The following is a 55,727-nucleotide window of genomic DNA, read 5'->3' as shown; positions in this document are numbered from 1 at the left end:
CGACACCATCGGTGCCAACCTCGCCCGGGCCGTCGAGGCGTACGGCGACCGCGAGGCACTGGTCGACGTCCCCTCCGGCCGCCGCTGGACGTACGCCGAATTCGGCCGGGCGGTCGAGGCGGTCGCGCTCGGGCTGATGGCCAAGGGCGTCGGCAAGGGCGACCGGGTGGGCATCTGGGCGGTCAACTGCCCCGAATGGGTGCTGACGCAGTACGCCACCGCCCGCATCGGCGCCGTCATGGTCAACGTCAACCCCGCCTACCGCGTCCACGAGCTGCGGTACGTCCTGCGGCAGGCAGGGGTGTCGGTCCTGGTCTCGTCCACCGTGCACAAGGACAGCGACTACCGCCGCATGGTCGAGCAGGTGCGCGCCGAATGCCCCGCCCTGCGCGACGTCGTCTACATCGGCGACCGCACCTGGGACGGGCTGGTGCGCGCGGGGGAGGGGGTGCCGAAGGAGAAGCTGGCCGAGCGCGAGGCCCGGCTGTCCTGCGACGACCCGGTCAACATCCAGTACACCTCGGGCACCACCGGCTTCCCCAAGGGCGCCACCCTCTCCCACCACAACATCCTCAACAACGGCTACTTCGTGGGGGAGACGGTCGGCTACACCGAGCACGACCGGATCTGTCTGCCGGTCCCGCTCTACCACTGCTTCGGCATGGTCATGGGCGCGCTGGGCGCCACCACCCACGGCGCCTGCGTCGTCCTCCCGGCCCCCACCTTCGAACCGGCCGCCACGCTGTCCGCCGTCGAACGGGAGCGCTGCACCTCGCTGTACGGCGTCCCCACCATGTTCATCGCCGAGCTGGCCCTGCCCGACTTCGCCACCTTCGACCTCTCCTCGCTGCGCACCGGGATCATGGCCGGATCGCCCTGCCCGGTGGAGGTGATGCGGCGGGTGGTCGCCGAGATGCACATGGCGGAGGTGTCCATCTGCTACGGCATGACCGAGACCTCCCCGGTCTCCACCCAGACCCGGCGCGACGACGACCTCGCGCGCCGCACCGGCACGGTCGGCCGGGCGCTGCCGTACGTCGAGGTCAAGGTCATGGACCCGGCCACCGGCCTGACCGTCCCCCGCGGCACCCGCGGCGAGCTGTGCACCCGCGGCTACTCGGTGATGCTCGGCTACTGGGAGGAGCCGGAGCTGACGGCCGAGGCCATCGACCGGGCGGGCTGGATGCACACCGGGGACCTGGCGGTGATGGACGACGACGGCTACGTCCAGATCGTCGGCCGGATCAAGGACATGATCATCCGCGGCGGGGAGAACGTGTACCCGCGGGAGATCGAGGAGTTCCTGCACACCCACCCCAAGATCGCCGATGTGCAGGTGGTGGGCGTCCCCGACGAGAAGTACGGCGAGGAGATCCTGGCCTGCGTGATCCTGCGCGAGGGCGCGGGCTCCCTCACCCGCGACGAACTGGCCCGCTTCTGCCGCGGCCGGCTGGCCGCCTTCAAGGTGCCGCGCCATCTGCGCGTCATGGACGCCTTCCCGATGACGGTCAGCGGCAAGGTCCGCAAGGTCGAGTTGCGGGAGGCGGGCGCCCGCGAAGTGGCCGGGGTGCCGGAGACCCGTACCGACCCGGACCGCACCAGCCGGCCCCAGCCCGCCCGGTGACCGCTACCGCACCGCGTCCGGGAGGCAGCCCCTCACCCCGGACCCGGCGCCCCGGCTGAACGCCGACACGCGCTGCGAGGCGTTGCCGTGGTCGGAGGTGTCCGTCCACGGCGTCGCGTCGGCGAGCGCCGACAGCGCGTCGGCCAGCTCGTCCGTATCGCCGTCCTCGAAGGTCAGGGTGCGGTCCCGGGCCGCGCCGAAGAGGACGGCACCGGCCAGGCAGTCGGCCTGGAGCTCGCGGGCCAGGTCGACCAGGCCCGCGTCCAGCCGGTTCTGGACGGCGTGCCCCCACTCATGGGCGATGACCAGATAGACCCAGGCATCCCCCCGCCGGTGGCCCGCCCGCATCAGGTCCATGTCCCATGCCACGTAGTCACCGCCCGGGCAGTAGACGGCGTTGTCGTCGGGCAGCGGGGTGCCCCCGCAGGTGGGCCCGTCGGCGGCGGCGCCGTCGTACGGGCCCAGGACCCGGGGCGGGCGGTAGGCGCCGGTGAAGAACTCGCTCCAGTGGGTGGACCAGTAGGTGGTGGTGACGGACACCGCCGCGTCGATGTCCCCCTCCACGCTGTCCCCCGCCCCCGGACCGGGGACGCTCGCCCTCGGGCTCGTCCCTGCGGGCCGCGGCAGCCCACTCCCGCCGCAGCCGGAGACGGTCAGCAGGGCCAGGCCGGTCAGAACGGTCAGGACCGCCGCCGCGATCCTCGGGCACCACGGAACAACCATCGAATGCGGCCTCCGGCCGGTCGTGAACGGTGCGGGTGGTGCCTCAACCGAAGCGCCCCCCGGTCATGAGCACAAGTCCAGGCCGGTGGTGAAGGAGCGCACCAGCTCCGCCAGCGCACGCGGGCGCTCCAGCAGCATCGCGTGCGACGCGTCCACCGTGCGCACCGAGATCCGCGGGTGTTCCGCGGCGAGCTTCCCGAGGCCGGCCTCCAGCCCCTTCATGTACGCGGCCATCAGCTCGTCGAACCAGGCCAGCTCCGGGCCCTGGTCCACCAGCCGCGTGCCGCGGACGATCAGCATCGGGCGGGTCAGCCGACGGTAGACCGGGAACATGTCCAGTTCGTCCATCGCCTCCAGCATCTCCACCGCCCGCTCCCGCTCCGGCCGCAGGAAAAACTGCCCGTCTCCGGTCTCGCCGAGCGACCGCCGCATGCCCTCCTCCAGCAGCTCCGGCGCGAAGCCCAGCCCGGCGGCCATGGCGGCCGCTTGAGCCCGTACGCTCTCCAGCCCCTCGGGCGGGAAGACCCGGCCCGCCGCCGCCCGGGCGAACTGCCGGGCCCGGTCCAGCCCCTCGGCCACGGTCCGCGGGTCGAGCCCGGCGTACTGCTCGGGCCGCCCCAGCCCGAAGCCATCGAGGTTGACCGCGCCGGGCGTACGCGGATGGGCGTCCGCGTACAGAGCGGCCAGCATGCCGCCGAGCGAGTGGCCGACGAGTACGGCCTCCGGAACTCCGCACGCGTCCAGGACGGCCTCGATGTCGCCGAGCGCGGCCGCGATCGTCCAGGGCTCCGCCCCGCGTCCCGAGCGGCCGTGCGCCCGCAGGTCCATCGAGAAGACCCGGTGATCGGCGACCAGTTCGCCCGCGATCTCCGACCAGTCGGCGAGCGTGCGGGTGGCCCCGTGGACCAGCAGCAGCGGGACGCCGCTGCCGCCGTGGTCGCGGACGGCCAGCGTGACATCGGCGCGATCGACGGTGAGGCCGGTGGGAAGACCGGTGGGGGAAGACGGCATGGGGCAGCGCTCCTCGAGGTCATGGGCGGGATCGGGAACCACCGTAGAGCGCCGGAGGAGGGCGAAGATCATCCGCGAAGTGGAGGCGCAACGGGCCTCGTTCAGGTGACAATGGATGAGGCTCATCCGCGGGGCGGGCCGCAGCGGATCAGCGTGTCCGCGGGGTCGTTGACGGGCTGGGGGGTGCCCGTCAGGTCCATGATGAAGAGCGGGATGTGCAGCGCGTCCGCGCGCGCCCGCGCCTCCCTGGCGTAGCCCGCCAGCGAGAAGAAGACGCTCAGCGCCGATTCGTTGAGACCGTTCAGCCACAGGCACTCGACCTCGCGCAGCCCGGTGGGGCGGGTCGTCGGGTCGACCTGGGCGACGACGCCTTTCCCGTACAGGTCCACCCCGGCCGCCCCCGGGTCGTCCGGGCGCCGCAGACAGCCGAAGCCGAGCCACCGCAGATACTGGGCGGCGGCGGTGACCGCGTCCCGCGCGGTACGGATCGTCACCGGCCGGAATGCCGGGCGAGCCGCGGGCTCATCCTCCTGAGCGTGGCCCTGGGCCCGCGGCGCGGGCGCGACCGGGACCCGCACGACCGCACCGCAGCCGCAGCCGAACTCCGGCTGCGGCCAGTGGCCCTGACGCCCGCAGGCCGGGCAGTCCACCGCCACCCATATGTCCTGCCAGGTGCGGTGCTCGATCTCCTCCGGCGTGCCGTCGCGCAGCACCGGGAGGGTGAGCGGCGCGCCGCACGGGCACGGGAAGGTGGGCGGAGTGAACGACTGCTCGCGGCGGCACGCGGGGCAGCGCACCGGCACGCTCTCTGTCATCTGGTCTCCTCCATGGATGCTCCGCCCTTCGGGGTGGAGAGAAGATGGAGTCCTGCTGGGCAGGGTGGGGATAACCGGCTCGATGTCAGCGCAAATCGAGGTTCGACACCGACAGCAGTCAGATGGTCACAAAGTGTCATGGGAGTTTGTGAGTCGTGGCCACTCGCGTGAAGCGGGCTTTCAAGTACCGCTTCTATCCGACCGATGCGCAGACAGCGGAGCTGTCGCGGACGTTCGGGTGCGTGCGGAAGGTCTACAACATGACGCTCGCCGCACGTACGGAGGCGTGGGCCCGGCAGGAGCGGGTGAACTACAACGCGACCTCGGCAATGTTGACGGCGTGGAAGAAGACCGGGGAATTGGCCTACCTCAACGAGGTGTCCTCGGTCCCGCTTCAGCAGGCGCATCGGCACTTGCAGGTCGTGTTCACCAACTTCTTCGCCAAGCGGGCCAGGTCCAAGCCCTCCTCGGTGACCGTCTCGCAGGACACGGCGGGCCGCTGGTTCGTGTCGCTGCTGTGTGAGGATCCGGCGGTGCAACCGCTCCCGGCTCACGGGCAGGCGGTCGGGATCGACGTCGGTCTCGGCCACCTGCTGACCCTCTCCACCGGGGAGAAGATCGCCAACCCGCGGCACGAGCGCCGTGACCGGGAGCGGCTGGCCAGGGCGCAGCGGAAGCTGTCCCGCAAGGCCCGGGGGGATGGTGCGAACCGGGTCAAGGCCCGGCGGAAGGTCGCGCGCATCTATGTCCGGATCACCGACCGCCGCAGGGATCACCTGCACAAGCTGACCACTCGACTCGTGCGTGAGAACCAAACGCTCGTGATCGAGGACCTGAGCGTGCGCAACATGGTCAAGAATCGGAAACTGGCCCGCGCGATCAGTGACGCGGCGTGGTCGGAGTTCCGGAGCATGCTGGAGTACAAGGCCGCCTGGTACGGACGCGAGGTGATCGCGGTGGACCGCTGGTTTCCCTCCTCCAGGCTGTGCTCGAACTGCGGTACCCTCGCCGAAACCATGCCGTTGCGCGTCCGTACCTGGAAGTGCAACGGCTGCGGTGCGACCCATGACCGGGACGTGAACGCGGCGAAGAATCTTCTGGCCGCCGGGCTGGCGGTGTCTGTCTGTGGAGCTGGTGTAAGACCTCAACGGAGAACTCCGGGCGGGCAGTCGGCGGCGAAGCAGAAACCCTCACAGCGCGAGCCGTGAGGTCCCCTCGTTCGCGAAGGAGAGAAGTCAACTGACGCTCCGTAGCGGCCGGCCCCTCCGGTCCGGCGCAGGGGCCATGAGTCAGTGCGTCTGCGGTAACGGGGCCATGCTCCAGCACGCGGGGGAGTGACGGGAGGGATTCGGGTGTTCTGCCCACCTCCAGTGGGACGCCCGCGTGACGCCGCGCTGGACGCCTGGCGGATGGCGGCCGGAGCCCGCGGCGCGCGTGGGTCAAGGGCTGCCGGAGGCGCGGGTGGGCGCAGTAGGTTGGCCGCGTGAGATTGAGGGTTGAGTTCACCACCGAGCCGTTCGACCTCGACGATGTGCCGCCGCATGCCGTGGCCGCCCGCGAGGCGGTCCAGGCCGCGCCGCTGGACACCGTGGACGTCGGCCCGTTCGGCAACACCGCGGAGGGCCGGGCGGACGCCGTGCTGGCCGCCGTGGACGATCTGCTGCGCAAGTCCCTGGACGCGGGCGCCACCCGGGTGTCGCTCCAGGTCAACGTCGTCGCGGAGCCCGACGCGTGACCGGCCCGGCGGACCATCCCTTCGTCTCGGCCGTCCGGCCGCTGGTCGACGCGATGGGCGGCGAGCTGATCGCCCCGGACCGGGCCCGGGACGACGACGTGGTGCTGTCCTGGGAGGGCCGCGCGGTCGTGGCCGTCCGTCTGCCCGGCATCTCGGCGTCCCTGGACCACATCCTCGCCGACCTCGGGCGTCGCCACGGCGTGCCGCTGTCGGCCCTGGACCGCAAGACCAAGCAGGGGATCGTCCGCGCCCTGGAACAGCGCGGCGCCTTCACGGTGCGCCACGGCGTCGAGACGGTCGCGAGCGCGCTCGGGGTGAGCCGCTTCACCGTCTACAACTACCTCAACCGGGAGAAGGACGCCGAGCGCCCGGAGCCGCGACGACCCGCTTGACGCCGATCAGGGTGCGGTAGCGGGGGCGGTCGGCGAAGGCGGCCAGGGGCCAGACGGCGGGGCGTCCGGCCTCGGCGCACAGGTGGAGGACCCGGTCCGGTCCGGCCCAGACGCCCACGTGGGCGCCGTAGGCGTCGTCGGTGGCGTTGAACAGCAGCAGGTCCAGGGGGCGGGCCTCCGCCACGCGGGTCGTCGCCGCCGTATCGGCCCACAGGTCGCTGGAGCGCAGGTCGGGCGGGCGCAGGCCGAAATGGCGCAGCACCGCGTACGCGAACAGCTGGCAGTTGGCGCCCTCGGCGAGGTCCGGGCGCTCGGCGACCGCCGGGGAGCCGGGAAACCGCGCGGCGGCGTACGGGACGGACCAGAAGCGGTCCGGCAGCCGGGCGGCGAGGTCAGTGGTCATGGGCCCCATCCTGACCTGCCGGGGACGTGTGCGGAACCGGCGTTTCCAGCCCTGTTTTCAACAAAGTGTTGACGCATGCGGGGGAAGCTCCTAGCTTTCGGGTGTGACTACCAGCGCTCCACCGGGCCTGGCCCGGTTCAACGCGGCGGACCGGCAGGACGCGGCCGCGCTGCTGTACGAGGTGTGCGCCAGCCGGGCCTGGGGCGCGGCGGTGGCCGCCGGACGGCCGTACCGCCACGTGGACGCCCTGCTCGGCGCGTCCGACGCGGCCATGGCCGGGCTGACCGAGGGTGACCTCGCCGAGGCCATGGCCGGGCACCCGCCCATCGGGCGGCCGAAACCGGGCGACGCCACCTCGGCGCGCGAGCAGAGCGGGGTGGGCGAGGATTCGCGCGCGGAGCTGCTGGAGCTGAATCTCGCGTACCAGGAGCGCCATGGCCAGGTGTTCCTGATCTGCGCCACCGGCCGCACCGGCGAGGAGATGCTCACCGCCCTGCGCGAGCGGATCGGCAACGACACGGACACCGAACGCGAGATCGTCCGGGCCGAACTGGGGAAGATCAACCGTATCCGGCTGACCCGCCTGGTCACCGCGGAAGCGGCGGAAGGAGAACGGTGATGGCGAACGGCACCTCCGTGTCCACGCACATCCTGGACACCAGCCTCGGCCGCCCGGCCCCCGGCGTCCCCGTCGAGCTGTCGGTGCGCCCCGGGGGCGGCGCCGACTGGGCGGCGCACGCCGCCTCCCGCACCGACGCCGACGGCCGCTGCACGGATCTGCCCGCCCTGCCCGAGGGCACCACCCACGTACGGCTGCGTTTCGAGACCGAGTCGCGCGGGCCCTTCTTCCCGGAGGTGACGGTCGTCTTCGCCGTCGAGCCCGGCGAGCACTACCACGTGCCGCTGCTGCTCACCCCGTTCGGCTACTCCGTATACCGAGGGAGTTGAGCCCGATGCCCATGCTCGGCCAGAACCAGTACGGCAAGGCGGAGACCCGCGTGGTCCGGATGGTGCGCGACGGCGCCGTGCACCACATCAAGGACCTGAACGTCTCCGTCGCGCTCTCCGGCGACATGGCGGACGTCCACCGCCACGGCGACAACACCGGCGTCCTGCCGACCGACACCATGAAGAACACGGTGTACGCCTTCGCCAAGCAGCACGGCATCGCCACCGCCGAACACTTCGGCATGGAGCTGGCCCGCCACTTCGTCGGCAGCCAGGACACGATCCGCACCGCCCGCGTCCGGATCGAGGAGTACGCCTGGGAGCGGATCGAGACCGGCGGCGAGGCCCGGCACTCCTTCGTCCGCGCCGGCCAGGAGACCCGTACCGCCCAGATCCGCTACGACGGGCGGGACTGGGAGGTGCTGTCCGGACTTCAGGGCCTCACGGTCATGAACTCCACCGACTCCGAGTTCCACGGTTACGTCAAGGACGCGTACACCACCCTGCCGGAGGCGCGCGACCGCATTCTCGCCACCGATGTGCACGCCCGCTGGCGGCACGGCTGGAGCGACGGCGCGCACCCGGAGCCGGACTGGGACGCCGCGTACGACGGGGCGCGCGCCGATCTGCTGGCCGCCTTCGCCGAGACGTACTCCCTCTCGCTCCAGCAGACGCTGTACGCGATGGGCGCGCGCGTCATCGAGCGGCACCCCGGGATCGACGAGATACGGCTCTCCCTCCCCAACAAGCATCACTTCCTGGTCGACCTGGCGCCCTTCGGCCTCACCAACGACAACGAGGTCTACTTCGCCGCCGACCGGCCGTACGGGCTCATCGAGGCCACCGTCCTGCGGGACGGCGCCGAGCCCAGGATTCCCACCGACTGACCCCCCATCTGAAGGGCCTCACCCCGTGCACCGCATCGTCATCGAGAACTGCGCCATCGCGACCGTGGACGCACAGGACACCGAACACGCCTCGGGCCATGTCGTCGTCGCGGGCAACCGCATCGAGTCGGTGGGCCCGGGCCCCGCGCCCGAGGGGCTGGAGGGGGTGGCCCGCCGGGTCGACGGCACCGGCCATCTCCTCACCCCGGGCCTGGTCAACACCCACCACCACTTCTACCAGTGGCTCACCCGCGGTCTCGCCCAGGACCACAACCTCTTCGACTGGCTGGTCGCGCTCTACCCCACCTGGGCCCGGATCGACGAGCCGATGGTGTATGCCGCCGCCCGCGGCTCGCTCGCGATGATGGTGCGCGGCGGCGTCACCACCGCCATGGACCACCACTACGTCTTCCCGCGCGGCTCCGGCGATCTGCTGGGCGCCGAGATCCGCGCGGCGCGCGAGCTGGGTGTGCGGTTCACCGCCGCGCGCGGCTCCATGGATCTCGGCAGTTCGGACGGCGGGCTGCCGCCGGACTTCGCCGTCGAGACCACCGAGGACGCCCTCGCGGCCACCGAGGAGGCCATCGACACCCACCACGATGCCTCGCCCGACGCGATGCTGCGGATCGTGGTCGCGCCCTGCTCGCCGTTCTCCGTCACCACCGACCTCATGCGGCAGAGCGCCGAGCTGGCCCGCCGCAAGGGCGTACGGCTGCACACCCACGGCTCGGAGACGGTCGAGGAGGAGAAGTTCTGCCACGAGAAGTTCGGGATGGGCCCGACCGACTACTTCGACCGGACCGGCTGGCTGGGTGAGGACGTGTGGATGGCGCACTGCGTCCACATGAACGACGACGACATCGCCACCTTCGCCCGCACCGGCACCGGCGTCGCCCACTGCCCGTCCTCCAACGCCCGGCTCGCCGCCGGGCGGGCCCGGGTGCCGGACCTGCTCGCCGCGGGCGTGCCGGTCGGGCTGGGCGTGGACGGCACCGCCTCGAACGAGTCCGGCGAGCTGCACACCGAGCTGCGCAACGCCCTGCTGATCAACCGGCTCGGCGACCACCGCGAGAAGGCGCTGACGGTCCGCCAGGCGCTGCGGCTGGGCACCCACGGCGGGGCCAGGGTGCTGGGCCGTCAGGACGAGATCGGGTCGCTGGAGCCGGGCAAGCTGGCCGATCTGGTGCTGTGGAAGCTGGACGGCCTCGGCCACTCGACGATCGCCGACCCGGTCGCGGCGCTGGTGCTGGGCGCGGCGGCGCCGGTGACCCTGTCGCTGGTGAACGGCGAGCCGGTGGTGGAGGCGGGGCGGCTGCTCACCGCCGACGAGGACGCCGTCGCGCGCGACGCGCGGGACGAGGCGCGGCGGCTGGCCCGTATCGCGGCGGAGGGGTGATACGCCGGGAGGTCATACGCCGGAGGTGATACGCCGCAGATGATACGTCGGAGGGGTCGGGGTGTCCGGGGTGGTCAGATGGCGCTGTTGAGGCGCCCGTGGCGCTTTACGCCCCGTTGACATCCCACCTTTGCGGTTCTAGGTTCCGGTACGCGGCTGGCCAGCCCTCCTGTCCGACCACTCACGAGCACAGGAGCCGCCATGCGTGTGCCCCCAGGGGCGTTATCCCTGTCCCGAGGTCTGAGCCTGCTGCTCGGCCTGCTGATGGCGCTGACCCTCGGCGGACCGTCCGCCACCGCGGCACCGGCGGCCGGGCGCGCGGCCGAGCCCGGTCCCGGAACCGACTACGCGGCCGACGACCCGTTCACCTCCGCCCGCACCGAGTGGTGGCGGCAGGACCGGTTCGGGATGTTCATCCACTTCGGCGCGTACTCCCAACTGGAGGGCGAGTACACCCGGCCGGACGGCACGGTGTGCCGGGACGCGGAGTGGATCAAGCGGAACTGCCAGATCCCGATGAGCGAGTACGAGGACCTGGCGCAGGGGTTCAACCCCGCGTCCTTCGACGCGAAGGCCGTCGTCAAGGCGGCCAAGGACGCCGGGCAGCGCTACATCGTCATCACCTCCAAGCACCACGACGGGTACGCGATGTGGCCGACGAAGCAGAACAAGTGGAACCTGCGCGACCACTCCTCGTTCGACAAGAGGCGCGACATCCTCGCCGAGCTGAAGAAGGCCGCCGACCAGGCGGGCATCAAGCTCGGCTTCTACTACTCGATCTGGGACTGGCACGATCCCGACTTCGCCGACCCGGCCACCTTCCCGCAGTACCGGAAGCGGATGTACGCGCAGCTCAAGGAGCTGATCGACAACTACGACCCGGCGCTGCTGTGGTTCGACGGCGAATGGGACGCGGACAACCCCACCAACCCCTGGTCCCCGAAGGACGGCGAACAGCTCGAGGCGTATCTGCGCGGCCTGAACCCGGACCTGGTCATCAACAACCGGGTCGGCAAGCGGCGCGTCGTGGACGGCGACTACGGCACCCCCGAGCAGGAGATCCCGGACGCGCCGGTGGACGGCCAGCTCTGGGAGTCCTGCATGACCCTCAACGGCCACTGGGGGTTCGCGAAGTACGACCAGAACTGGAAGTCGCCCCAGATCCTCGCCCGCAACCTCCTGGACATCGCGAGCCGCGGCGGCAACTACCTGCTCAACGTCGGCCCCGACAAGCTCGGCCGGATCCCCCAGCCGTCCGTCGACCGGCTGCGCGAGATCGGCTCCTGGCTGCGGACGGCCGGTCAGGGCCGGGCCGTGTACGGCGCGGGGAACGCCGGGCTGGTGGCCGAGCCCGGGTGGGGAGCGGTCAGCCGGTCCGGGAACACGCTCTACGCGTCCGTGGCCTCCTGGCCGGCCGCCGGGCAGCCCCTCCACCTGACCGCGAAGGCGCCGTTCGAGGTGACCGGGGCGCGGGTGCTGGGCAGCGGGCAGAAGGTCGCGGTCACGGCGGCCGGGGACGGCTTCGACCTCACCCCCTCCGGCGGGCCGGTGAACGACATCGCGTCGGTGATCGAGCTGACCGTCCGGCCGTCCGGGCCGTCGGTGCCACCGGGCCGGGGGACGGGGCTGCGGCAGGAGGTGTTCGCGAACGACACCTTCACCGGGCCGCCCGCCGTCACCCGCACCGACCCGACCGTCAACCACGCCTGGAAGTCCGCCGGTTCACCGGACGCGGCGGTCCCGGCCGACCACTTCAGCGTCCGCTGGACCGGCTCCCTGGAGCCGCGCTACAGCCAGACGTACACGCTGACCACCGTCTCCGACGACACGGCCCGGGTGTGGATCGACGGCCGGCTGGTCATCGACAGCGCCACTCCGCACGGGGCGCGGGTCGACAAGGCGACCGTGGATCTGCGGGCCGGACAGCGCCACTCGATCAAGATCGAGTACACCGAGCAGACCGGTGAGGCGCACATGAAGCTGCTGTGGTCCAGCCCCGGGCAGCCGCAGCAGATCGTGCCGCGCGGTCAGCTCTTCCCGTCGTAAGGGCCGCGAAAAAGGGGCCCCGGGAACGCGTGCGTCCCGGGGCCCCTTGTCACCTGCGTGCGAACGCTCAGTCCAGCAGCTCGTACGCGGGCAGCGTGAGGAACGCCGCGTAGTCCTCGTCCAGCGCGACCTTCAGCAGCAGATCGTGGGCCTGGCTCCACCGCCCGGCCGCGAACGCCTCCGGGCCGACCTCCTCGCGGATCGCGGCCAGCTCCTCGGCGGCGACCCCGCGCACCAGGTCGGCGGTGGCCTTCTCGCCGTTCTCGAAGACCACTCCGGCGTTGATCCACTGCCAGATCTGGGACCGGGAGATCTCCGCGGTGGCGGCGTCCTCCATCAGGTTGAAGATGCCGACGGCGCCCAGGCCCCGCAGCCACGCCTCGATGTAGCGGGTGCCGACCTGCACGGCGTTGCGCAGGCCGTCGAAGGTGGGCTTGGCGTCCAGCGAGGCGATGTCGATCAGCTCGGCCGCCGTGACCCGCACGTCCTCGCGCAGCCGGTCCTTCTGGTGCGGACGGTCGCCGAGGACGGCGTCGAACGATGCACGGGCGACCGGCACCAGATCGGGGTGGGCGACCCAGGAGCCGTCGAAGCCGTCGTTCGCCTCACGGTCCTTGTCGGCCCGCACCTTGTCGAACGCGACCGCGTTGACCTCGGCGTCCCGGCGCGAGGGGATGAACGCCGCCATACCGCCGATCGCGTGGGCGCCCCGCTTGTGGCAGGTGCGGACCAGCAGCTCGGTGTAGGCGCGCATGAACGGGGCGGTCATCGTCACCGCGTTGCGGTCGGGGAGGACGAAGCCGGGGCCCGCGTCGCGGAAGTTCTTGACGATGGAGAACAGGTAGTCCCAGCGGCCCGCGTTGAGCCCGGAGGCGTGGTCGCGCAGCTCGTACAGGATCTCGTCCATCTCGTACGCCGCCGTGATCGTCTCGATGAGCACGGTGGCGCGGATGCTCCCTTGCGGAACGCCCACGTAGTCCTGCGCGAAGACGAAGACGTCGTTCCAGAGGCGGGCCTCCAGGTGCGACTCGGTCTTCGGCAGGTAGAAGTACGGGCCCTTGCCCTGGTCGAGCAGGTGGCGCGCGTTGTGGAAGAAGTACAGGCCGAAGTCGACCAGCCCGCCGGGCACCGCGCGGCCCTCGGCGTCCCGCAGGTGGCGCTCGTCGAGGTGCCAGCCGCGCGGGCGGGCGACGACGGTGGCCAGCTCCTCGGCGGGGCGCAGCGCGTAGCTCTTGCCCTCGGGGGAGGTGAAGTCGATCCGGCCCCGATAGGCGTCGGCCAGGTTCAGCTGGCCGCCGATCACATTCGCCCAGGTGGGCGCGGAGGCGTCCTCGAAGTCGGCGAGCCAGACCTTGGCGCCCGAGTTGAGCGCGTTGATCGTCATCTTGCGGTCGGTGGGACCGGTGATCTCCACCCGGCGGTCCTGGAGGGCGGGCGGGGCCTCCGCCACGCGCCAGTCCGGGTCCTCGCGGATGTGCGCGGTCTCCGGCAGGAAGTCCAGTGTGCTCGTACGGGCGATCTCGGCCCGTCGCTCGGCGCGGCGGGCGAGCAGCTCGTCGCGGCGAGGGGTGAAGCGGTGGTGCAGCTCGGCCAGGAAGGCCAGGGCCGCGTCGGTCAGCACCTCTCCCTGACGCTCCAGCGGCTCGGCGTCGACGATGGCCAGCGGGGATGGCGCTGTGGCGGACATGGGCGTTCACTCCTCAGTCGATAACGATTCTGGATATTAATTTCCTCATCGTGGAAGTTCAATCGGCCGGCGGTGTGAGACTCACTGCACGCCACCGCGTGCGGGGCGTGAGGCTCACCGCAGCAGCGCCAGGTCCTCCGGGGTGTCGATGTCATCCACCCGGGCGATGTCCGCGCAGTCGACCCGGATGATCTCGGCCTGATGTTCCCTCAGATACGCGCGTGCCCCACGATCCCCCTCCGCACTCGCCGCCACATCCGCCCACCGGTCGGCGCCGAACAGCACCGGATGCCCGCGCCCGGTGCCGTACTCCGCCGTCACCAGGCTCCCCGCGTCGCGGCAGGCTTCCCGTACGCGCTCCACCGCCGGCGCCCCGATCCCGGGCTGGTCCACCAGCGTGACCAGCACCGCGCGCGCCCCCGTATCGCGCAGCGAGGCCAGCCCGGCCCGCAGTGAGGTGCCCATGCCGCCCTCCCAGTCCGGGTTGTCGACCAGGACGCACCCCGGCAGCCCGGCCCGCTCCCGCACCGCCCCGGCGGCGGCGCCCAGCACGATGTGCACCGGTGCGCAGCCGCCCTCCCGCAGCGCGCGCGCCGCGTGCTCCACCAGCGGCCTGCCCCGGTACTCCAGCAGGGCCTTCGGCCGCCCGCCCAGCCGCCGCCCCCCGCCCGCCGCCAGCAGCAACCCGGCGACCTGCGCGTTGTCATCAGAAGTGCGATCCATGGCCCCTGCTTACCGCACCGGGGCGCCGCGTGGACGGTTCATCCCAGCCGGTCTGATTTTCGCTCTCCATATGGCGCACCGCGCACGCGGTGGCGTTAACTGATCCGCAGCCCCTTGTGTCCGATTCGACGCCTGGGGAGGGGCAGGGGAGAGGGGGCGGGCTCGTGCAGCCGCGCGCGAGGGGGAGTAGGGCCGTGTTGTCCGACGTGGAGGGCGCCGCAGTGGCGTGCACCGAGGAAGACCCGAGGGTGGCGGAACTGCGCCTGGCCGTGGCCCGGCTCAGGCGCGACCTTGCCGCCCATCCGGCGGAATTACCGGACCGGGCGATAGCGGACGACGAACTGGCCGCACTCGACGCCATGGCCCGCACCGGCACCCCCGAGCTGCACCGCCTCCGCCGCTCCCTGCTCCTGGTGGCCGGCGCCCTGGGCTCGGTCAGCGCCCTGAACCCGGCCCTCCGAGCGGTCCGCGCGGCCATCGACCTCTTCGGCACGGTGCCTCGCTGATTTTGGGGCTCGGTTCGCCTCCGGGGCGCAAAAGCCCGCCCCCAGCTACCGCTGGGAGGTGCCCCCCGTCGACGGTCGACCGTGCTCGGTCGTTCGCGCGGCGGAACCGCACATCGATACGAGCCCTCACTCCCTGCGCGCGCTCTCCCTTTCGACAGCGGCGCGCCCCTTCGGCTCTCTCGCCGGCTGGGCGGGGTTGCCCGAGCGCCGGGGGGCCGGGTGCTCGGAGGGCGGCAGGTCCTTCAGGTGGCGTCCGTGCTGGCCAGGGCCGCCGAGAGGTCGGCGGCGACCTCCTTCAGGACCGGCACGATCTCCTTCGTGGCCTCGTCCGTCACCCGTCCCGCCGGGCCCGAGATCGAGATGGCGGCGGCCGTCGGGGAGTCCGGCACCGGCACCGCGAGGCAGCGCACGCCCATCTCCTGCTCGTTGTCGTCCACCGCGTACCCCAGCTCGCGCACATGCCGCAGCGCGTCCAGGAACGCGTCCGGGGTGGTGATCGTCTTCGCCGTCGCGGCGGGCATGCCGGTCCGGCCCAGCAGGGCGCGTACCTCGTCCGGGGGCGTGCTGGCCAGCAGCGCCTTGCCGACGCCGGTGCTGTGCGGCAGGACCCGCCGCCCGACCTCGGTGAACATGCGCATGGAGTGACGGGAGGGCACCTGCGCGACGTACACCACCTCGTCCCCGTCCAGCAGCGCCATGTTCGCGGTCTCGCCGGTCTCCTCCACCAGGCGTGCCAGATACGGCCGCGCCCAGGTGCCCAGCAGCCGGGCCGAGCTTTCGCCGAGCCGGATCAGCCGGGGGCCGAGGGCGTAGCGGCGGTTGGGCTGCTGGCGTACGTAACCGCAGGCCACCAGGGTGCGCATCAGGCGGTGGATGGTGGGCAGCGGAAGGCCGCTGCTGCCGGACAGCTCGCTCAGCCCGACCTCGCCCCCGGCGTCGGCCATCCGCTCCAGGAGGTCGAAGGCGCGCTCCAGGGACTGGACGCCACCGTTGGTGGCGGCGGTCTTGGACTCGGCGGACGGCACGTCGGCGTTTCCTTTCGCAGCGGGCGGCACCGGTCTCGTGCCCGCGTCGGATACCGCGGCCGACCGGCCATCGGCAGCCTACCGGTCCCTCCCGGCGTCACGTTCTACGTATTGAAAATCATCTTTCATGCTACGGAATCGAACGGGAGTGCCTGGGGGGTCTTGACCAGATCGGACGCGAAGGGAAGACTTCGAACGGAAAACTTATTCCGAGTTGTGGAAACATCGAGGGGAGCAGGGGTGCCCGAGCTGGACCCGGAGCTGGAGCCGGACCTGGTGCTGCGGTCGACGCGTGTGATCACCCCCGACGGGCAGCGCGCCGCGTCCGTCGCCGTCTCCGCCGCCGAAGGCCGCATCCTCGCGGTGCTCCCGTACGACACCGGCAGCCACCCCCGTGGGGTGCGGACCGAGGACTTCGGCGACGACGTCCTCCTCCCCGGCCTCGTCGACACCCACGTCCACGTCAACGACCCCGGACGCACCGACTGGGAGGGCTTCGCCACCGCCACCCGCGCCGCCGCGGCGGGCGGCGTCACCACCCTGGTCGACATGCCCCTCAACAGCGTCCCGCCCACCACCAGCGTCGAGGCGCTGGAGATCAAGCGGGACGTCGCCCGCCCGGTGGCCCACATCGACATCGGCTTCTGGGGCGGCGCGATCCCCGGCAACACGGCCGACCTGCGGCCGCTGCACGACGCCGGGGTGCTCGGCTTCAAGTGCTTCCTGCTGCACTCCGGCGTGGACGAGTTCCCGCATCTGGACCCGGCCGGGCTCAAGGCCGCCCTGCGCGAGATCGCGGGCTTCGGCGGGCTGCTCATCGTCCACGCCGAGGACCCGCGGCTGATCGACGGCGCCCCGCCGCCCAGCGGCCCGCGCTACGCCGACTTCCTCGCCTCCCGCCCGCGCGCCGCCGAGAACCGGGCCATCGAGGGCCTCATCGACCTCGCCCGCGAGCTGGACGCCCGGGTCCACATCCTGCACCTGTCCTCCGCGGAATCCCTGCCCCGCATCGCCGCCGCGCGCCGCGAAGGCGTCCGGATCACCGTCGAGACCTGCCCGCACTTCCTCACCCTCACCGCCGAGGAAGTCCCGGACGGCGCCACCGAGTTCAAGTGCTGCCCGCCGATACGCGAGGCGGCCAACCAGGACGCGCTGTGGCGGGGCATGGCCGACGGCACCATCGACTGCGTCGTCTCCGACCACTCGCCCTGCACCGCGGACCTCAAGACCGACGACTTCGGACAGGCCTGGGGCGGCATCTCCTCGCTCCAGCTCGGCCTGCCCGCCGTCTGGACCGAGGCCCGCCGCCGCGGCCACACCGTCGAGGACGTCGTGCGGTGGATGTCCACGGCCCCGGCGGCCCTGGTCGGCCTGCGCCAGAAGGGCGCCATCGAGGCGGGCCGGGACGCCGACTTCGCGGTCCTGGCGCCCGAGGAGACCTTCACCGTCGATCCCGCCGCCCTCCACCACCGCAACCAGGTCACCGCGTACGCCGGGAAGACGCTGCACGGCGTCGTACGGTCCACCTGGCTGCGCGGCCACAAGATCGCCGATCACGGCGCACCGACCGGCCCCGCCGGCCGGCTCCTGACCGGCCGACTCCTCGAAAGGCAGCCCCGCGCATGACCGCGCCGACCCCCCGCTTCACCGGCGACGCCCAGCCCTACGGCGGCGGCGACCCGTACGCCGACTACCGCACCGCCGACTTCCCCTTCGCCCACCTCCCCGACCTCGCCGACCGGCGGCTCGGCGGCAGCGTGACCGCGGCCAACGACGAGTTCTTCGCCGAACGCGAGAACCTGCTGCGCCCCGAGACGCCGCACTTCGACCCCGCGGACTTCGGCCACAAGGGCAAGGTCATGGACGGCTGGGAGACCAGGCGCCGCCGCGGGGCCTCCGCCGCCACCCCGCACCCCGCGGACGAGGACCACGACTGGGCCCTGATCAAGCTGGGCGCACCCGGCGTCATCCACGGCATCGTGGTCGACACCGCCCACTTCCGCGGCAACTACCCGCAGGCCGTGAGCGTGGAGGGCACCTCGGCTCCGGGCACCCCGTCCCCGGCGGACCTGCTCGCCGACGACACCGAGTGGACGACCCTCGTCCCCCGCACCCCCGTCGGCGGCCACGCGGCCAACGGCTTCGAGGTCACGTCCGGACGCCGCTTCACCCACCTGCGCCTCAAGCAGCACCCCGACGGCGGCATCGCCCGCCTCCGCGTGCACGGCGAGGTCGTCCCCGACCCCGCCTGGCTCACCGTCCTGGGCACCTTCGACCTGGCCGCCCTGGAGAACGGCGGCGCCGCCGAGGACGCCTCCGACCGCTTCTACTCCCCGCCGGCCAACTCGATCAAGCCGGGCCGCTCCCAGAAGATGGACGAGGGCTGGGAGACCCGCCGCCGCCGCGACCAGGGCCACGACTGGGTCCGCTACCGCCTCACCGCCCAGGCCCTGATCCGCGCCGTCGAGATCGACACCGGCTGCTACAAGGGCAACGCACCCGGCTGGGCAGCCCTGTACGGCCGGGACGCCACCGTGGACGCGGACGCCCCGTGGACCGAGCTGCTGCCCCGCAGCCCCCTCCAGCCGGACACCGTCCACCGCTTCCTCCTCGGCCAGGTCCCGCCGGTCACCCACGTCCGCATCGACATCTACCCGGACGGCGGCATAGCCCGCCTGCGCCTCCACGGCTCCCTGACGGCCGACGGCGCCCAGCGGCTGGCCGCGCGGTACGCCGAGCTGGGCGGCGCGTAGGACCGGGCTACGGCGGGCTACGGCGGGCTACGGCGGGCTGCGCGGGGCCCGTCAGGCCCACGCGCCGCCGTCGACCCGGAGGACCGTGCCGGTCACGTACGAGGCCCGGTCGCTGAGCAGCCACGCGGCGGCCTCGGCGACCTCCTCGGGGTCGGCCGTGCGGCCCAGCGGGGTCCCCGCCGTGAGCCGGTCCAGGAGACCGGGGGAATCCGCTTCCCAGGTGCGGATCATCTCGGTCAGCGTGGAGCCGGGGGCGATGGCGTTGACCCGGATGCCCTCCGGGCCGTAGGTGATGGCGGCCGACTCGGTGAGGCTGTTGACCGCCCGCTTCATCGCCCCGTAGGCGGGCAGCTCGGGGTTGCCCCGCAGGCTGCCGACGCTGGAGTTGTTGACGATGGCCCCCGTTCCGGCGGTGGCCCGGATGGCGGCGACCTCGGCGGCCATGGCCAGCCACGGGCCCTTGAGGTTCACGGCGTAGAGGTGGTCGAAGTCGGCCTCCGGTACCTGGCCCAGCGGGCCGGGCGGAGTGATCGTCGCGCCGTTGTTGAAGGCGACGTCGAGCCGGCCGTACAGCTCCACGGCCCGGTCCACGGCGGCGCGCACGCTCGCCGCGTCGGCCAGGTCGCACACCACGTGGTCCGCGACGCCGCCCGCCGCCCGGACCTCCTCGGTCACCGCCTCGAGCTGGGCCTTTGTCCGGGCCGCGAGCAGCACCCGGGCGCCCTCCCGGGCGAACAGCCGCGCCGCGGCGGCGCCGATACCGCGCCCGGCACCGGTGACGAAGGCGACCTTCCCGGCCAGCAGGCCCGGTGCGGCGGTTGTGTCCATGGTCGATGTGTTGTTCATGGCAGCGAGCCTGCGTCCGGTCGCGGAACCCATCCAGGCACCGGCGGTACCTGGATACGCCTCGCGGTCCCGCGCACACTGGGGGCCGTGGACAGACGAGAACTGGCGGCCTTCCTGCGCAGCAGGCGCGAGCGGATCACCCCCGCCGAGGTGGGGCTGCCCGCCGGGCCGCGCCGCCGCACCCCGGGGCTGCGCCGCGAGGAAGCGGCGCAGCTGGCGTTCATCTCGACCGAGTACTACACGCGGCTGGAGCAGGCCCGCGGCCCGCGCCCCTCACGGGAGGTGCTGGCCGGGCTGGCCCGTGCCCTGCGCCTGTCGGACGCCGAGCGCGCCCACCTCCACCACCTCGCCGGGGCCCCGCCGGCCCCTCCGTCCGGGCCCTCGCGCGAGGTGCGGCAGAGCATCCTCGACCTGCTGCACCGGCTGCCGCAGGCCGCCGCGATCGTGACGTCCGCGACGCTCGAGGTGCTCGCCTGGAACGATCTCGCGGCCGCCCTCATGGAGGACTTCTCCGCCCTGTCGCGACGCGACCGCAACCTCGTGCGCCGTGCCTTCCTCGGGCCGCATCCGCACGGGCGGCGGCTGTACGGGGTGTCGGACGCGGACGCGTTCGCCCGTACCTCGGCCCAGCGGCTGCGCGCCACCGCCGCCCGCTACCCCGACGACCCCGAGGTGGCCGAGCTGATCGCCGAACTCCTCTCCGGCAGCGAGGAGTTCGCCCGGCTGTGGGCCTCCCACGACGTGTGCGCCGAGCCGACCCTGTGCAAGACCTTCCAGCACCCGACGGTCGGCCCCATCAGCGTCAACTGCGATTCCCTCGACATCACCGACCGCGACCAGCGGGTCGTGATCTACACCGCGACGCCCGGCTCGTCCTCCGAGGAGGCGCTGCGGCTGCTCTCGGTCATCGGCACGCAGCGCATGGACGTGGGCAACTGACCCTCCCCTATCGTGTGCGGACCGACGTCCGGCCGTGCCGAGGAGCCATGCGATGCAAACGCCGACGGGATCCGCCGCTTCCGGGGAACTGCGGCGCCACCTCGGACTGTTCGACGCGGTGGTGATCGGGCTCGGGGCGATGATCGGCGCGGGCGTCTTCGCCGCGCTCGGACCGGCCGCCGCGGCGGCCGGGACCGGACTGCTGCCGGGCCTGGCGCTGGCCGCCGTGGTGGCGTACTGCAACGCGACCTCCTCCGCCCGGCTGGCCGCCCGCTACCCGCGCTCCGGCGGCACCTATGTCTACGGCCGCGAACGGCTGGGGGACTTCTGGGGCTATCTGGCCGGGTGGGGTTTCGTCGTCGGCAAGACCGCCTCCTGCGCGGCGATGGCCCTCACGGTGGGCTCCTACGCATGGCCCGGGCAGGCGCACGCGGTCGCCGTCGCGGCCGTGGTGGCGCTGACCGCGGTGAACTACGCGGGCGTGCGGAAGGCCGCCTGGCTCACCCGGCTGATCGTCGCCCTCGTGCTGGCCGTGCTCGCCGCCGTGGTCATCGCCTGCCTGACCGGCGGCACCGCCGACGCCGCCCGCCTCGACATCGGCGCCGACGCCACCGTCGGCGGTACCCTCCAGGCCGCCGGGCTGCTGTTCTTCGCCTTCGCCGGGTACGCGCGCGTCGCGACCCTCGGCGAGGAGGTGCGCGACCCGGAGCGCACCATCCCCCGCGCGATCCCCCTCGCCCTCGGCATCACGCTGGTCACGTACGCGGCCGTCGCCGTCGCGGCCCTCGCCGTCCTCGGGCCGGACCGGCTGGCCCACGCCACCGCCCCGCTCGCCGAGGCGGTCCGCGCCGCGGGTACCCCCGGGCTCGCCCCCGTCGTCCGGACCGGCGCGGCGGTCGCCGCGCTCGGCTCCCTGCTCGCCCTCATCCTCGGCGTCTCCCGCACCACCCTCGCGATGGCCCGCGACCGCCATCTGCCGCCCGCCCTCGCCGCCGTCCACCCCCGCTTCCACGTCCCGCACCGCGCCGAACTGGCCGTCGGCACGGTCGTCGCCGTGCTCGCCGCCACCACGGACGTCCGTGGCGCGATCGGCTTCTCCTCGTTCGGCGTGCTCGCCTACTACGCCGTCGCCAACGCCTCCGCCTGGACCCTCACCCCCGCCGAGGGCCGCCCCGTACGCGCCGTCCCGGCCGTGGGCCTGCTCGGCTGCGTGGTCCTGGCCTTCGCGCTGCCGCTCACCTCCGTCGTGGCGGGAGCGGCGGTGATGGCGGCGGGCGCGGTGGCGTACGGCGTGCGCCGGGCAGGCTCTGGCGGGCCGTGAGCGCGGCGGCCTGTTCGGGAGTGAGGGGGCGGGTGGCGTGCCCGCGCAGCAGGAGGTGGAGCCTGGCGGTTTCCTCCAGCTCCTCGATCGCGTCGGCGGCCTGCTCCAGGGTGGCTCCGGCGACGACGGGGCCGTGGTTGGCGAGCAGGATCGCGTGGTGGGCGCGGGCGGTCCGCTCGGCGAGCGATTCCAGGCCGCTGTCCCCGGGGGCGTGGTAGGGCAGCAGCGGCAGGGTGCCCACGCGCATGGCGTAGTACGCGGTCAGCGGGGGCAGGGCGTCGGCGGGATCGACGCCGTCGAGGCAGGACACGGCGGCGGCGTGGGTGGAGTGCAGGTGGACCACCGCATGGGCGGAGGGCCGGGCCCGGTAGAAGGCGGCGTGCAGGAACGCCTCCTTGGTGGGGCGCGGCCCGTCGAGGTGCGTGCCGGACGGATCGGTACGGGACAGGTCGGCCTCCTCGACGGTGCCGAGGCTCGACCCGGTGGGGGTGAGCAGCAGGGCGCCGTCGGCCAGCCGGACGGACAGGTTGCCAATGGAACCGTGCGTCAGGCCGCGCGGCGGCGCGGCACCGGTCGATCTGTTCCAGGGTGCGGGCCGAGCAGCTGCCCGCCGGCACCGCGGCGCGGCCCCCGTGCGGCAGGGGGACGTCGGCGGCGGGGCCGCCGGCGGGGTGGGCGCGGCTCAGTCCCTCGGCCAGCCCGGCGGCGCCCGCGACGACGGGGAGGTCACGGGCGGCGGCGCCGAGGACGGCGAGGTCGTCGTCGGTGAGGGCGTCGGCGATGACGTGCCGTACGCCGTCGTTCCGGTGGGCGAGCAGGGCCGCGCGGACGGCGTCGACGCCCGCGCGGACGGTGGGCAGGGCGATCAGGCCGACCCGGCGCGGACCCTGCGCGGCCAGCAGCCGGGGCAGCGAGGAGTCGGTCATCGGGTTGAGCGGGTGGTGGCGCAGGGGTGAGTCGGCCAGCAGCTGGTCGTGGACGAAGAGGTGGCCCTGGTAGACGGTCCGCCCGTTGGGCGGCGAGGCCGGGCAGTGCAGGGTGGCGGTGGCCCCGGCGGCGTCCATGAGGGCGTCGGCGACCGGGCCGATGTTGCCCCGGGCGGTGGAGTCGAAGGTGGAGCAGTACTTGAAGTAGATCTGCGCCGCGCCCAGGGCCCGCAGCCGGCGCTGGGCGGCCAGGGAGTCGGCGACGGCCTCGTCCGCGGGGGTGGAGCGGGACTTGAGGGCGATCACGGCGGCGTCGCAGTCGGCGGGCAGCGCGGTGGTGGCGTCCGGCGTGCCGAAGACCAGGGCGGTGCGCAGGCCCGCGCGCCGGAAGGCGGCGGCGACATCGGTGCCGCCGGTGAGGTCTCCCCGGCGTGGGCGGCCTCCTTGGTGTGCATGTCGGTGCAGAAGCCGCAGCCGTTGATCTGGCTGGCGCGGAGCTTGACCAGCTCCTGTGTCGCGGCCGGCAGGGTCGAGTCCGAGAACACCTGGCCGGCGGTGTTGAGCGCCGTGAGGAACCTGGCCGAGGCGGGGGTGCCGAAGAGGTTCAAGCGGGCTTCCACGGGGTGCTCCTCATCTCGCTGCTGGGTGGTCACACCTCCTTGACGGAACGGCTCGGCGACATGTGACAGGAATGCGCGCCCGGCTTCGGCAGGCCGATCGGGTTCGGGAAGCGGAGTGCCGCGGCGCAGGCCCGGGAGACGGGGGTGAGGAGGGTGGTCAGGTCCCGGACCGCGTCCGGGGTGAGGGCGCGCCAGGGGCGTTCGGCCGCGCGGTCGGTGGCGGACTCGACGGCGCGCAGCAGGTCGCGCCCGTCCCGGCTCGCGGTGCCGTCGGGGAGGAGCAGGCCGCGTTCGGTGAGGTGGAGGCGGGCCGTCTCCCACGCCTGGTCGGTCCAGCCGCGGGAGGGCTGGAGTTCGGCGCGCGGGATGTCGGTGCCCGCGCGGAGGGCGAGGGCTTCGCAGCCGTCGAGCCCGGCGGCGACGAGGGCGGCGACATGGCCGTCGCCGCGGTGTTCGCGCAGCAGGGTGGCGGCGTGCCACAGGCGGTCCAGGGGCTGGTCGGGGAAGTCCAGCGAGGCGTGGGCGGCGGCCAGGACGCGCCCGGAGGTGTCGAGTCCGGCGGCCCGGGGGACCAGGGCCTCGGCGGCCCGTTCGGCCTCGCGCTCAAGGCCGCTGAGCAGGCGCCGCAGGGCGGCCACGGTGCCCGCGCGGCGCACCTCCAGGGCGCGTTCGGGGGCGGTCAGCTGCCATGCGTCGGGCAGGGCGCGGGCGACCATGGCGGGCGCGAAGGAGAAGAAGGCGGCGGCGACGGGCTCCGGCCCGACCGGGCCCAGCGGCGCGGCACGGCACGCGAAGTAGCCGCGCCAGAAGCCGCGCAGGCCCGCGTCCTCGTACGCCGCCAGGGCCTCGGGGGCGAAGTAGGTGACGGCGTGGATGGGCTCGAACAGCGTCCACATCGTGCGGGCGGTCGACGCCGCGCGGTCCTCCATGGGTGGGCTCCCTTCCCGGGCGGGGTGGTCACGGGACCGTATGCCCGGCCTGCGCCCGGACCCCTCCGGCGGGTCGGCGGACTACTTGGAGGCGCCCAGGTAGAACAGCAGGTAGAGGAAGCCGGCGAAGACATGCACGCCGATGACGTAGATGAAGACCCGGACGGCGACCGGGATGGGCGCCCGGTCCTGCTCCCGCGTCGTCCTCGGGGGCGCGCCGGTGGCCGGGTCGGGCTTCGGGGTCGGGCGGTCGTTCATGGCATTCCGGGCCTTCCTCCGCGGCGGGCGGCGTCGCCGAGGCACAGCTCGGCGGCCCCGCTCTGCAGCAGGGTGTGGACGAAGAGCAGATCCGTTCCGCCCAGGGAGGCGGCGGCGATGCGGTGCGGGGTGAGCGAGTCGAAGTGGGCCGCGTCGCCGGGGTCGAGCAGATGGACGGCGTCGCCGAGGGTCAGCCGGAGCCGCCCGCTGATGACGTACAGCCACTCCTCGCCCGGGTGGACGCGCACGAGTTGGTCCTGGGCGCCCGAGCCCTCCGGTACGTGCAGCCGCAGGGCCTGCATCGCCCGGCCGGAGCCGCCGGCCGGCCAGTAGGTCCAGCCGCCCGCCTCCTGAGCCTCCATCCGGTCGGCGCGGACGATGGGGTCCTGGCTCGGCGGCACCTCGCCGAGGAGGTCGGATACCGTTGTTCCGTAGGTGCGGGCCAGGGTCAGCAGCATGGGCAGCGACGGCTGGCGGCGGCCCGTCTCCAGCCGGGACAGATGCGCGGGGGAGAGTCCGACGCGGTGCGCCGCCGCCTCCAGGGTCAGACCGCTGCCGCGCCGCAGGTCCCGCAGGCGGGGAGCGACGGTGGGCAGCTCGCCGGAGGGTCGGGCGGGCGGCTCGGCGGAGTCCCCCTCGGGGAACGGGTTCATGTATCCGGTATACGAGGCCTTCGCCTCCTAGGCAAAAACCTTGCCTCAGAGGCAAATAACACCCCGGTCACGCCCCCTCGGGCTTCACCCGCATCGTGTGAACTCGGCGAAAACTCCCGTGACTTGGCATTGACATGCCATGGTCTACGCGCGTCATGCTAGATGCCATGAAAATCCCCCCACGGATTGCCCGCATCGGCGCCCTCGGCGCCCTCGCCGCGTCGCTGGTCATCGGCGGTACGGCCGTCACGGCCACCGCGACCCCGGCCGCGCCCGCGACCGTCGTGTCGGCCCGGGCCCTCGCGGACGTCGGCGACATCTGTTACTCGAAGCTGCCGTCCCAGGCCCATGACACCCTCGGCCTGATCGAGAAGGGAGGCCCGTACCCGTTCCCGCAGGACGGCACGGTCTTCCAGAACCGCGAGGGCATCCTTCCGGCCCAGTCCTCCGGCTATTACCACGAGTACACCGTCATCACCCCCGGCTCCGACGACCGCGGTGCCCGCCGCATCGTCACCGGGAAAAAGACGGACGAGGACTACTACACCGCGGACCACTACGAGTCGTTCGACCTGGTGGACCGCGGCTGCTGAACAGCCGTCACCACCGCCGCCCCGGTCTGCGGGCGGCCACCGCGAGACCCGCCACCCCCCACGCACAGCGGCCGCCGCCCCACCCGGGCAGCGGCCGTTGTGCTGTGCCGACGCGCCGGTACGGACGAGATATCGGTCTCTTCGCGAACGATCTCCGCCCCCCGCCCCGCCGTTTGTCGGTGGTTGCCGATACCGTTCCGGTAGAAGTGGACGCGCGGGGAGGCAGCGGTGGCGAACGGTCCGGAAGTGGTCACGTGCGGCGAGGCGATGCTGCTGCTGCTCGCAGAGCCGGGAATCCCGCTCGACAGGGCCGTGCACTTCCGCCGCTCCGTGGCGGGTGCCGAGTCCAATGTGGCCGCCGGGCTGGCCCGGCTCGGCCACGCGGTGCGCTGGCTCGGCCGGGTCGGCGCGGACCCGGCGGGCGAGGCGGTGCTGCGCGAGCTGCGCGCCGACGGGGTCGACGTCTCGCAGGCCGTCGTGGACGAGCAGGCGCCCACCGGGCTGCTGCTGCGCGACAGCCATCCGCACCGCGCGATCGACGTGCAGTACTACCGCATGGGATCGGCCGCGTCCCGGCTCACCCCCGACGAGATCAGCCCGGACGCGCTGGACGGCGCCCGGCTGCTGCACATATCCGGGATCACGCCGATGCTCTCGCCGACCGCCGCGGCCGCCAGCCGCCGCCTGGTGGAGCTGGCCCGGGAGGCCGGGGCGAAGGTGTCGTTCGACCCCAACGTCCGGAGCAAGCTGGGCGGCGCCGCCCAGTGGGCGCAGACGGCGGGGCCGCTGCTGCGCGAGGCGGACCTCGTCCTGGCGGGGGAGGACGAGCTGGAGCTGCTCACCGCGCAGCCGGCCGACGAGGCCGCGCGGGAGCTGCTGGAGGGCGGCACCCAGGAGGTCGTGATCAAGCGCGCCGACCACTCCGCCACCGTCATCACCTCGGACGGCCGCTGGCAGCAGGCGCCGCACGCGGTCCCGCTGGTCGACCCGATCGGCGCGGGTGACGGCTTCGCCGCGGGGTACCTGTCGGCGAGGCTGCGCGGGCTCTCCGAGCCCCGGGCGCTGGCCGAGGCCGCGTGCGTGGCCGCCCTGGTCGTCCAGGCCGCCTCCGACACGGACGGGCTGCCGTCCGCGCTCGCGCGGGACCGGGCGCTCGCCGAGCTGGTCAACGGCGGCGACGGGGTCCACCGCTGAAACGGACCCGCTGAAACGGGACCGCTGGAACGGGACCCACGTGCCGGGCCTGACGGCCCGGCGCGCGCGTCCGGTTCGGAACGAGGCAAGACCATCAACGACAGCACCGCACCGCACCCACCCCGCACCGCACACCGCCGCATATCCCGGAGGCACACGGGTGCGGCACGATCAGGCAGTAGACCCTAGGAGAGGAAAGGCGGCGACTGCCGTGTACCGCTGGGAGATCACCCGGGCCGCGCTCGCGCAGCGGGTCCTCGCCATCGTCCGCAGCGACACCTACGACCACGCCACGGCGACGGCGGACAGCCTGCTCTCCGCGGGCATCGCCAGCCTGGAGATCTCGCTGACCACGCCCTTCGCGCTGGAGGCGGTCACCACCCTGATCCGGGAGGTCGGCGACGACGCGGTGATCGGCGCGGGCACGGTGCTCGACGGCGCGTCGGCCCGGATGGCCGTCGACGCGGGCGCCCGCTTCCTCGTCTCCCCGAGCCTGGACCCCGAGGTCATCCGCACCGGCCACCGCTACGGACTGCCGGTCTTCCCCGGCGTCTCCACCCCCACCGAGGCGGTGCGCGCGATGGAGCTGGGCGCGGACGCGCTGAAGCTGTTCCCCGCCGCGGCGTACGGGCCGCGCTGGGTCAAGGACGTACGGGCCGCCCTGCCGCAGGCCGCCTTCGTGCCGACCGGCGGGGTGACCGTGGCCGACGCGCCGGACTGGATCGCCGCCGGGGCGGTCGCCTGCGGGATGGGCTCGGCGCTGTCCGAGGGCGACCGGGACACCGTGGCCAAGCGCGCCTCCGAGCTGCTGGCCCGCCTCGCCGAGGTCGGCCCGCCGCTGGACGACCCCGGCCCGGAGCGGTACTGACGGCGGCTCGGCCCGGCGGGCCGTCCCGCTCGGCGGATCCCAGCAGGTGGTCGACGGGTTCACCCGGACGCGGTCTTCTGCCACTCTGAGCGCGCCGTGATCATGCCGCTGCCGAGGAGTCCCCATGAGACGCGCCGCCACGCTCGCCACCGTCGCCGCCGTGCTCGCCGCCACCGCCACGGGGTCGGCCCTGGCCGACGCCACGGCGGCCCGGCCCACCGCCTGCTCCGCGGCCGGCTCCGCCGCGGGGCAGGGCACCGCGCTGGACCGGGTGCCCCGGCGCGGGGTGCTGCGCGTGTGCACCACGGGCGACTACCGGCCGTTCAGCCATCGCGACGCCAAGACCGGCGCCTACACCGGGATCGACATCGCGATGGCGGGCGACCTGGCCAAGAGCCTCGACGCCAAGCCGGAGTTCGTCGCCACGACCTGGGCGAAGCTGGTCGACGACCTCGCCGCGGGGCGCTGCGACATCGGCATGGGCGGGGTGTCGGTGACGCTGGCCCGGGCCCGTAAGGCGGCCTTCAGCGAGCCGTATCTCACCGACGGCAAGACGCCGATCGTGCGCTGCGAGGACGAGAAGAAGTACCAGACGCTGGAGGACATCGACCGGCCGGGTGTCCGCGTGGTGGTCAACCCGGGCGGCACCAACGAGGAGTTCGCCCGCGCCCACATCAAGCGGGCCACCCTCACCGTCCACCCCGACAACACCACGATCTTCGACGAGATCATCGACGGCCGCGCCGATGTGATGATGACGGACGCCAGCGAGACGCGTTACCAGTCGAAGCTCCACCCCGAACTGTGCGCGGTCCACCCGGACAAGCCGTTCTCGTTCTCGGAGAAGGCGTACGCCCTGCCCCGCGCCGACGCGCAGTTCAAGAATTACGTCGACCAGTGGGTACACCTGGCGACGCACGACGGGACGTACCGGAAGTACGCGGACGAGTGGCTGGGGCGCCCAGTTGAGTGAAAACGTGAGCCCGTCCGACCGAAATCATATTTTTCCGGGTAAGCCTCCCTCGCCAGGTTACGAACCGCTTTCTCCCTAGAGGAGCGAATCGAATGAGGCAGAAGCGAAAGCTTGCCATAGCCATGACCGTCGCGGCCCTCGCGACGGCCATCGGAACCAGCGCGGCGGCGACCGAGCCGCAGCCCGAGCCCGACACCACGACGCAGTCCGTCCGCACCGGGCACGACGGGCGAGAAGGGCACGAGAAGCCGAAGGGCTGCACCGACGTCGACTCCGCGGGTAACGAAGGTGTCATTGCGGCCGGAGTGGGCGCGAAGTACATCTCGACCGTGTGCAACGGTCATGTCTACGTCCTGTCGGTCGACGAGTCGACGAATCCGGGTACCCCGGTCGGCGGATGGGTGGCCGTGGGCGGCCCCCGCGACGTTCTCGAAGCCACGCTGGCGTCCAACACCGACGATGTCCAAGGCGGCCCGGTGTTCGTCACCGTGCTGACCCGGTCGCAAGAGGTGTGGGAGGGCCGCTGCCCCAACACCCGGCCGATCGGGACGTGCACGTTCACCCAGCTGCCCGACCCGCCTCAGTAACCGGGCACCCGTTTCGTGCGGGAACCCCGGCGCGCTTCGTCTCGCGCCGGGGCTTCCCGTGTCCGGCCGGCGGGCACGGCCTGGAAGAATCGTGGCGGTCCGGGCACATGAGTGGCTTATGCAATCTATTCTGGCCTGGCTTATGTCCGCTCGTGCACAAGGACCCCGATCGATGACAGCCAGCTCCGCATCGCCCTCCGAGAACGCGGCGGCCACCTCCGCGACTCCGCCGCCCGGCTGCCCCGCCCATCAGGGCGCGCGGTCGCTGAGCGGGCCCGGCTTCCAGACCAACCCCTTCGGGGTGTACGGGGAGATGCGGGGCGAGCACGGGCCGGTGGCCCCGGTGCTGCTCGACGGGGACATACCCGGCTGGCTGGTGCTCGGCTACCGCGAACTGCACCAGGTCACCAGCGACGACGAGCTGTTCACCCGGGACGCGAACCAGTGGAACCAGTGGGCCAACATCCCCGAGAACTGGCCGCTCGCACCCATGATCAGCCGCGATCAGACGTCCGTGGTGTACGCGACCGGCGAGGACCACCAGCGGCGCGCCGAGGCCATCGCGGAAGCGCTTGACGCAGTGGACCCGTACGAACTGCGCCGCCATGCCGAGCACATCGCCGACGGGCTGGTGGACGAGTTCTGCCACCAGGGCGAGGCGGAGCTGATCGCCGACTACGCCCGGCTGCTGCCGGAGCTGGTCCTCGCCCGTATCTACGGCATCCCCGACGCCGAGGGCCCCGCGCTCGTGCAGGCGATGAACGACGCGGTCGACGGCACGGGAAACCCCTTCGAGGCCTACCAGCACGTCTACATGGTGATGCGTCAGCTGGCGTCGGCGAAGCGGACGGCGCCCGCGCCGGACGTGGCGTCCCGGCTGGTCGCCGCGTACCGGGGGTACCCGGACGAACTCGTCGCCCAGGACCTGATCGTCATCATGACGGCCGGTCATCAGCCGACGGCCGACTGGATCGGCAACACCCTGCGGCTGCTGCTCACCGACGAGCGGTTCGCGCTCTCGCTCTCCGGCGGCCGGCACAGCGTCGGGCAGGCGATGAACGAGGTGCTGTGGGAGGACACCCCGGTCGCCAACCTCGCCGCCCGCTGGGCCACCCGGGACACCACGCTGGCGGGGAAGTACATCCGCAAGGGCGATCTGCTGATCCTCGGCTTCCACGGCGCGAACACCGATCCTCTGGTCCGTCCGGACACCCAGGCCTTCACCGAGGGCAACAACGCCTTCCTCTCCTTCGGCCACGGCGAGCACCGCTGCCCGCACCCGGCCCAGGAGATCGCCGAGACGATCGCGAAGACCGCCGTGGAAGTGCTCCTGGACCGGCTGCCGGACGTGCGTCTCGCCGTACCGCGCGACACGCTGCTCTGGCGGCCCTCGGCCTGGGTGCGCGGACTGTCCGCGCTGCCCGTGGCCTTCAGCCCGGCGCCCCGGGGCGGCCGCTGAAAGGGCCGGTGAACGGGGTGGCTAGTCCTGAGCCGTGCCCAGCCGCAGCACCCGCACCCCGTACGGCGGCAGGGTGACGGTGTCGGCCGGGCCGCCGGTCAGGTCCCGCAGGGGCGCGCCGCCGGTGACGGCCGGTTTGACGGTCAGCTCCTCGGCGGCCTGGCTGACCAGCCAGACGAAGGTGCGGCCGTCCTCGTGGTCGAGGCGGTCGACCGCGACGCGCGGATCGCCGACGGTGACCGGGCGGTGGACTCCGGCGTGGGCGGCGAGCGCGTCGTACAGGGTGGCGGTGGCCTCGGGGTTGACGCGCGGGGTGACCGCGGCCATGTGCTCGACCGGGTAGACGCAGAAGACGACGGAGCCCTCGCCCACCGCGCGCAGCAGCAGCGCCGGGCGGCCGCGGCCGTCGACGGCCAGGACCTCGGCGCCGTCGGGTTCGACGGGGAGGAACGCCCGGGCGCCCGCGGCGCGGAAGGTGAGCCCGGCCCCCTCGGGGAGGGTGCCGAAGGGGCGGGTGAGGGTGAGGGTGACCTCGTCGTCCTCGATGGGGTCGAGCAGTCCGTACTCCAGCTGGTGGCGGACGCCGAAGAGCTGGTTCAGATGGGCGTACCAAGGGCCGCGCTGCTCGTCGTGGGCGCCGGGGGAGTACGAGACGTAGACGGTCGCGCCCTCGCGGGCCCGCCGCTCCAGCTCGTACCAGGTGGGGGAGAGCAGCTGCTTGGTGGAGGGGACGAGCCACAGCCGTACACCGGCGGGCAGCGGGCCGTCGCTTTCGCGCACCACCGCCGCCGGGGTGTCCGCGAGGCGGGCGGCGACCCAGGCCTGACGGCAGGTCTGCTGGACGTAGCCCCGGTCCTCGGCGCGGGTGAAGGGGTAGAGCGTGTCGAGGTAGGAGGAGACGAGGAGGGCGGCATCGGTGGGGCCGCGGTGGCAGCGGGCGAAGTCCACCTCCTCCAGGACCCGGGCGAACTCCTTCAGTTCGAGGAGCTGCGGTTTGGGGGCGCCCTCCGACGTGGTCAGGCCGAAGTGCATCTCGAAGGCGTGATGGCGGTACGGGTCCTGGCCGCGCAGCCCGTCGTAGTCGCTGTTGTTCCAGGCGATCCAGCCGGTGGCCCCGGCCAGCAGGCTGTTGTGCAGGGTCTGCCGGTAGTAGCGGGCCGCGCCCGGGCCTGAGGCGAAGTCGGAGCTGACGCCGAACTCCTCCAGGATCACGGGCCGTCGATACGTGCCCGTCAGCTCGCACACCCAGGCCGCCGCGTAGTGCTGGCGCACCGGGTCGTCCTCCATGCGGTAGACGTGCGGGCCGAGGAAGTCGCACAGGCCGGCGGTGTCGCGGACCCGGAAGCCGTTGTCGTAGCCGGAGTTCTCCAGCCCCCAGGCGCCGTCGCCGAGCGAGACGGGCTGGGTGCCGCCCCCGGCGCGGACCGCGTCCACGACGAGCTGGGCCCAGGCGGCGACGGTCTCGCGGGGCGCGGGCGGGGCGGCGGTGCCGGGCTCGCGCCCGTAGATCGGCATCTCGTTGGAGACCAGCCACCCGGCGACGGCCGGATGCGCGGCGAAGCGGCGCACGGTCTCGCGGGCGAACCACGCCTGCCGGGCGACCAGCCAGACGTCGCCGTACAGGTCGCGCTCGCCGCGCCAGGACGGGTCCCAGTTCTCGCCGGACATATGGCCGACCAGGAAGGTGGGGACGGTGGTCATGCCGAGGGCCCGGTGCCGGTCGAGGAAGTCGGCGAAGCGCGCGCACATGTCTTCGTCGAGCCGGTCGGGCTCGGGATGGAAGTCGGGCCAGTAGAAGAACGAGCGGGTCATGGTCAGCCCGTGGTCCCGCAGCACCCGCAGCTCGGCGTCGATCACCTCGCCGTCGTAACTCCGCCACATCAGCGGGCCGCCGGTCCTGGACCAGAAGTTGGCGCCGAGCCAGGTGACGGGGCGGTCGTGGACGGTGAGCCGGGCGGAGGGGCGCTGCATCGACGGACTCTCCCTTGGCCGATGGGGAAGCGGGCAGTGCCGCGCTACTCAAGCAGTGAAGGGCTAAACCGGTTTAGAGTCAACGGCTCCGACGAGGGTCGTACGAGGGCCGATCCCGCCGTCTAGATCACCCCAACGCGGCTCTGTACGGCCGGACCTGGGTATTCGACGGATTCGACACGGGCGCCACTAAGCCGGTTCAGCCGAAAGGCGCTGCCGGCTCTATTGACACCCTCTGACGGAGCCCCTTAATTTCACGGCGCCGGGGGTGCGCGGGCATACCGAGGGGGACACCATGACGTTGATGAGCACGGGCCGTCCGCGCCGCGCGATCGCCGCGGCGGCCGCATTCGCGCTCTCCGGCACGCTGGCCGCCTGTGGCGGTGGCGGCAGTGGCGGAGGCGGTGCCGGCGGGGTGCTGACCGTGTCCTCCGGGGCCGGCGGAAACTTCGTCCGCAACTTCAATCCGTACGCGCCGCAGCCGCTCCAGGCGACCAACGGAATGATCTACGAGCCGCTGTTCCACTTCAACGCGGCGAGAACCGGCGAGGTCGACCCCTGGCTGGCCACCAAGTACACCTGGGCGGACGGCGGGAAATCCATCCGCATCCAGTTACGGACGAACGTCACCTGGAACGACGGAAAGCCCTTCACCGCCGAGGACGTCGCCTACACCTTCCGGATGACGAAGGACAACAAGGCGCTCAACATGTACGCCCTCCCGGTGGCCTCCGCGACCGCCGAGGGCAAGCACACCGTGGTCGTCACCTTCACCAAGTCCGCCTACACCAAGGAATACTTCCTCCTGGGCAAGATAAAGATGCTGCCCCGGCACATCTGGTCCGGGCTCTCCGCCAAGGAGAAGGCGACCACGCTCAACCCCAATCCGGTGGGCACCGGCCCCTGGAAGGTGAAATCCGTCAAGGGCACGACGCTCGATCTCGTCGCCCGCAAGGACTACTACATCAAGGGTCTTCCGCACTTCAAGATCATGCGGTATCGCGCCTTCACCGGGAACAACGCCGCCAACGCCGCGGTCACCTCCGGGCAGATCGACTGGGCGGGCGGCTTCATTCCCGACATCAAGAAGAACTACCTCGCGAAGAACAAGAAGTTCGACCTGGTCAACATTCCGCTGGCCACCACGTCCTTCGTGCCCAACGCCCAGCGCGGCCCCACCGCCGACGTCAGGGTCCGCAAGGCGATCAGCGCCGCCCTCGACCGCGACTTCATGAACAAAAGCGTGTACGACGGCCAGGCGCCCGCCGCCAACCCCATGGCGCTGCTGCTCCCCAACTACCAGTCCGTCCTGGACCCGTCACTGAAGGACGCCACGGTGGAGACCGGGCAGGACAAGGTCGACGGCTATCTCACCGACTCCGGCTACACCCGGGGGTCGGACGGCATGTGGCGGAAGAACGGAAAGAAGCTGTCCGTGTCGGTCGAACTCGTCTCCGGCTGGACGGACTACGTCAGCGTCGCCCAGATGGCGAAGGACCAGCTGAAGAAGGCCGGTATCGACCTCGTCGTCAAGGCCGAGTCGTACAGCCAGTGGTCCAACAACCGCGCCCGCGGCCAGTTCCAGATGCTGCTGGACAACGCCGGATACACCCCCGACCCGCGCGCCTACTACGCCCAGATGCTGGACAGCTCCATCCCGCCGAAGATCGGTGAGACCACCAACGTCGGCAATTTCGGCCGCTACGCCAACGCCACGATCGACCACGCCCTCGACAAGATCGGCGAAACCACCGACCTGGCGAAACAGAAGCCCTGGTACTACACGATCCAGCGGGAATTCATCAGGGACATGCCGCTGATCCCGCTCTTCTCCGCGCAGAACGAGCAGGAATTCAACGGCAACCGGGTCACCGGCTATCCCACCGAGGACGATCTGTACGCCGCGCCCTCCATCTGGCTCGACCCCGACGGCGGCTGGGTCGCCGCCCGCATCAAACCGGCCGCGGGCAAGTAGCGGCGGGGGCGGGACGCGTGCGCTACCTCCTGCGCAAGCTCGGCTTCTACGCCATCGCCGCCTGGATGGCGGTCACCGTCAACTTCTTCCTCCCGCGCCTCATCCCCGGCGACCCGGTGCAGCTGATGCTCGCCCGCCAGGCCCAGTCCGGGCCCGTCGAACCCGGCCAGGAAGAGGCCCTGGCCGCCATGCTGGGCCTCGGCCACGGCAATCTCCTCGTCCAGTACGGCGACTATCTGCGCGCGCTGGCCCACCTCGACTTCGGGCTCTCCGTCACCTACTTCCCGAGCCCGGTCACCGAGGTCGTCGGCGACGCCGTGCCCTGGACCCTCGTCCTGGTCGGCGCCGCCACCCTCCTCAGCGTCGCCCTCGGCCTCACCCTCGGCACCCTGGCCGGGTGGCGGCGCGGCAGCTGGTTCGACTCCCTCGTCCCCTCCACCACCTTCCTCGCCGCGATCCCCTACTTCTGGCTCGCGCTGCTGCTCCTGTACCTCTTCGGCCAGGTGTGGGGCGTGCTGCCGCTGGGCGGCGGCTACGACGAGACGCTGGACATCGGCCTCAGCGGGGCCTTCCTGACCTCCGCCGCCGAACACGCCGTGCTGCCCGCCGCCACCATCGTGATCAGTTCGGTCGGCGGCTGGATGCTCGGCATGCGCAACATGATGGTCTCCACCCTGGCCGAGGACTACGTGGTCGCCGCCGAGGCCAAAGGGCTTCCGCCGCGCACGATCATGGTCGGCTACGCGGCCCGCAACGCCGTGCTGCCCTCGGTCGCCGGGTTCGCCATCTCGCTCGGCTTCATCGTCAGCGGCTCGCTCGTGATGGAGATCGTCTTCTCCTACCCCGGCATGGGCTTCACCCTGCTCCAGGCCGTCCAGAACACCGACTACCCGCTCATGCAGGCCGTCTTCCTCGTCATCACCTTCGGCGTCCTCGCCGCCAACTTCCTGGTGGACCTGGTGTACGGCTTCGTCGACCCCCGCACCAGGCAGGCCCGATGACGCCCCCTGTGACCACCCCGCGCGCGGGCGGCCGCGGCTGGCTTCGGCCCGCGCTGCGCTCCCGCCGCTTCGCCACCGGCCTCGCCCTGCTCGCCGCCTTCGTCCTCACCGCGCTCCTCGGCCCGTGGCTGATCCACGACCCGAACGCCTTCACCACCGACCTGGGCCAGGCCCCCTCCGGGGCGCACTGGCTCGGCACCACCCAGACCGGGCAGGACGTCTTCGCCCAGCTGGTGGTCTCCGCCCGCGGCACGCTCGTGATCGGCGTCGCCTCCGCCCTCATCGCGACCGTCGTCTCCGTCGTCGTCGGGATCGGCGGGGGCTTCCTCGGCGGGCTCGCGGACGAGGTGCTGTCCCTGATCAGCAACGTCTTCCTGGTCATCCCCGGGCTGCCGCTGGTCATCGTCGTCTCCGCGTACGTCAAGGGCGGCGGCCCCTGGTCCACCATCCTCGTCATCGCCCTCACCAGCTGGGCCGCCTCCGCCCGGGTGCTGCGCGCCCAGACGCTGTCGCTGCGCAGCCGCGACTACGTGCTGGCGGCGCGGGTGTACGGGGAGAAGCGGTGGCGGATCGTGCTGGTGGAGATCCTTCCCAACGAACTGGCCATCATCGTCTCCCAGTTCATCTTCGCGGTGATCTTCGCGATCCTCACCCAGGCCGGTCTGGCCTTCCTCGGCCTCGCCGACCCGTCCCACCTCACCTGGGGCACGATGCTCTACTTCGCCCAGAACGCGGAAGCCCTCACCAGCGGGGCCTGGTGGTGGTTCATCCCGCCCGGGCTGTGCATCGCCGCCCTCGGCACGGCCCTGTCCCTGATCAGCTTCGGCCTGGACGAGGTCCTGAACCCGCGGCTGCGGTTGCGAAAGGCGGGACGATGACGGACGACGTGGTGCTGCGCGCCGAGCACATCAGCGTGACGTACGAGGGCGACCGCCCCACCCGCGCCGTCCGCGACGCCGGCTTCGAGCTGCGGCGCGGCGAACTCCTCGGCATCGCGGGCGAGTCCGGCTGCGGCAAGTCGACCCTCGCGTACGCCGTCGCCCGCATGCTGGGTCCGCCGGCGCGGCTCACCGAGGGGCGGGTGGTGCACCGCGACCGCACGGGCACGGAGACGGATCTGCTCGCGCTCCAGGGGGAGGCGCTGCGGGCCTTCCGCTGGTCCCGGCTGTCGGTGGTCTTCCAGAGCGCCATGAACGCCCTCAACCCGGTGACCACCGTCGGCAAGCAGTTCGACGACATCTTCCGCGCCCACCGCCCCCGCATGCGCGGCCCCGAGCGGTACGAGCGCGCCCGCGCCCTCCTGGACATGGTCGGCATCGACCCGGCCCGGGTGCGGGCGTATCCGCACGAGCTGTCCGGCGGCATGCGGCAGCGCGTCGTCATCGCCATGGCGCTCGCGCTCGAACCGGAGATCGTCATCATGGACGAGCCGACCACCGCGCTCGACGTCGTCGTCCAGCGCGAGATCCTGGACGAGGTGCAGCGGCTCCGCGACGAACTGGGCTTCAGCGTCGTCTTCATCACCCACGACCTGTCGCTGCTGCTGGAGATCAGCGACCGGCTGGCCGTGATGTACGCGGGCTCGATCGTCGAGTACGGCCCCGCGGAGCGCATCGCCGCCGACCCCGCCCACCCCTACACCCAGGGCCTGCTGCGCTCCTTCCCCGACCTCGCGGGCGAACGCCGCGCCCTGCGCGGCATCCCCGGCTCCCCGCCGGACCTGCGCGAGCCCCTGCCCGGCTGCCCCTTCGCCGCCCGCTGCGAGCACGCCTTCGACCCCTGCGCCACGACGACACCTCCCCTTCTCCCCCTCGCCCCGGGCACCTCGGCCGCCTGCCACCTGCACACGGTGGCGCCGACGAGTCCGCGGATCCCTCGACCGGAAGGGCGGCAGCCGTGACCGCACTGGAGGCAACCGGCCTCACCGTCGACTTCCCGCAGCGCGGCCGGGCGCCGTTCCGGGCCGTGGACCGGGTGTCGTTCGCGCTGCACGCCGGGCGGACGCTCGCGCTCGTGGGCGAGTCAGGGAGCGGCAAGTCGACCGTCGTCCGCGCCCTGTCGCGGCTGGTGACGCCGACCGCCGGGGAGGTGCGGCTGGGCGGGGCGCGGCGGACCCGGGGCAAGGACTACCGGCGGGCCGTGCAGATGGTGTTCCAGGACCCGTTCGCCTCCCTCAACCCCGCGCACACCGTGGGCCACCACCTCACCCGCCCGCTGGTGGCGGGCGGCCGGGCGCGGCGCGGGGCGGACGCCGAGGAACAGGCGCGGGAGCTGCTGCGGTCGGTGAACCTCACCCCCGCCGCGGACATGGCGCACAAGCGCCCCCACGAGCTGTCCGGCGGGCAGCGGCAGCGCGTCGCGATCGCCCGCGCGCTGGCGCCGGGGCCGAAGGTGCTGCTGGCCGACGAGCCGGTGTCGATGCTGGACGTGTCGATCCGGCTGGAGATCCTGGGGCTGCTGGACCGGCTGAAGGACGAGCGCGGGCTCGCCCTGCTGTACGTCACGCACGATCTGGCCACCGCCCGGCACTTCGCCTCCGAGGTGATGGTCATGTACCGGGGGGAGATCGTCGAGCGCGGCCCCAGCGACGAGGTGATCCTCGCGCCCCGCCACCCCTACACCCAGGCGCTGGCCGACGCCGCGCCCAGCTCGGCCGCGGGCCGTGAGCGGGCACGGGCGGCCCGCGCGGAGCGGCTGGCGGCGCGGGCGCGGCGGGACGCGGAGCGGCGGGAGGTGGTGGTGGGGGACGGCTGCCGGTTCCGGCCGCGCTGCCCGTACGCCATGGACGCCTGTACGCGGCGGCCGCCCGAGACGGAGGTGGGACCGGGCCACCGGTCGCTCTGCTGGTTACGGACAGGCACGAACGACAGCGTTGTCGACTCCTCTGCGTAGTTTGTCCGGACAACCGAACTTCACGACTTCCCGTCATCTGTTCATCCGGCTACGCTCGCCCCGTGGCAAAGCAGGAAGAAGACTCCTCCGGCGGGGCGGATGCGCTCCAGTTCAGCGTCGACCGCAGCAGCCCGGTCCCGCTCTACTTCCAGCTGTCCCAGCAGCTGGAGTCGGCGATCGAAAAGGGACGGCTGGCACCGGGGAGCCTGCTCGGCAACGAGATCGAGCTGGCCGGGCGGCTCGGGCTGTCCCGCCCCACCGTCCGCCAGGCCATCCAGTCGCTGGTCGACAAGGGCCTGCTGGTGCGGCGCCGCGGCGTGGGCACCCAGGTGGTGCACAGCCAGGTCAAGCGCCCCCTGGAGCTGAGCAGCCTCTACGACGACCTGGAGGCCGCGGGCCAGCGCCCCGCCACCCGGGTGCTGCTGAACACCACCGAGCCCGCCACCGCCGAGGTCGCCGCCGCGCTCGGCATCGCGGAGGGCACCGAGGTGGTGCTGATCGAGCGGCTGCGGCTGGCGCACGGCGAGCCCATGGCGCACCTGTCCAACCGGCTCCCGGCCGGGCTGCTCAAGCTGGACAGCGCGGAGCTGGAGGACACCGGCCTCTACCGGCTGATGCGCGCCGCGGGCATCACCCTGCACAGCGCCCGCCAGGCGGTCGGCGCCCGCGCGGCCACCGCCGACGAGGGGAAGCAGCTCGGCGAGCCCGAGGGGGCGCCGCTGCTGACCATGGAGCGGACGACCTTCGACGACACGGGCCGGGCCGTCGAGTTCGGCTCGCACACCTATCGCGCCTCGCGCTACGCGTTCGAGTTCCAGCTGCTCGTACGCCCCTGATCCCGCGAGCCCCGGCGAAGCGGCGAGCCCCCCACCACCCCGGCCGCGCCCGGTAACGGATACTTGGCGGCGGCCGGGGCCGATCATGTCGCTCCCGGCCACGGACATGAAACGGGACGAGAGGGACGAGGCTCTTCGTGGCCAGAGTTGGGACAGGGGCACGCGCGATGACCGCCGCCGTGCTGGCGACACTGCTGGGCGCGGCCCTGGCCGGATGCAGCAGTACCGGCGGGCTGCGGGCCGAGAAGCGGGCCGCGCAGGCGGCCTCGGGGCACGCCGCGGTCAACACCCCACGGATGACCTTCGCCATGGTCACCCACTCCGGCGACGGCGACACCTTCTGGGACATCGTGCAGAACGGCGCCGAGCAGGCCGCCGTCAAGGACAACGTGAAGTTCCTCTACGCCCACAACAAGGAGGGCAAGGAACAGGCCCAGCTGGTCCAGACGTTCATCGACCAGAAGGTCGACGGCCTGATCGTCACCCTCGCCAAGCCCGACGCCATGAAGGCCGTCGTCAAGCGCGCCGAAAAGGCCGGAATACCGGTCATCACGGTCAACTCCGGCTCCGCGGAGTCCAAGAAGTTCGGCGCGCTCACCCACGTCGGCCAGGACGAGACCATCGCGGGCGAGGCCGTCGGCGACGAGCTGAACAAGCGCGGCCGCAAGAAGGCCCTGTGCGTCCTGCACGAGCAGGGCAACGTGGGCCATGAGCAGCGCTGCGACGGCGCGGCCAAGACCTTCGACGGAAAGCTGGAGAAGGTCTACGTCGAGGGCACCAACATGCCCGACGTGCAGTCCTCCATCGAGGCCAAGCTCCAGTCCGACCACGGCATCGACACGGTCCTCACCCTCGGCGCGCCGTTCGCCGACACCGCCGCCCAGGCCGCCGACCAGGCGGGCAGCAAGGCGGAGATCGACACCTTCGACCTCAACGCGAAGGTCGCGGCCGGGCTGCAGGACGGCACGCTGGGCTTCGCCGTCGACCAGCAGCCGTATCTCCAGGGCTACGAGGCCGTGGACCTGCTCTGGCTCCAGCGCTACAACGCCGACGTGCTCGGTGGCGGCCGGCCGGTCCTCACCGGCCCGCAGATCGTCACCAAGGACGACGCCAAGAAGCTGGCCGCGTTCACGAAGCGGGGCACCCGATGAGCGCGGACACGCTGCCGCCGAAGGACGAGACCGACGCGCGCCCGGTGGCGCGGACCCCGCTGCTGCGCCGCCTGGCGGGCCGCCCGGAGCTGGGCGCGGTCGTCGGCGCCGCCGCCGTCTTCGTCTTCTTCTCGATCGCCGCCGACGCCTTCCTCCAGTGGTCCAGCTTCAGCACCGTGCTGTACGCCTCGTCCACCATCGGGATCATGGCGGTGCCGGTCGCGCTGCTGATGATCGGCGGCGAGTTCGACCTGTCGACCGGCGTCCTGGTCACCTCCTCCGCGCTGATCTCGTCGATGTTCTCGTACCAGATGACGGCGAACGTCTGGGTCGGCGCCGGGGTGTCCCTGCTGGTCACCCTCGCCATCGGCTTCTTCAACGGCTATCTGCTGGTGCGCACCAACCTGCCGAGCTTCATCATCACGCTCGGCACCTTCCTGATCCTCCAGGGCTGCAACCTCGGCTTCACCAAGCTGATCAGCGAGACCGTCTCCACCAAGAGCATCGCCGACATGGAGGGCTTCCCCTCCGCCCGCCAGGTCTTCGCCTCCCAGCTGACGATCGGCGACGTGGAGCTGCAGATCACCGTGGTGTGGTGGTTCGCCCTGATCGCGCTCGCCACCTGGATCCTGCTGCGCACCCGCGCCGGGAACTGGATCTTCGCGGTGGGCGGCGCCAAGGAGGCGGCCCGCGCGGTCGGCGTGCCCGTGGACCGCACCAAGATCGGGCTCTATATGGGGGTCGCCCTGGCGGCCTGGATCTCCGGCCAGCACCTGCTGTTCAAGTACGACACCGTGCAGTCCGGCGAGGGCGTCGGCAACGAGCTGCTGTACATCATCGCGGCCGTCATCGGCGGCTGCCTGCTGACCGGCGGCTACGGCTCGGCGGTCGGCGCCGCCGTCGGCGCGTTCATCTTCGGCATGACCAACAAGGGCATCGTGTACGCGCAGTGGGGCGCGGACTGGTTCAAGTTCTTCCTCGGGGCGATGCTGCTGCTCGCCACGCTGCTCAACTGGTGGGTCCGCAAGCGGGCGGAGGCAAGCGCATGAGCACCACACCGGACGTGCCGTTGATCGCGCTGCGCGGCATCGGCAAGTACTACGGCAACGTCAAGGCCCTGGAGGACGTCTCGCTCGACGTCCACGCCGGGCGGATCACCTGCGTCCTCGGCGACAACGGCGCGGGCAAGTCCACCCTCATCAAGATCGTCGCCGGGCTGCACCAGCACGACGAGGGCACCTTCGCCGTCGAGGGGGAGGAGACCCGGCTCGGCTCGCCGCGCGAGGCCCTGGACCGCGGCATCGCCACGGTCTACCAGGACCTCGCCGTCGTCCCGCTGATGCCGGTGTGGCGGAACTTCTTCCTCGGCTCCGAGATCCGCAAGGGCCGCGGCCCCTTCAGCCGCCTCGACGTGCCCGCCATGCGCGAGACCACCCACCGCGAGCTGCTGCGCATGGGCATCGACCTGCGCGACGTCGACCAGCCCATCGGCACCCTCTCCGGCGGACAGCGCCAGTGCGTGGCGATCGCCCGCGCCGTCCACTTCGGCGCCAAGGTCCTCGTCCTCGACGAGCCGACGGCGGCGCTGGGCGTCAAGCAGTCCGGGGTGGTGCTCAAGTACGTCGCCGCCGCGCGCGACGCCGGGCTCGGCGTGGTCCTCATCACGCACAACCCGCACCACGCCTACCTGGTCGGCGACCGCTTCGTCCTCCTCAAGCGCGGCGCGATGGCGGGCAGCCACGCCAAGGACGAGATCGCCCTGGACGACCTGACCCGCCAGATGGCGGGCGGCAGCGAGCTGGAACAGCTCACCCACGAGCTGGCTCGCTGAGGGCGGCCGGGCCCGGCTCACCATGCACCGCGAGGGGCGGTTGAGGCACAATCGCACGGCGGGCCCCACCCGCATCGCACGGCGCGCCACCCGCGTCATGACCACCGCACGCCGAGGCCCCGGCCTCCCGAGACACCCGCAGGGACGACGAACTCTTGCGAGCACGCACCCGCAGCGACCGCACCTCCCGCACCGGTGAAGGGGCCGGCCGATGAGCATCTACCGCGAAAGAGTGCACCGGGGCTCGGCCCGGGCCACCGTGCTGCGGACCGTCGGCACGCGTGAGCGCCGCTCGCACCTGAGCGCGCCCCGGGTCCCCACGGTCGGCATCGACATCGGCGGCACGAAGGTGATGGCCGGGGTCGTCGACGCCGACGGCAACATCCTGGAGAGCAAGCGCACCGAGACGCCCGACAAGTCCAAGAGCCCCAAGGTCGTCGAGGACACCATCACCGAACTCGTCCTGGACCTGTCCGACCGGCACGATGTGCACGCCGTCGGCATCGGGGCGGCGGGCTGGGTGGACGCGGACCGCAACCGGGTCCTGTTCGCGCCGCACCTGTCCTGGCGCAACGAGCCGCTGCGCGACCGGCTCGCCGAGCGGCTCGCCGTGCCGGTCATGGTCGACAACGACGCGAACGCGGCCGCGTGGGCCGAGTGGCGGTTCGGCGCCGGACGCGGCGAGGACCATCTCGTCATGATCACGCTGGGCACCGGGATCGGCGGCGCGATCCTGGAGGACGGCCAGGTCAAGCGCGGCAAATACGGGGTCGCCGGCGAGTTCGGCCATATGCAGGTCGTGCCCGCCGGACACCGTTGCCCCTGCGGCAACCGGGGCTGCTGGGAGCAGTACAGCTCCGGCAACGCGCTGGTCCGGGAGGCCCGTGAGCTGGCCGCCGCCGAGTCGCCGGTGGCGTACGGGATCACCGACCGGGTCGGCGGCAACATCCACGAGATCACCGGGCCGCTGATCACCGAGCTGGCCCGGGACGGCGATGCCATGTGCATCGAACTCCTCCAGGACATCGGCCAGTGGCTCGGGGTCGGCATCGCCAACCTCGCCGCCGCCCTCGACCCCTCCTGCTTCGTGATCGGGGGCGGCGTCAGCGCCGCCGACGACCTGCTGATCGTCCCGGCCCGGGACGCCTTCCGGCGCACCCTGACCGGGCGCGGCTACCGGCCGGAGGCCCGTATCGTCAAGGCCCAGCTGGGGCCCGAGGCGGGGATGGTCGGCGCCGCCGACCTCGCCCGGCTCGTCGCCCGCCGCTTCCGCCGCGCCACCCGCCGCCGGGTCGAGCGGTACGAGCGCGCCGGGTCCTCCTCCCCGCTGCGGCTGGCGCCGCGCGGTCAGGCAGGCCGCGAGTGACCGCCGCCGAGCAGCGCCCCGGAGGTACCCCCGTGACCGAACGACCCGGCGGGTCCGGCACGACCGGTGCGTCCGGCGGGTCCGGCGGTGGCCGTCCGCTGCGCCGCTGGCTCAAGGCCGTGATCGTCTTCCTGCTGATCGCGATCCCGGCCGGCTATCTGATGATCTCCGCCATGCAGAGCCGCGACGGCGGCGAGGAGAAGGCGGAGGCCGCCAAGGCCAAGGGCCTCTCCGCCGGCTATCCGTCCCGGGTGCAGCGGCGCATCTACGACGTGCCGATCCCGCAGCACTCGCGCAAGGTCGCCTCGTACGAGACCAACTCCTGGAAGGTCAGCTCGCTGTACGTGCAGTTCGTCACCTCCCGCGACGGACTCGACGGCTTCCTGGCCAAGCTCGGCACCCGTCGCTCCGCGCTGGAGAAGGACGCGGTGACCATCACGCGCGAGCAGGCGAAGAAGGTCGGCTGGCAGGTCGGAGCCGCCGGTCACGACTGGTCCGGAATGGTGATCAAGCAGAAGGATCCGCAGCCCAAGCTGAGAATCACGGTCAGGAACGACAACCCGGCCCATCCGAAGGTCTACGTGGTCTCCACCATTACGCCGTAGGGACCGCTACGACGTTCGGGATACCGTTTCCGGGTGAGCGAGACCAAGACACTTCAGTACCGGACCGACGGCCCCGAGGACGGGCCCGTACTCGTCCTCGGCCCGTCGCTGGGCACGACCTGGCACATGTGGGACCGCCAGATACCCGAGCTGTCCCGCCACTGGCGCGTCCTCCGCTTCGACCTGCCGGGCCACGGCGGCTCGCCCGCCCACCCCGCCCCCTCCGTCGCGGAACTCGCCGCCAGGCTGCTGGCCACCCTCGACATGCTGGGCATCGACCGCTTCGGCTACGCGGGCTGCTCCATCGGCGGGGCCATCGGCGCCGAACTGGCGCTGCGACATCCCCTGAGAGTGGGCTCGCTCGCGCTCGTCTCCGCCTCCCCACGCTTCGGCACCGCCGACTCCTTCCGGCAGCGCGGCGTCGTGGTCCGCACCAACGGCCTCGACCCGATCGCCCGCGCCACCCCCGAGCGCTGGTTCACCCCCGTCTTCGCCGCCGCCCAGCCCGCCATCGTCGACTGGGCCGTCCAGATGGTCCGCACCACCGACCCCGGCTGCTACATCGCCGCGTGCGAGGCGCTGGCCGCCTTCGACATCCGCCCCGAGCTGGGCCGGATCGGCGTCCCCACGCTTGTCCTGGCCGGGGCCGAGGACCAGGTCACCCCCGCCGCCGACGCCCGCGTCCTGGTCGCGGGCATACCCGACGCGCGGCTCGCGCTCGTCCCCGGCACCTCGCATCTGGCGCCCGTCGAGCAGCCCGCCGCCGTCACCGACCTGCTGGTACGCCACTTCTCCAGCTCGTGGCGGTCCTCGGACCACCCGACCGGGATGACCGCGGTCTCCGCCCCGCCCGTCAAGCCCGTGCTGACACCGGTGCCGCCGCCGGTCACCGCCCCGGCCCCGCCGCGTACCGCCCCGACCGCCGCGCCCGCCGGTCCGCCCGTCGAGATCGGCTACACCCGGCCGCCCGAGCCGGGCCCTGACGGCCGCGCCGACACGTACGACCAGGGCATGAAGGTCCGGCGCGAGGTGCTGGGCGACGCCCATGTGGACCGCGCGGAGTCCCAGGTCGACGACTTCACCGGCGACTTCCAGGACTTCATCACCCGCTATGTGTGGGGCGAGGTGTGGACCCGGCCCGGTATCGACCGCCGCACCCGCAGCGTGATCACCCTCACCGCCATGGCCGCCCGCGGCCACCTCGACGAGCTCGCCTTCCACACCCGGGCCGCGCTGCGCAACGGGCTGACGCCGACCGAGATCAAGGAAGTGCTGCTGCACACCGGGATCTACTGCGGGGTGCCCGCCGCGAACTCCGCGTTCGCCGTCGCCCAGCGGGTCATCCGCGAGGAGACCAGCCCCGAGGAGTGACGCGGGCACAGAGGAGGACAATGATCCTCATGAAGCTCACGAAGAAGGGCCACGCCTGCGTCCGGCTGGAGAAGGACGGACAGCTGCTGGTCATCGACCCCGGAGGCGTCAGCGAAGAGGACGCCGCGGTCGGCGCGGACGCGATCCTCGTCACCCACGAGCACTTCGACCACTTCAACGAGGAGCGGCTGCGGGCGGCGCTCGACGCCAACCCCGCCGCCCACATCTGGACCCTCGCCAGCGTCGCCGGACAGATCTCGGCGGCGTTCCCCGGCCGGGTCCACACCGTCGGTGAGGGCGACACCTTCACCGCGGCCGGATTCGACATCGAGGTGCACGGACAGCTGCACGCCGTCATCCACCCCGACATCCCGCGCATCACCAACGTCGGGTACGTGGTCGACGGCGCGGTCTTCCACCCGGGCGACGCCCTCACCGTCCCCGACCGCCCCGTGGAGACCCTGCTGCTGCCGCTGCACGCGCCCTGGAACAAGTTCTCCGAGATCCTCGACTACGTGCGCGAGGTCGCCCCGCGGCGCGCGATCGACATCCACGACGCCCTGCTGTCCGACCTGGGCCCGATGGTGTACGGCCGGATGCTCGGCCCGGACGGACCGGGGACCGGCGCCGCGGAACACATCCGCCTGACCCCGGGCGAAACGCTCCCGCTCTGAGTGTCGGACCCGGGATGTAAGTTGTCCCCCATGCGCATCGCGACCTGGAACGTCAATTCGATCACCGCCCGGCTGCCCCGGCTGCTCGCCTGGCTGGAGAGCAGCGGCACGGACGTGCTGTGCGTCCAGGAGACCAAGTGCGCCGAGACGGCCTTCCCCTTCGAGCCCCTGCGCGAGCTGGGCTACGAGGCCGCGGTCAACGCCACCGGCCGGTGGAACGGGGTGGCCGTCGTCTCCCGGGTCGGCCTCGGCGACGTGGTCTCCGGTCTCCCCGGCGGCCCCGACTACGACGGCGGCCAGGAGCCCCGCGCGATAGCCGCCACCTGCGGCCCCGCCCGCGTCTGGTCGGTCTACGTGCCCAATGGCCGTGAGGTCGGCCACCCGCACTACGACTACAAGCTGCGCTGGCTGGACGCCCTGCGGGAGGCCGTGACCGAGGACGCGAAGGGCTCCCGGCCCTTCGCCGTCCTCGGCGACTTCAACGTGGCCCCGACCGACGACGACGTCTGGGACCGCACCCGCTTCGACGGCCTCACCCATGTCACCGACAAGGAGCGCGAGGCCCTGGCCGCCCTGCGCGAGACCGGCCTGTCGGACGTCGTCCCCCGCCCCCTGAAGTACGAGCACCCCTTCACGTACTGGGACTACCGGGAGCTGTGCTTCCCGAAGAACCGCGGCATGCGGATCGATCTGGTCTACGGCAACGCTGCGTTCGCCGGTGCCGTCGGCGACGCCTACGTGGACCGCGAGGAACGCAAGGGCAAGGGCGCGTCCGACCACGCCCCGGTGGTGGTGGACCTCCAGCCGTAACCGGCGCCCCCGGGGTGGGCGCGCCTGCCCGGGGTGCCCCCGGGGCTTGCGTGCGCGGGTGCGGCCCGGTGGGTGGGTTGTGCCCACCCGTTCCGCCCTGCGGAACGATTGCCCACAACCACGGGGTCCGGGGCGGAGCCCCGGGTCGGGGAGGGGCGGGGTGGGGAATCAGCCCGTCAGCGCGCGCAACGGCACGGCGTCCGCCATCGCCTTCAACCCCGCGTCGCCCGGGTGCAGATGGTCGCCGCTGTCGTACGCCGGGAGGATGCGCGACGGGTGCGCGGGGTCGCGTACGACCGCGTCGAAGTCCACGACCGCGTCGAACACCCCGCCGCCCGCGCGGATGAAGTCGTTGACGACGGAGCGCCGGGCATCCGCGTCGGCGGTGCACAGCGACTCGCCCTCGCAGGGCGTGATCGTCCCGCCCAGCACCCGCAGGCCCCGCGCGTGCGCCCGGGCGGCGATGGCCTTCAGGCCCGCGATGACGTCCTCGGCCGAGGTGCCCCAGCGCAGGTCGTTGATGCCCTGGAAGACGACGACCGTACGGGCGGAGGTCTGGGCCAGGACGTCCCGCTCCAGGCGGCTGCCCGCGCTCACCCCGCTGGTGACCGTGGAGACCCCGTCACCGGGGTAGACGTCCGTGACCACGCGGTTGGCGGAGATGCCGCTGTTGACGACGCCGTAGGCGGGCACACCGGACTCACCGGACTGGGCGCGCAGCCGGCGCGCGAGGACGTCGGGCCAGCGCCGGTTGGCGTCCAGGGTGGACTTGGTGCCGTCGGTGATGGAGTCGCCGAGGGCGACCACCGACCCCGGGCCGCCCCGGACGTCGACGCCGGTGAGGAACGGCCAGGTGGTGAGGGTGCCGGTGTACGCGTCGGCGCCGGTCTCGCCCGTACGGTCACCGCTGCCCGGCGCGCTCAGATAGGAACGCTGGGTGGCCTGGGTGTGCACCGGCACCGCCGCGACCGGCCCGGGAAGGTGAATGCTGACCAAAAGGTTCGCGTCGGCGGGGACGGCGAAGTTCACAGGATCGCTGAAGGCCTGCGCGCCCGCCGGGATCGACGTACCGGCCCGGCCCCGGAAGGTCAGCGGCACCGGGGTGCCGCTCGCCGCCGCGCCGCTGCCCTGGAGGGCGACCGTGGCGTGGCCGATCCCGACGGGGGCGGCGGCGAAGGTGTTCTCCAGCCGGATCCGGGCGCCCGGCCCGCCCGCGCTGGTGTGCACGACGAGCCGCAGCGTCTGGTCGGTCCACGGCCCGACCTTGGTGTATCCGGCGGTGCTCGCCGCCCAGCTGCCGGTCCAGCCCCGCGCGGGCTGCCGCAGCGAGGCCGCGAAGACGTGCAGATCGGCCCCCGGGCCCGGGTCCTTCGGCAGGGTCACCGACGCGACCTGCCGGTCGCCGCGCAGGGGCACCGTCACCGCGTACAGCCGGGCCGCCTCGGCCCGCTGCCCGTCGGCGGTGTTGACGTGCGGGAGGCCGACCGCCTTGGTGGCGGCGGGGCCCGCGCGCCAGTCGGGGGCGCTCAGGGTGTACGTACCGTACGAACCGTCCCGGTAGCGGATGCGGCCGGTGCCGCTCGCCCCGGCGCCGGGGCCGCCCGGGGAACTGCTCGCGACCAGGAAGGTGAGTGCGTCGCCGCGCCCCCGCAGCCGCACCGACTGCCCGTCGGCGATCACGTTGTCGGGCCGGACGGGCCGGGACCCGGCGCTGCGCGGCCAGGTGAGCCGCGCCGCGTCGAGGGCGATGGCGCGGCCGGGGGTCCAGCCCGCGGCCCGCAGGTCCTGCGCGGAGAGGGAGTTGCCCGCCCCGTCGAAGTCCGTCGTGCCCGGCGCGGTGTCGTCACCGACCGCCCGGTTGTCGAAAAGCCGCTCCAGAGGGAGCGGCTCGGAGGGGGCGGCGCCTTGCGCCACCGAGGGTGCGGCCGGTGCGAGGAGTACGAGGGTGGCACCTCCCGCGACGATCCCGGCCACGTTCCATGGTCTGACGACGCGCATAGGTGTCCCCTCTCGTAACCGACCCGACCGGCGATTCGACAGGTGCATGGCGAACGTAGGGAGACGGCCGGGTGTCGTCAAGACAAGCAACGGGTCACGGACGACGCCGCGCGCCCTGTGGTGCGCCCGTGCACTTGGTGCGACGCTGAGCTGTATGAACATCCCCTTCCTGGACAACTGGCGCAAGCGGCACGGTGCGGCCTCCGGTACGGCTCTGATGAGCGCCCAGGAGGCGGACCCCCAAGGGGTGGCGCAACTCCTCTCCGAATGCGAACTGCTGCGGGCCCGGGCCGCGCAGGTGGGCATCGTGCTCGACGACTCGGCCGGCTCCCTGGAGGCGCTGGACCAGCTGGTACCGCGCTGGCGCGACGACCCGGAGGAGCTGCCCTGGCTCGGTAACGACGCCGGGCTCTATCTGGGCACGGTCATCGTCCGCACCGTGCCGGGCGCCGTCTGGCAGGTGTGGCCCAACGGCCGCCCCGTGGTCCGGCTCGACTCCGGCCGGGAGGTCGACGTGGTCGAGGCGGGCCACCAATGGGCCGCCGACGGCGCCCCCGAGCTGTCCCAGCTGTACGCGGAGGTCTCGGAGGGCTGAGAGGGCGGAGGGGGCGGAGAGGTCCACTATCGGGCGTTATTCACCCATTGGTGCGTGTCCTGACCGAAGTGCCGCTTTGGTGTGGATAGTTTGCGCGGCATGGCCGTGGGTGAACCGCTGATCGAGCTGCGCAACGTCAACAAGTACTTCGGCGCGCTCCACGTCCTCCAGGACATCGACCTCACCGTCGGCCGCGGGGAGGTCGTGGTGGTCATCGGGCCGTCCGGGTCCGGGAAGTCGACGCTGTGCCGGACGATCAACCGGCTGGAGACCATCGAGTCCGGTTCGATCGTGGTGGACGGGCGGCCGCTGCCCGAGGAGGGCAAGGAGCTGGCGCGGCTGCGGGCCGAAGTGGGGATGGTCTTCCAGTCGTTCAATCTGTTCGCCCACCGGACCGTGCTGGACAACCTGATGCTCGCGCAGGTGAAGGTCCGCAGGCGCGGCAAGGCGGAGGCCGGGCGGCGGGCCCGGGAGCTGCTGGACCGGGTGGACCTCGCGGACCAGGCGGACAAGTACCCCGCGCAGCTCTCCGGCGGCCAGCAGCAGCGGGTGGCGATCGCCCGCGCGCTGGCCATGGACCCGAAGGTGATGCTCTTCGACGAGCCGACCTCGGCCCTCGACCCGGAGATGATCAACGAGGTGCTGGAGGTCATGCGGCAGCTCGCCCGGGAAGGGATGACGATGGCCGTCGTCACCCATGAGATGGGCTTCGCCCGGTACGCCGCGAACCGCGTGGTCTTCATGGCCGACGGCCGCATCGTGGAGGACCGCAGCCCGGAGGAGTTCTTCAAGGCGCCGGAGTCCGCCCGGGCCAGGGACTTCCTCTCCAAGATCCTCAAGCACTGAGCCGGGTGATGACGCACATGAGGCGCATCCTGACCGCCGTCCTCGCGCTGCTCCTCGCCCTCACCGGCGGCGCCCTCACCGGCTGCGGCAAGCAGGGCAGCCCGCCCGCCAAGGGCCCCAAGCCCGAGGCGTTGCCGCACTACAGGGTGGCCACCGGTTTCCGGCTGCCGTCCTCGCCGACCTGGCGGAAGGCGAAGCGGCGCGGATACCTGATCGTCGGGGTCAAGGAGGACCAGCCGTATCTGGGCGAGCGGGACCCGGCCACCGGCCGCTACTCCGGCTTCGACATCGAGATCGCGAAGATGATGGCCGCGTCCCTCGGCTTCCCGCCCCGGACCATCCGGTTCCGGACCATCGCCTCCGCCAACCGGGAAACCGCGCTCCAGAACGGCCAGATCGACACTTACGTCGGCACCTACACCATCAATCCGCTGCGCAAACGCCTGGTCGGCTTCGCCGGTCCGTACTACATGGCCGGGCAGTCGCTGCTGGTGCGCACCGATACGAACGACATCCACGGCCCCCGCGACCTGGCGGGCAAGACCGTCTGCTCGGTGGCCGGCTCCACCCCGCTGCAGCGCATCCAGCACGACTACCCCAAGGCCCACGCCGTCGCGTACGACACGTACTCGGTGTGCGTGGACAACCTGCTCAGCTACCAGGTCGACGCGGTCACCACGGACAACGTCATCCTGCTCGGCTACGCGGCCAAGGCGCCCAAGGAGCTGAAGGTGGTGGGCAGGCCGTTCTCCAAGGAGCCGTACGGCATCGGCGTGCCCAAGCGGGATGTCGCGCTGCGGTTCGCGCTGGACGACGCCATCGAGGCCCATGTGCGCAACGGCGACTGGAGACGGGCGTACAACGCGACCCTCGGCCTGTCCGGTGTGCCCGCCCCCAAACCGCCCGCCGTCGACCGCTACCACTGAGGCCCCGCGCTCATGGACGTGCTCACCCAGAACTTCTCCCTCTACGGCCGCGGTCTGCTCGGCACCATCGAGCTGACCGTCTACGCCTCGCTGCTCGCCCTCGCCCTCGGCGTCCTGATGGCCGCCTTCCGGGTCGCGCCGGTCGCCTCCTTGCGCGCCTTCGGCACCGGCTGGGTGACGGTGCTCCGCAACACCCCGCTGACGCTGCTGTTCTTCGCGGTGATGCTGGGTCTGCCGCGCTTCGGGCTGGTCCTGCCGTTCACCGCCTTCGCGGTGCTCGCCCTCGGCTGCTACACCTCGGCGTTCATCTGCGAGGCGGTCCGCTCGGGCATCAACACGGTGCCGGTCGGGCAGGGCGAGGCCGCCCGCAGCCTGGGCATGACCTTCGAGCAGACGCTGGGGGCGGTGGTGCTGCCGCAGGCGTTCCGCGCCGTCATCCCGCCGATCGGCTCGACGCTGATCGCGCTCGCCAAGAACTCGGCCATCGCCGGGTCGTTCAGCGTCACCGAACTGCTCGGCACCTACAAACCGCTCAACGAGATGGGATACAGCATCGTCTGGTCCTTCGTCTGGATCGCCGTGGGCTATCTCCTCGTGACCCTGACCATCAGCGCGATCTTCACCGTGCTGGAGAAGCGCTGGGGAGTGCCGCGTTGACCGCCACCGCCGTCCTCTACGACGTCCCCGGGCCCCGCACCGCCCGCCGCCACCGCCTCTACGGGCTGATCGCCACGCTGGCGCTGCTGGCCCTGATCGCCTGGGTGATCTATCTCCTTGTCGACACGGGTCAGTTCGCGTACCGCAAGTGGATGCCCTTCGAGTACGTCGGCATCCAGGAGCTGCTGCTGCGCGGACTGGGCAACACGCTCAAGGCGTTCGGGCTCGCCGCCGTCCTCTCGCTGGCGCTGGGCGGGGTGCTGGCCGCCGGGCGGCTGTCCGACCACCGCCCGGTGCGCTGGCTCGCCACGCTGATCGTGGAGTTCTTCCGCGCGATGCCCGTGCTGGTGATGATCTTCTTCGTCTTCGTGGCCCTGAAGGCACAGCCGCTGACCGCCCTGGTCACCGGGCTGACCCTGTACAACGGCTCGGTGCTCGCCGAGGTGTTCCGCGCGGGCGTGGCGGCGGTGGACCGCGGGCAGCGGGAGGCGGCGTACTCCCTGGGCCTGCGCAAGACGCAGGTCATGACGTACGTCCTGGTGCCCCAGGGGGTACGGGCCATGCTGCCCGCGATCATCAGCCAGCTGGTGGTGGCCCTGAAGGACACCTCGCTCGGCTTCCTCATCACCTACGAGGAGTTCCTGCACGCGGGCAAGCTCATCGCGTCCAACCTCGACTACGACCTGCCGTTCATCCCGGTCGTGATGGTCATCTCACCGGTCTACATCGGGATGTGCATGCTGCTGTCGTGGTGCGCGAACTGGGTGGCGAGGCGCGAGCGGCGCAGCGTGAAGACGGAGAAGGTGCGGGTGGCGCCGCCCGGCCCGGCCGCGCCGCTGCCGGGCGACACCCGCTAGTCGCGCACCGGGACCGACAGGTACGAGGGGTCGGCGTCCGGCGAGGAGAAGGTGAGGTGGGCGCCGTCCGGGTTGTGCTCGATGTAGAGCGGGTCGACGGTGTCGACCACCAGCGCGAGCTTGTGCCCGGCCGGGACGTCGTACGCCGTCGAGAACAGGTCCAGGTCGACGGGGAAGGGCTTGCCCGGGGTGCGGTCGTGGAAGGTGACGGGGGCGTTGGTGATGAGTTTGCCGACGCCGAGCGGGCCCACGTCGTAGAGGTAGGCGACCGCGGTCCCGTCGGGCTTGTCGCTGGTGAGGGTGGTGTGCAGGGACACCGTGCCGCGGACGCGCTGCTCGGTCGCGTACGCCCCGGTCTGCCAGACGGCGGCGTACGAGCGCGGCAGCAGCGGGATCGAGGCGAGTGGCGGGAGCTTGAGGAACTGGTCGACCGCGCCGGTCAGCATGACGGTTCCGGCGTTGGCGCCCGAGTCGTGGTTCGCGGTGACCGTCTCGGCCCGGTCGAGCGCCACCCGGCGGCGCTCCGAGGGCACGGTGGACCAGCTGGTGTAGCCCTCGTAGTCGCCGCCGGTGCGGGACATGAGCTGCACCGGCCGCTCTTGGTCGATGCCGTTGCGCTCGCCCTTGAGGTAGCGGTCGAGCCAGCGCCTGCTGTGCTCCCAGGTGTCGTTCGGCAGCCCGAAGAGCCCGCCGAACTCGGCGGTGGCGTGGTCGCCCGGCCGGAACTCCAGTCGCTTGGGGCCGGTCAGCTTGTCGTAGAAGTCGGCGTAGCTGTTGGGCGGGAAGATGGAGTCGCCCCAGGCGTTGCCCAGCATGATGGCCGCGCCATTGGCGTTGATCTTGTCGAGGTAGGTGGCCGCCGAGCGCTTGCGGCCCCACTCGATCATGTCCTGTTCCTTGGCGAGGTTGGAGCCGAGGAAGTCCTTCAGGATCTGCTGGAATTCGTCGCTGGGGCGGCCGGTGAGGGCTCCGGCGCCGCCGAGCAGCCCGGCGGCCTGGGCGTGCTGGGTGCGGCCGCTGTAGATGGACCCGATGAGATCCGCCCAGCCGCTCATCGAGACGACGGCCTTGATGCGCTTGTCGGAACCGGCGGCGAGCAGGCTGATCCCGGCGCCGTACGACACCCCCGCCATGCCGATGTGGCCGGGGTCGGCGGCGGTGTTGGCCAGGGCCCAGTCGATGACCTTGGAGGCGTCGGCGACGTCGGGCGGCCCGGCCGTCTCGATGCGGCCGCCGGACTGCCAGAAGCCGCGGGTGTTGTAAGTGACCACCACATAGCCGGAGTCGGCGAGCTTCTTGGCCTGCGCGAGGTATTCGACCTGCGGCATGGACCAGCTGGTGGGCAGCACGACGAGGGGGAGGCGGCGCGAGGAGTCCGCGGGGGCGACGACGTTGGCGGCCAGGGTGACGCCCCCGTCGCCCGGGATGTCGACGAACCGTACGGAGGTGTCGGCGGCGGCCGCGGACGCGGGGGCGGCGGGCGCCGCCCCGGCGGCGGGGGCGAGGGCGAAGGTCGCACCGGCCAGGACGGCCGCCGAAAGGGAGGCGGCGGCGGTGGTACGCAGTGCTCGGCGGGCAGGGGTCACCTGGTCTCCTTCGGGGACGCCCCCGCCTTCGGGCGAGGAAGGAATCGAACTCCTGCAGAGCAGGGCAAGGAACGGTGTTTCGCCTCAGGGACCAAGCACGCACAACGTGCTGAGCGAGAACCAAGCCGGCGCAACCCCATGCTTTCGGGCAACCGGGCGGGTTCCGTCCCGGCCGGTGCTGAGGGAGTAAGACCTTTCAGGTCGCTGACCTGCGGGGCTTCCTGAGCCAGGAATCCCTCTGCTTCAGCTGGGGGAGGGTTCAATGTCGCTCCAGACGTGGATGCCAGATGCGGTGGCGGCACCGGGGCAGGTCTAAGTGACCTGACGGTAACTCGGTGCCTTACCGGTGGTAATAGCGCGGTAAGTTACGCCTGGGTAACGATGCGTGCGGAGCGGCCCCCTGAGCCGTCCGTGATGCGATATCCGGCCCGCTCACCCCTCCTTGAGGAGCGTCTTGGTGGCCGCCCGGCCCCCCGCCGTGGTGGCCTGCTTGGTGACGTCCGCGACCAGTTCCACCACATCCGGGCCGTACGCCTGCGAGTTGATCACCTTCAGCAGCAGACAGAACGAGCCCTGCGCCCCGTACTTGCGGGCCAGCTTGGCGCGGTTGCGCACCAGATGGCGCACGGCGGCGCGGTGGGTGACCGGGCGCTGCCCGGCGGCCAGGAAGACCGGACGGCCGCCGTCACCCGCCGTCAGCCGGGCCACCAGGACGTGCTCGACCGCGCCGGGCTCCGGGCGGTACTCGGTGCCACCGATGGTGAACGCGCCCCGGTTCGCGCCGGACTCGTCGCCCTGGTGCACGGTCACGCCCGGCAGCAGGTTCGCCATGTGCGCCGTCAGCCTGCGGTGCGCGATCGGATCGCCCACGCAGAACTCGGTGCGCGCGCCGAACCCCTGCAACCCCGTGTCGTGCGGGGCCACCTCCGCGTGCGCCCC

General features: G+C 72.3%; 55 protein-coding genes and 2 pseudogenes (2 of these 57 running past the window's edge). 39 read left to right on the top strand and 18 right to left on the bottom strand.

Translation table 11 applies throughout. The features are described from left to right. Positions 1-1,624 carry the 3' portion of an AMP-binding protein gene (locus tag ABZ562_RS19375; RefSeq protein ID WP_361480771.1) on the top strand. Its footprint begins 95 nt before the window's first position, so only the last 1,624 of its 1,719 coding nucleotides appear in the window; the start codon falls outside the window, past its left edge; the stop codon is at positions 1,622-1,624. A 3-nt stretch (positions 1,625-1,627) separates the two neighbouring features. On the opposite strand, the gene ABZ562_RS19370 is transcribed toward ABZ562_RS19375, so the two are convergent. The 3 genes from ABZ562_RS19370 to ABZ562_RS19360 all read right to left on the bottom strand — a co-directional run bounded on the left by ABZ562_RS19370 (position 1,628) and on the right by ABZ562_RS19360 (position 4,173). Further along, a complete protein-coding gene (locus tag ABZ562_RS19370) occupies positions 1,628-2,347 on the bottom strand; it encodes a hypothetical protein (protein ID WP_361480768.1) in 720 nt (239 codons plus the stop codon). A gap of 63 nt (positions 2,348-2,410) precedes the next feature. Then, a complete protein-coding gene (locus ABZ562_RS19365; protein WP_361480765.1) occupies positions 2,411-3,358 on the bottom strand; it encodes an alpha/beta hydrolase in 948 nt (315 codons plus the stop codon). A 122-nt stretch (positions 3,359-3,480) separates the two neighbouring features. Further along, the gene (locus ABZ562_RS19360) at positions 3,481-4,173 is read right to left on the bottom strand and encodes a hypothetical protein (RefSeq protein ID WP_361480763.1); all 693 of its coding nucleotides are present in this window, start codon (positions 4,171-4,173) and stop codon (positions 3,481-3,483) included. A 155-nt stretch (positions 4,174-4,328) separates the two neighbouring features. Between ABZ562_RS19360 and ABZ562_RS19355 the strand changes: the two genes are divergently transcribed. The 3 genes from ABZ562_RS19355 (at position 4,329) to ABZ562_RS19345 (ending at position 6,300) form a co-directional block, all read left to right on the top strand. Beyond that, positions 4,329-5,381 (top strand): RNA-guided endonuclease TnpB family protein, encoded by a 1,053-nt coding sequence (locus ABZ562_RS19355; RefSeq protein WP_361480760.1) that lies wholly within the window; start codon positions 4,329-4,331, stop codon positions 5,379-5,381. A gap of 275 nt (positions 5,382-5,656) precedes the next feature. Further along, positions 5,657-5,908 carry a hypothetical protein gene (locus ABZ562_RS19350; protein WP_361480757.1) on the top strand — a complete coding sequence of 84 codons (252 nt, stop codon included), beginning with the start codon at positions 5,657-5,659 and terminating at the stop codon, positions 5,906-5,908. Then, positions 5,905-6,300, top strand: a complete 396-nt coding sequence (locus ABZ562_RS19345) for a helix-turn-helix domain-containing protein (protein WP_361480754.1) — start codon at positions 5,905-5,907, stop codon at positions 6,298-6,300. Before ABZ562_RS19350 ends, ABZ562_RS19345 begins: the two co-directional genes overlap by 4 nt. Here the strand turns inward: ABZ562_RS19345 and ABZ562_RS19340 are convergent. Next, complete coding sequence (locus ABZ562_RS19340; protein WP_361480751.1) at positions 6,251-6,703, bottom strand: hydrolase; 453 nt, start codon at positions 6,701-6,703, stop codon at positions 6,251-6,253. The two genes, ABZ562_RS19345 and ABZ562_RS19340, sit on opposite strands and share 50 nt — an antisense overlap. A gap of 103 nt (positions 6,704-6,806) precedes the next feature. Here ABZ562_RS19340 and uraD point away from each other — a divergent pair, with 103 nt between their 5' ends. The 5 genes from uraD (at position 6,807) to ABZ562_RS19315 (ending at position 11,980) form a co-directional block, all read left to right on the top strand. After that, positions 6,807-7,322: a 2-oxo-4-hydroxy-4-carboxy-5-ureidoimidazoline decarboxylase gene (gene uraD, locus ABZ562_RS19335; RefSeq protein WP_361480748.1), complete on the top strand. Its 516-nt coding sequence runs from the start codon at positions 6,807-6,809 to the stop codon at positions 7,320-7,322. Then, positions 7,322-7,651 carry a hydroxyisourate hydrolase gene (gene uraH, locus ABZ562_RS19330; protein ID WP_361480745.1) on the top strand — a complete coding sequence of 110 codons (330 nt, stop codon included), beginning with the start codon at positions 7,322-7,324 and terminating at the stop codon, positions 7,649-7,651. Before uraD ends, uraH begins: the two co-directional genes overlap by 1 nt. A 5-nt stretch (positions 7,652-7,656) precedes the next feature. After that, the gene (pucL, locus tag ABZ562_RS19325) at positions 7,657-8,538 is read left to right on the top strand and encodes a factor-independent urate hydroxylase (protein ID WP_361480742.1); all 882 of its coding nucleotides are present in this window, start codon (positions 7,657-7,659) and stop codon (positions 8,536-8,538) included. Positions 8,539-8,563: 25 nt separating this feature from the next. Next, positions 8,564-9,934: an 8-oxoguanine deaminase gene (locus ABZ562_RS19320; protein ID WP_361480739.1), complete on the top strand. Its 1,371-nt coding sequence runs from the start codon at positions 8,564-8,566 to the stop codon at positions 9,932-9,934. Positions 9,935-10,135: 201 nt separating this feature from the next. Continuing rightward, a complete protein-coding gene (locus ABZ562_RS19315; RefSeq protein WP_361480736.1) occupies positions 10,136-11,980 on the top strand; it encodes an alpha-L-fucosidase in 1,845 nt (614 codons plus the stop codon). A gap of 67 nt (positions 11,981-12,047) precedes the next feature. Here ABZ562_RS19315 and aceB read toward each other — a convergent pair whose 3' ends face one another. Then, positions 12,048-13,667 (bottom strand): malate synthase A, encoded by a 1,620-nt coding sequence (aceB, locus tag ABZ562_RS19310; protein WP_361480733.1) that lies wholly within the window; start codon positions 13,665-13,667, stop codon positions 12,048-12,050. A gap of 114 nt (positions 13,668-13,781) precedes the next feature. Beyond that, positions 13,782-14,390 (bottom strand): nucleotidyltransferase family protein, encoded by a 609-nt coding sequence (locus tag ABZ562_RS19305; protein ID WP_361480730.1) that lies wholly within the window; start codon positions 14,388-14,390, stop codon positions 13,782-13,784. 194 nt (positions 14,391-14,584) lie between these two features. On the opposite strand from ABZ562_RS19305, the gene ABZ562_RS19300 reads away from it, so the two are divergent. Beyond that, positions 14,585-14,896: a DUF5955 family protein gene (locus ABZ562_RS19300; RefSeq protein WP_079038313.1), complete on the top strand. Its 312-nt coding sequence runs from the start codon at positions 14,585-14,587 to the stop codon at positions 14,894-14,896. 242 nt (positions 14,897-15,138) lie between these two features. Here ABZ562_RS19300 and ABZ562_RS19295 read toward each other — a convergent pair whose 3' ends face one another. Beyond that, positions 15,139-15,921: an IclR family transcriptional regulator gene (locus ABZ562_RS19295; RefSeq protein WP_361480725.1), complete on the bottom strand. Its 783-nt coding sequence runs from the start codon at positions 15,919-15,921 to the stop codon at positions 15,139-15,141. Between the two features lie 261 nt (positions 15,922-16,182). Here ABZ562_RS19295 and allB point away from each other — a divergent pair, with 261 nt between their 5' ends. Further along, positions 16,183-17,547, top strand: coding sequence for an allantoinase AllB (gene allB / locus ABZ562_RS19290; protein ID WP_361480825.1), 1,365 nt, complete (start codon positions 16,183-16,185; stop codon positions 17,545-17,547). Next, positions 17,544-18,674: an allantoicase gene (alc, locus tag ABZ562_RS19285; protein WP_361480722.1), complete on the top strand. Its 1,131-nt coding sequence runs from the start codon at positions 17,544-17,546 to the stop codon at positions 18,672-18,674. The genes allB and alc overlap by 4 nt, the downstream gene beginning before the upstream one ends. 51 nt (positions 18,675-18,725) lie before the next feature. Here alc and ABZ562_RS19280 read toward each other — a convergent pair whose 3' ends face one another. Next, complete coding sequence (locus ABZ562_RS19280; protein ID WP_361480719.1) at positions 18,726-19,520, bottom strand: glucose 1-dehydrogenase; 795 nt, start codon at positions 19,518-19,520, stop codon at positions 18,726-18,728. An 87-nt stretch (positions 19,521-19,607) separates the two neighbouring features. On the opposite strand from ABZ562_RS19280, the gene ABZ562_RS19275 reads away from it, so the two are divergent. Both ABZ562_RS19275 and ABZ562_RS19270 read left to right on the top strand, forming a co-directional pair. Then, on the top strand, positions 19,608-20,459 hold the full coding sequence (locus ABZ562_RS19275; RefSeq protein ID WP_361480716.1) for a helix-turn-helix transcriptional regulator: 852 nt from the start codon (positions 19,608-19,610) through the stop codon (positions 20,457-20,459). Between the two features lie 52 nt (positions 20,460-20,511). After that, positions 20,512-21,780, top strand: a complete 1,269-nt coding sequence (locus ABZ562_RS19270; RefSeq protein ID WP_361480713.1) for an APC family permease — start codon at positions 20,512-20,514, stop codon at positions 21,778-21,780. Here the strand turns inward: ABZ562_RS19270 and otnC are convergent. From otnC to ABZ562_RS19240, 6 genes and pseudogenes are all read right to left on the bottom strand, one after another. Further along, the gene (gene otnC, locus ABZ562_RS19265) at positions 21,695-22,330 is read right to left on the bottom strand and encodes a 3-oxo-tetronate 4-phosphate decarboxylase (RefSeq protein ID WP_361480822.1); all 636 of its coding nucleotides are present in this window, start codon (positions 22,328-22,330) and stop codon (positions 21,695-21,697) included. The two genes, ABZ562_RS19270 and otnC, sit on opposite strands and share 86 nt — an antisense overlap. A 193-nt stretch (positions 22,331-22,523) precedes the next feature. Then, a pseudogene (locus ABZ562_RS19260) lies at positions 22,524-23,069 on the bottom strand (four-carbon acid sugar kinase family protein); the annotation flags it as partial. Between the two features lie 53 nt (positions 23,070-23,122). Next, positions 23,123-23,326 (bottom strand): annotated as a pseudogene (locus ABZ562_RS19255) (carboxymuconolactone decarboxylase family protein); the annotation flags it as partial. Between the two features lie 29 nt (positions 23,327-23,355). Next, on the bottom strand, positions 23,356-24,255 hold the full coding sequence (locus ABZ562_RS19250; protein WP_361480710.1) for a hypothetical protein: 900 nt from the start codon (positions 24,253-24,255) through the stop codon (positions 23,356-23,358). 81 nt (positions 24,256-24,336) lie between these two features. After that, positions 24,337-24,513 carry a DUF6126 family protein gene (locus tag ABZ562_RS19245; protein ID WP_361480707.1) on the bottom strand — a complete coding sequence of 59 codons (177 nt, stop codon included), beginning with the start codon at positions 24,511-24,513 and terminating at the stop codon, positions 24,337-24,339. Then, entirely contained in the window at positions 24,510-25,166 is a 657-nt protein-coding gene (locus ABZ562_RS19240) for an XRE family transcriptional regulator (RefSeq protein ID WP_361480704.1), read from the bottom strand. Before ABZ562_RS19240 ends, ABZ562_RS19245 begins: the two co-directional genes overlap by 4 nt. A gap of 167 nt (positions 25,167-25,333) precedes the next feature. Here ABZ562_RS19240 and ABZ562_RS19235 point away from each other — a divergent pair, with 167 nt between their 5' ends. The 6 genes from ABZ562_RS19235 (at position 25,334) to ABZ562_RS19210 (ending at position 30,840) form a co-directional block, all read left to right on the top strand. Beyond that, positions 25,334-25,759: a ribonuclease gene (locus ABZ562_RS19235; RefSeq protein ID WP_361480701.1), complete on the top strand. Its 426-nt coding sequence runs from the start codon at positions 25,334-25,336 to the stop codon at positions 25,757-25,759. Between the two features lie 228 nt (positions 25,760-25,987). Next, positions 25,988-26,953 (top strand): sugar kinase, encoded by a 966-nt coding sequence (locus ABZ562_RS19230; RefSeq protein WP_361480698.1) that lies wholly within the window; start codon positions 25,988-25,990, stop codon positions 26,951-26,953. 211 nt (positions 26,954-27,164) lie between these two features. Next, entirely contained in the window at positions 27,165-27,821 is a 657-nt protein-coding gene (locus ABZ562_RS19225; RefSeq protein ID WP_361480695.1) for a bifunctional 4-hydroxy-2-oxoglutarate aldolase/2-dehydro-3-deoxy-phosphogluconate aldolase, read from the top strand. 124 nt (positions 27,822-27,945) lie between these two features. Next, on the top strand, positions 27,946-28,794 hold the full coding sequence (locus tag ABZ562_RS19220) for a transporter substrate-binding domain-containing protein (protein WP_361480692.1): 849 nt from the start codon (positions 27,946-27,948) through the stop codon (positions 28,792-28,794). 92 nt (positions 28,795-28,886) lie between these two features. Then, a complete protein-coding gene (locus tag ABZ562_RS19215; RefSeq protein ID WP_361480689.1) occupies positions 28,887-29,381 on the top strand; it encodes a hypothetical protein in 495 nt (164 codons plus the stop codon). Positions 29,382-29,553: 172 nt separating this feature from the next. Next, positions 29,554-30,840: a cytochrome P450 gene (locus ABZ562_RS19210; RefSeq protein WP_361480686.1), complete on the top strand. Its 1,287-nt coding sequence runs from the start codon at positions 29,554-29,556 to the stop codon at positions 30,838-30,840. Between the two features lie 21 nt (positions 30,841-30,861). On the opposite strand, the gene ABZ562_RS19205 is transcribed toward ABZ562_RS19210, so the two are convergent. Further along, a complete protein-coding gene (locus tag ABZ562_RS19205; RefSeq protein ID WP_361480683.1) occupies positions 30,862-32,811 on the bottom strand; it encodes a cellulase family glycosylhydrolase in 1,950 nt (649 codons plus the stop codon). A gap of 304 nt (positions 32,812-33,115) precedes the next feature. On the opposite strand from ABZ562_RS19205, the gene ABZ562_RS19200 reads away from it, so the two are divergent. The 14 genes from ABZ562_RS19200 (at position 33,116) to ABZ562_RS19135 (ending at position 47,323) form a co-directional block, all read left to right on the top strand. After that, the gene (locus ABZ562_RS19200; RefSeq protein WP_361480680.1) at positions 33,116-34,786 is read left to right on the top strand and encodes an ABC transporter substrate-binding protein; all 1,671 of its coding nucleotides are present in this window, start codon (positions 33,116-33,118) and stop codon (positions 34,784-34,786) included. 17 nt (positions 34,787-34,803) lie between these two features. After that, positions 34,804-35,787 (top strand): ABC transporter permease, encoded by a 984-nt coding sequence (locus ABZ562_RS19195; RefSeq protein ID WP_361480677.1) that lies wholly within the window; start codon positions 34,804-34,806, stop codon positions 35,785-35,787. After that, complete coding sequence (locus tag ABZ562_RS19190) at positions 35,784-36,665, top strand: ABC transporter permease (protein WP_361480674.1); 882 nt, start codon at positions 35,784-35,786, stop codon at positions 36,663-36,665. The genes ABZ562_RS19195 and ABZ562_RS19190 overlap by 4 nt, the downstream gene beginning before the upstream one ends. After that, on the top strand, positions 36,662-37,687 hold the full coding sequence (locus ABZ562_RS19185) for an ABC transporter ATP-binding protein (protein ID WP_361480671.1): 1,026 nt from the start codon (positions 36,662-36,664) through the stop codon (positions 37,685-37,687). Before ABZ562_RS19190 ends, ABZ562_RS19185 begins: the two co-directional genes overlap by 4 nt. Then, entirely contained in the window at positions 37,684-38,679 is a 996-nt protein-coding gene (locus ABZ562_RS19180; protein ID WP_361480668.1) for an ABC transporter ATP-binding protein, read from the top strand. Before ABZ562_RS19185 ends, ABZ562_RS19180 begins: the two co-directional genes overlap by 4 nt. A 62-nt stretch (positions 38,680-38,741) precedes the next feature. Next, positions 38,742-39,515 (top strand): GntR family transcriptional regulator, encoded by a 774-nt coding sequence (locus tag ABZ562_RS19175; RefSeq protein ID WP_361480665.1) that lies wholly within the window; start codon positions 38,742-38,744, stop codon positions 39,513-39,515. A 167-nt stretch (positions 39,516-39,682) separates the two neighbouring features. Further along, complete coding sequence (locus ABZ562_RS19170; protein WP_361480662.1) at positions 39,683-40,666, top strand: sugar ABC transporter substrate-binding protein; 984 nt, start codon at positions 39,683-39,685, stop codon at positions 40,664-40,666. Further along, entirely contained in the window at positions 40,663-41,715 is a 1,053-nt protein-coding gene (locus ABZ562_RS19165) for an ABC transporter permease (protein ID WP_361480659.1), read from the top strand. The genes ABZ562_RS19170 and ABZ562_RS19165 overlap by 4 nt, the downstream gene beginning before the upstream one ends. Then, positions 41,712-42,497 carry an ATP-binding cassette domain-containing protein gene (locus tag ABZ562_RS19160; RefSeq protein WP_361480656.1) on the top strand — a complete coding sequence of 262 codons (786 nt, stop codon included), beginning with the start codon at positions 41,712-41,714 and terminating at the stop codon, positions 42,495-42,497. Before ABZ562_RS19165 ends, ABZ562_RS19160 begins: the two co-directional genes overlap by 4 nt. A gap of 211 nt (positions 42,498-42,708) precedes the next feature. Then, positions 42,709-43,863: an ROK family glucokinase gene (locus ABZ562_RS19155; protein WP_361480653.1), complete on the top strand. Its 1,155-nt coding sequence runs from the start codon at positions 42,709-42,711 to the stop codon at positions 43,861-43,863. A gap of 32 nt (positions 43,864-43,895) precedes the next feature. After that, positions 43,896-44,468 (top strand): hypothetical protein, encoded by a 573-nt coding sequence (locus tag ABZ562_RS19150; RefSeq protein WP_361480650.1) that lies wholly within the window; start codon positions 43,896-43,898, stop codon positions 44,466-44,468. A gap of 33 nt (positions 44,469-44,501) precedes the next feature. Next, on the top strand, positions 44,502-45,839 hold the full coding sequence (gene pcaC / locus ABZ562_RS19145; protein ID WP_361480647.1) for a 4-carboxymuconolactone decarboxylase: 1,338 nt from the start codon (positions 44,502-44,504) through the stop codon (positions 45,837-45,839). 29 nt (positions 45,840-45,868) lie between these two features. Beyond that, entirely contained in the window at positions 45,869-46,513 is a 645-nt protein-coding gene (locus tag ABZ562_RS19140) for an MBL fold metallo-hydrolase (protein ID WP_361480644.1), read from the top strand. Positions 46,514-46,543: 30 nt separating this feature from the next. Then, on the top strand, positions 46,544-47,323 hold the full coding sequence (locus tag ABZ562_RS19135) for an exodeoxyribonuclease III (RefSeq protein ID WP_361480641.1): 780 nt from the start codon (positions 46,544-46,546) through the stop codon (positions 47,321-47,323). A gap of 168 nt (positions 47,324-47,491) precedes the next feature. Here ABZ562_RS19135 and ABZ562_RS19130 read toward each other — a convergent pair whose 3' ends face one another. Then, complete coding sequence (locus tag ABZ562_RS19130) at positions 47,492-49,321, bottom strand: SGNH/GDSL hydrolase family protein (protein ID WP_361480638.1); 1,830 nt, start codon at positions 49,319-49,321, stop codon at positions 47,492-47,494. Between the two features lie 154 nt (positions 49,322-49,475). Between ABZ562_RS19130 and ABZ562_RS19125 the strand changes: the two genes are divergently transcribed. The 5 genes from ABZ562_RS19125 (at position 49,476) to ABZ562_RS19105 (ending at position 53,202) form a co-directional block, all read left to right on the top strand. Then, on the top strand, positions 49,476-49,916 hold the full coding sequence (locus ABZ562_RS19125; RefSeq protein WP_361480635.1) for a DUF6278 family protein: 441 nt from the start codon (positions 49,476-49,478) through the stop codon (positions 49,914-49,916). A gap of 99 nt (positions 49,917-50,015) precedes the next feature. Beyond that, the gene (locus ABZ562_RS19120; protein ID WP_361480632.1) at positions 50,016-50,762 is read left to right on the top strand and encodes an amino acid ABC transporter ATP-binding protein; all 747 of its coding nucleotides are present in this window, start codon (positions 50,016-50,018) and stop codon (positions 50,760-50,762) included. 8 nt (positions 50,763-50,770) lie between these two features. Next, positions 50,771-51,688 carry a glutamate ABC transporter substrate-binding protein gene (locus ABZ562_RS19115; RefSeq protein WP_361480629.1) on the top strand — a complete coding sequence of 306 codons (918 nt, stop codon included), beginning with the start codon at positions 50,771-50,773 and terminating at the stop codon, positions 51,686-51,688. Positions 51,689-51,700: 12 nt separating this feature from the next. After that, a complete protein-coding gene (locus ABZ562_RS19110; RefSeq protein ID WP_361480626.1) occupies positions 51,701-52,345 on the top strand; it encodes an amino acid ABC transporter permease in 645 nt (214 codons plus the stop codon). Next, positions 52,342-53,202, top strand: a complete 861-nt coding sequence (locus tag ABZ562_RS19105; protein ID WP_361480623.1) for an amino acid ABC transporter permease — start codon at positions 52,342-52,344, stop codon at positions 53,200-53,202. The genes ABZ562_RS19110 and ABZ562_RS19105 overlap by 4 nt, the downstream gene beginning before the upstream one ends. On the opposite strand, the gene ABZ562_RS19100 is transcribed toward ABZ562_RS19105, so the two are convergent. Both ABZ562_RS19100 and ABZ562_RS19095 read right to left on the bottom strand, forming a co-directional pair. After that, positions 53,199-54,788: a CocE/NonD family hydrolase gene (locus tag ABZ562_RS19100; RefSeq protein ID WP_361480620.1), complete on the bottom strand. Its 1,590-nt coding sequence runs from the start codon at positions 54,786-54,788 to the stop codon at positions 53,199-53,201. The two genes, ABZ562_RS19105 and ABZ562_RS19100, sit on opposite strands and share 4 nt — an antisense overlap. Positions 54,789-55,220: 432 nt before the next feature. Then, positions 55,221-55,727, bottom strand: the 3' portion of a protein-coding gene (locus ABZ562_RS19095) for a hypothetical protein (RefSeq protein ID WP_361480617.1). The gene runs 246 nt beyond the window's last position; 507 of the gene's 753 nt are visible here — the last part of the coding sequence; its start codon lies off the right edge, out of view; the stop codon is at positions 55,221-55,223.

Source organism: Streptomyces sp. NPDC019937 (assembly GCF_040631655.1).
Lineage (GTDB): Bacteria > Actinomycetota > Actinomycetes > Streptomycetales > Streptomycetaceae > Streptomyces.
The sequence above is the reverse complement of the archived record's forward strand: the minus strand, read 5'-3'. Positions and strand labels throughout refer to the sequence as shown.

What these genes read in the sequence shown, in the direction of transcription:
- ABZ562_RS19370 (WP_361480768.1), bottom strand. Translation starts at nt 2,347, where the DNA reads ATGGTTGTTCCGTGGTGCCCGAGGATCGCGGCGGCGGTCCTGACCGTT.
- ABZ562_RS19365 (WP_361480765.1), bottom strand. Translation starts at nt 3,358, where the DNA reads ATGCCGTCTTCCCCCACCGGTCTTCCCACCGGCCTCACCGTCGATCGC.
- ABZ562_RS19360 (WP_361480763.1), bottom strand. Translation starts at nt 4,173, where the DNA reads ATGACAGAGAGCGTGCCGGTGCGCTGCCCCGCGTGCCGCCGCGAGCAG.
- ABZ562_RS19340 (WP_361480751.1), bottom strand. Translation starts at nt 6,703, where the DNA reads ATGACCACTGACCTCGCCGCCCGGCTGCCGGACCGCTTCTGGTCCGTC.
- uraH (WP_361480745.1), top strand. Translation starts at nt 7,322, where the DNA reads ATGGCGAACGGCACCTCCGTGTCCACGCACATCCTGGACACCAGCCTC.
- pucL (WP_361480742.1), top strand. Translation starts at nt 7,657, where the DNA reads ATGCCCATGCTCGGCCAGAACCAGTACGGCAAGGCGGAGACCCGCGTG.
- ABZ562_RS19315 (WP_361480736.1), top strand. Translation starts at nt 10,136, where the DNA reads ATGCGTGTGCCCCCAGGGGCGTTATCCCTGTCCCGAGGTCTGAGCCTG.
- aceB (WP_361480733.1), bottom strand. Translation starts at nt 13,667, where the DNA reads ATGTCCGCCACAGCGCCATCCCCGCTGGCCATCGTCGACGCCGAGCCG.
- ABZ562_RS19305 (WP_361480730.1), bottom strand. Translation starts at nt 14,390, where the DNA reads ATGGATCGCACTTCTGATGACAACGCGCAGGTCGCCGGGTTGCTGCTG.
- alc (WP_361480722.1), top strand. Translation starts at nt 17,544, where the DNA reads ATGACCGCGCCGACCCCCCGCTTCACCGGCGACGCCCAGCCCTACGGC.
- ABZ562_RS19280 (WP_361480719.1), bottom strand. Translation starts at nt 19,520, where the DNA reads ATGAACAACACATCGACCATGGACACAACCGCCGCACCGGGCCTGCTG.
- ABZ562_RS19270 (WP_361480713.1), top strand. Translation starts at nt 20,512, where the DNA reads ATGCAAACGCCGACGGGATCCGCCGCTTCCGGGGAACTGCGGCGCCAC.
- ABZ562_RS19250 (WP_361480710.1), bottom strand. Translation starts at nt 24,255, where the DNA reads ATGGAGGACCGCGCGGCGTCGACCGCCCGCACGATGTGGACGCTGTTC.
- ABZ562_RS19245 (WP_361480707.1), bottom strand. Translation starts at nt 24,513, where the DNA reads ATGAACGACCGCCCGACCCCGAAGCCCGACCCGGCCACCGGCGCGCCC.
- ABZ562_RS19240 (WP_361480704.1), bottom strand. Translation starts at nt 25,166, where the DNA reads ATGAACCCGTTCCCCGAGGGGGACTCCGCCGAGCCGCCCGCCCGACCC.
- ABZ562_RS19235 (WP_361480701.1), top strand. Translation starts at nt 25,334, where the DNA reads ATGAAAATCCCCCCACGGATTGCCCGCATCGGCGCCCTCGGCGCCCTC.
- ABZ562_RS19220 (WP_361480692.1), top strand. Translation starts at nt 27,946, where the DNA reads ATGAGACGCGCCGCCACGCTCGCCACCGTCGCCGCCGTGCTCGCCGCC.
- ABZ562_RS19215 (WP_361480689.1), top strand. Translation starts at nt 28,887, where the DNA reads ATGAGGCAGAAGCGAAAGCTTGCCATAGCCATGACCGTCGCGGCCCTC.
- ABZ562_RS19210 (WP_361480686.1), top strand. Translation starts at nt 29,554, where the DNA reads ATGACAGCCAGCTCCGCATCGCCCTCCGAGAACGCGGCGGCCACCTCC.
- ABZ562_RS19205 (WP_361480683.1), bottom strand. Translation starts at nt 32,811, where the DNA reads ATGCAGCGCCCCTCCGCCCGGCTCACCGTCCACGACCGCCCCGTCACC.
- ABZ562_RS19200 (WP_361480680.1), top strand. Translation starts at nt 33,116, where the DNA reads ATGAGCACGGGCCGTCCGCGCCGCGCGATCGCCGCGGCGGCCGCATTC.
- ABZ562_RS19190 (WP_361480674.1), top strand. Translation starts at nt 35,784, where the DNA reads ATGACGCCCCCTGTGACCACCCCGCGCGCGGGCGGCCGCGGCTGGCTT.
- ABZ562_RS19185 (WP_361480671.1), top strand. Translation starts at nt 36,662, where the DNA reads ATGACGGACGACGTGGTGCTGCGCGCCGAGCACATCAGCGTGACGTAC.
- ABZ562_RS19170 (WP_361480662.1), top strand. Translation starts at nt 39,683, where the DNA reads ATGACCGCCGCCGTGCTGGCGACACTGCTGGGCGCGGCCCTGGCCGGA.
- ABZ562_RS19165 (WP_361480659.1), top strand. Translation starts at nt 40,663, where the DNA reads ATGAGCGCGGACACGCTGCCGCCGAAGGACGAGACCGACGCGCGCCCG.
- ABZ562_RS19160 (WP_361480656.1), top strand. Translation starts at nt 41,712, where the DNA reads ATGAGCACCACACCGGACGTGCCGTTGATCGCGCTGCGCGGCATCGGC.
- ABZ562_RS19155 (WP_361480653.1), top strand. Translation starts at nt 42,709, where the DNA reads ATGAGCATCTACCGCGAAAGAGTGCACCGGGGCTCGGCCCGGGCCACC.
- ABZ562_RS19140 (WP_361480644.1), top strand. Translation starts at nt 45,869, where the DNA reads ATGAAGCTCACGAAGAAGGGCCACGCCTGCGTCCGGCTGGAGAAGGAC.
- ABZ562_RS19135 (WP_361480641.1), top strand. Translation starts at nt 46,544, where the DNA reads ATGCGCATCGCGACCTGGAACGTCAATTCGATCACCGCCCGGCTGCCC.
- ABZ562_RS19130 (WP_361480638.1), bottom strand. Translation starts at nt 49,321, where the DNA reads ATGCGCGTCGTCAGACCATGGAACGTGGCCGGGATCGTCGCGGGAGGT.
- ABZ562_RS19125 (WP_361480635.1), top strand. Translation starts at nt 49,476, where the DNA reads ATGAACATCCCCTTCCTGGACAACTGGCGCAAGCGGCACGGTGCGGCC.
- ABZ562_RS19120 (WP_361480632.1), top strand. Translation starts at nt 50,016, where the DNA reads ATGGCCGTGGGTGAACCGCTGATCGAGCTGCGCAACGTCAACAAGTAC.
- ABZ562_RS19115 (WP_361480629.1), top strand. Translation starts at nt 50,771, where the DNA reads ATGACGCACATGAGGCGCATCCTGACCGCCGTCCTCGCGCTGCTCCTC.
- ABZ562_RS19110 (WP_361480626.1), top strand. Translation starts at nt 51,701, where the DNA reads ATGGACGTGCTCACCCAGAACTTCTCCCTCTACGGCCGCGGTCTGCTC.